Here is a 54,799-nt window from a genome sequence, read left to right as displayed (position 1 = left end):
TGAGCACCCAGGGCAGCCAGGAGGATCGGAAGAGGACGCGTTTTTCCATGGGGCTCTGAAACGAAAACGCCCGGCTGGCGTCAGCGCGGGCGTGCGAGTCTACTGCGACGTCAGCTTGCCGGCAGCTTGAATGCCCACCTGGCAGGGTGGGCAGGCGAGGGCCGCTGGCGCGCCGCGAACCGCGCGGTGGGCATCAGCCCCGGTTCGCCTTCTGGAAGCGCTCCAGTTGCTCGTTGCCGCGTTGCACCGCGGCGTCCAGGGCTTCCTTGGCGCTCTTCTTGCCCGACCAGATCTGCTCGGTTTCCTCGTCGATGATGGTGCGGATCTGCACGAAGTTGCCCAGGCGGATGCCGCGCGACTTGTCGGTCGTCTTGCGGATCATCTGCGTCACGGCCACGTCGGTGCCCGGCTTTTCCTTGTAGAAGCCCGACTTCTCGGTCAGCTCGTAGGCCGCCAGGGTGATCGGCAGATAGCCGGTGCGCTTGTGGCTGGCCGATTGCACGTCGGCGTTGGACAGGAACTTGAAGAAGTCCGCCACGCCCTTGTATTCAGTGGGCTTCTTGCCGGCCATGACCCACAGGCTGGCGCCGCCGATCACGGTGTTCTGCGGCGAACCTTCGACGTCGGGGTAGTAGGGCAGGGTGGACAGGCCGTAGGCGAACTTGGCGTCCTTGGCCACGCGGGCGTACAGGCCCGACGAGCCGGTCATCATGGCGCATTCACCCGCCGGGAAGGCGGCGTCCGGCACGTTGCCGCGGCCCTTGTAGACGAACAGGCCCTGCTTCGCCATGTTGGCCAGGTTCTCGAAGTGGCGCACGTGCAGCGGCGAATTGAAGGCCAGGCGCGCATCGGTGCCGCCGAAGCCGTTGTTGCGCGTCGCGAACAGCGTGTTGTGCCAGGTCGAGAAGCTCTCCAGTTGCGTCCAGCTGATCCAGCTGGTGGTGAAGGGGCACTTGTGGCCGCTGGCCTTGAGCTTGGCGGCGGCGGCGACGACCTCGGGCCAGGTCTTGGGCGCCTTCTCGGGGTCGAGGCCGGCCGCCTTGAAGGCGTCCTTGTTGTAGTAGAAGATCGTCGTCGAGCTGTTGAAGGGCAGGCTCAGCATCTGGCCGTTGGGGGCCGTGTAGTAGCCGGCCACGGCGGGGATGTAGGCCTTGGGGTCGAAGCTCACGCCGCTTTCCTTCATCACCTCGGCCACCGGCTTGATCGCGGCCTTGGAGGCCATCATCGTGGCGGTGCCCACTTCGAAGACCTGCAGGATGTGCGGCGCATTGCCCGAGCGGAAGGCGGCAATGGCGGCCGTCATCGACTCGTCATAGGTGCCCTTGAAGGTGGGCACGACCTTGTATTCCTTCTGACTTTCGTTGTACTGCTTGGCGAGGTCGTTAACCCACTCGCCCAGCGGGCCGCTCATGGCGTGCCACCACTGGATCTCGGTCTGTGCGTGCGCCGGGACGGCGGCCATGACGGCCACGGTGGCGGCTGCAGCAAGTTGCGTGAATCGCATGAAGACTCCTGGATGCGAATGACAAAAGTGAAGAGACTATGGCTGTTCTGTGACAGCGTGACGGCGGGTTGTCGCATGGCAGGCGGTCCATGCTCAAGCGGGGAAACCCTTTTTGCGGCCGGGGTGGGCCGGCCGCGCTGCGGCGGTGCAGCAGGCTTGAACCATACTCGACCGTTTTGACAAACGTGTTGATGCCGGGCATGACGAAGACCACCTCGCTGGACAAGGCCAAGATCAAGTTCCTGTTGCTGGAGGGCATCCATCCTTCCGCGGTCGAACTGCTGCAGGCCTCCGGCTACACCCAGGTGGAGACGCTGCCGGGCGCCCTGGAAGGCGAAGAGCTCAAGGCCAGGCTGGCGGACGTGCATTTCCTGGGCATCCGCTCGCGCACGCAGCTCACAGCCGAGGTGTTCGTGGCCGCGCCAAAGCTGGTGGCCGTGGGCGCCTTCTGCATCGGCACCAACCAGATCGACCTGGACGCGGCGCGCGAGCATGGCGTGGCCGTGTTCAACGCACCGTACTCCAACACCCGCTCGGTGGCCGAGCTGGTGCTGGCCGAGGCCATCCTGCTGCTGCGCGGCGTGCCCGAGAAGAACGCGGCGGCCCATCGCGGCGGCTGGCTCAAGACCGCCGAGAACGCCTTCGAGATCCGCGGCAAGACGCTGGGCATCGTGGGCTACGGCTCCATCGGCGCCCAGCTGTCGGTGCTGGCCGAGGCGCTGGGCATGCACGTGGTCTTCCACGACGTGGTGGCCAAGCTGCCGCTGGGCAATGCGCGCCAGGCCCGCAGCCTGAACGAGCTGCTGGGCCACGCCGACATCGTGAGCCTGCACGTGCCCGAGCTGCCTTCCACGCAATGGATGATGGGCGAGGCCGAGCTCGCGGCCATGAAGCCCGGCGCCATCCTCATCAATGCCTCGCGCGGCACGGTGGTGGTCATCGAGGCGCTGGCCGCCGCGCTGCGCGAGCGCCGGCTGCTGGGTGCCGCCATCGACGTCTTCCCCAAGGAACCCAAGAGCAACAAGGACGAGTTCCAGTCGCCGCTGCGCGGGCTGGACAACGTCATCCTCACGCCGCACATCGGCGGCTCGACCATGGAGGCCCAGGCCAACATCGGCGTCGAGGTGGCCGAGAAGCTGGTGCGCTACAGCGACAACGGCACCACCACGCGCTCGGTCAACTTTCCCGAAGTGGCGCTGCCGGCGCATCCGGGCAAGCACCGCCTTCTGCACATCCACCACAACGTGCCGGGCGTGCTGTCGGCGGTGAACCAGGTCTTTGCCGACCACCACATCAACATCGCCGCGCAGTACCTGCAGACCAACGACAAGGTCGGCTACGTGGTGACCGACGTGGATGCTGCCTCGTCCGACGTGGCGCACGAGGCGCTGGCCAAGGTGCCCGGGACGATCAAGAGCCGGGTGCTGTTCTAGTCACGGCTTCGCGGCCGGCCCTGGCGTAGGCCCCCGGGCCTCTCGGGACCCGCATGCCGCGCTGCCAAAGCCGCGGCTGATGCCCAGCCTGTCTGCCACGGGTGGCCGTACGATGGCGCCCCTTGTCATTGCCGGGAGCGTCCATGCCGCTTCGAGTCGTTCAGTTGGGATCGCCGCGTGCCGCCGACGAAGGCACGCGCATCGGAACCGTCCGCCGCCCGCCTCGCGGTGTACCCAAGGCAGCCTTTGCGTCCGGCAACTGGTACGACGTCTGGTTCCCGGTCCTGGCGCCCTCCGCCGACACCATGAAGCAGGGGCGCGAGGCCGAGACGCCGCAGCAATGGTCCGCCTTCGTCCGCAAGTTCAAGGCGGAGCTGAACACGCCGGAGGCCCAGCAGTCGCTCGACCTGCTGGCCGTCCTGTCGCGCGACGCCAACCTGTCCGTGGGCTGCTATTGCGAGCATGAGAGCCGCTGCCATCGCTCGGTGCTGCGCGAACTGCTCGCCACCCGCGGTGCGGTGTTCGCGGACGACGACAGGGCTTGAAAATCCGCTGCCCGCGACCGTCGTTTCCTTCTCCAGTCTCATGCCACGCATCGATCACGTCGCCCTTTGGGTAAACGACCTGGACGCCATGTGCGCCTTCTATTCGGAGGCCTTCGGCGGACAGCCTGGGCCGCTGTACCAGAACCTCACGAAGGGATTCGCGTCCCGCTTCGTGGTCTTCGAAGACGGCGCGCGCATCGAGTTCATGACCACGACGACCCTTGCGCCCATTGCGTGCGCACCTGGCAGCCAGCGCATGGGGCTTACCCATCTGGCCATGGCCGTGGGCAGCGAGGCCCGGGTCGACGCGCTGACCCGGGAGCTAGAGCGTCGTGGCTCGCCGTTGCTCGATGGCCCGCGGCGTACGGGAGACGGCTACTACGAAAGCGTCGTGCTCGATCCGGAAGGCAATCGGATCGAGATCACCGTCTAGCTGCACGGCCTGCGCTGCCAACCTTCAGTGGCCCCGCGAGGGCGCCGGGGTCGAGCGGCGACCGCAATGCCCCCTGGTTCAACCGCACGACGCGCCTGCCATGGCTTCCCTCTCCAATGAACGCCCCGACGGTGCGTGATGCGCCGCGTGGAGCACACGGAGTTGAGCGCGCGGTGCAAACCCGGTTATGGTGATCGCATGTTGCACGGGAGTTCTTGGTCCCCCACGGAAAAGAAGATCTCGCGGAGCGTCTTCGACGCGGCGCTGCAATCGGAACTCGCCGAGCTGATCGCGCAGGTCCGGGAAACGGCGGCGACCCTGTCCACGGCCGATGAGTTGTGGGACTTGCAGGAACTGCTCCATCGTCGGCGGCGGGAGATCAGCGACAAGTACGACTACCGCTATCCCTGGCTGGAGTTGTTGTTCGTATGGCTGCTCAGGGAGCGGCGCATCGCGCTTGCGCAGTTGCAGGGGCTGGAGCCGGAGCGCCTGGCGCGCATTGAGTCCGCGCTTGCGCAGGCCCTGTGCGACGAGGAGCGCGGCGCAGGCACCCGTCAGGATGACCCGGCTCCCCGCTAGCGCCGGGCTCGCCGACTAAAATCCGCCCCCCGGTTCAAGGGCGCGAGGCGCCCTGCCGTGGCGCCTTCCCCCGATGAATGCCCCGACCGCGCTCAATGCGCTGCTGTCGCAGGCCGCCGAGCCGGCGCGTCTGCGCGAGATTCCGTACAACTACACCAGCTTCTCCGATCGCGAGATCGTGATCCGGCTGCTCGGCAGCCGGGCCTGGGAGCTGCTGCAGAGCCTGCGTGACGAGCGCCGCACGGGCCGCTCCGCCCGCATGCTGTACGAGGTGCTGGGCGATATCTGGGTGGTGCAGCGCAACCCCTACCTGGTGGATGACCTGCTGGACAACCCGCGCCGCCGCGGCCAGCTGGTCGACGCCCTGCGCCACCGCCTGACCGAGGTGCAGCGCCGCCGCACGCCGCAGGACGACGCGCAGCGCGACACGCTGGTCGGCGAACTGCTGACGCTGGTGCGCCAGGCCATCGACGGCTTCTCCGCCCACTTCGACGAACTGGCCGCCCTGCGCCAGAAGGCCCAGCGCGTGCTGCGCCGCTGCACCGCGCGCGACAACATCAAGTTCGACGGCCTCTCGCGCGTGGCCCACGTGACCGACGCCACCGACTGGCGGGTCGAATACCCCTTCGTGGTGCTGGTGCCCGACACCGAGGCGGAGATGGCCGCGCTGGTGGCCGCCTGCATCGAACTGGGCCTGACCATCATCCCGCGCGGCGGCGGCACCGGCTACACCGGCGGCGCCATTCCGCTGACCTGGAAGAGCGTGGTGATCAACACCGAGAAGCTCGAAGCCATGACCGAGGTCGAGATGACGAGCCTGCCCGGCGTGGACGGCGCGGTGCCCACCATCTGGACCGAGGCCGGCGTCGTGACGCAGCGCGTGGCCGATGCGGCCGAACGCGCAGGCTTCGTCTTCGCGGTCGACCCGACCTCGGCCGAGGCGTCGTGCGTGGGCGGCAACGTGGCCATGAACGCCGGCGGCAAGAAGGCCGTGCTGTGGGGCACGGCGCTGGACAACCTGGCCTCCTGGCGCATGGTCACGCCGCAGGCCGAGTGGCTGGAAGTCACGCGCCTGGGCCACAACCTGGGCAAGATCCACGACGTCGACAGCGCCGTCTTCGAGCTGCAGTACTTCGCCGCCGACGGCAAGACCCCGTTGCGCAGCGAGCGGCTGGAGATTCCCGGCCGCACCTTCCGCAAGGAAGGCCTGGGCAAGGACGTCACCGACAAGTTCCTGGCCGGGCTGCCCGGCATCCAGAAGGAGGGCTGCGACGGCCTGATCACCAGCTGCCGCTGGGTGGTGCACCGCATGCCGGCGCACACCCGCACTGTCTGCCTGGAGTTCTTCGGCAATGCCAAGGACGCGGTGCCTTCGATCGTCGAGATCAAGGACTTCATGTTCGCGGAGCAGAAGCGCTCGGGCGTGCTGCTGGCGGGCCTGGAGCACCTGGACGACCGCTACCTGAAGGCTGTGGGCTACGCCACCAAGAGCAAGAAGCACGGCGGCGGCCTGCCCAAGATGGTACTGTTCGGCGACATCAGCGGCGACGATGCCGACGCCGTCGCCCGCGTCACCAGCGAGGTGGTGCGCATCGCCAATTCGCGCTCGGGCGAAGGCTTCATCGCCATCAGCCCCGAGGCGCGCAAGAAGTTCTGGCTGGACCGCAAGCGCACCGCGGCCATCAGCCGCCACACCAACGCCTTCAAGATCAACGAGGACGTGGTGATCCCCTTGCCGCGGATGGCTGAGTACACCGACGGCATCGAGCGCATCAACATCGAGCTGTCGCTGCGCAACAAGATCCGGCTCACGCACGAGCTGGAGGCCTTCCTCTCGCGCGGCAACCTGCCGCTGGGCAAGAGCGACGACGCGCACGAGATTCCCGCCGCCGAGCTGCTGGAAGGCCGCGTGCAGCAGGCCGTGGCGCTGGTGCGCGAGGTGCGCGGCCGCTGGCAGAGCTGGTTGGGCGACGTAGAAGCGCTGTTCCCGCAGCTGCAGGACCATTCGCTGCGCGCCAGCTGGAAGACCGAGATCCGCGCCCCGCTGGCCAAGATCTTCGGTGGCAGCGAATTCGCGCCGATCCTTTCCGAGTGCGAGGCCATCCACAAGCGCGTGCTCAAGGGCCGCGTATGGGTGGCGCTGCACATGCATGCCGGCGACGGCAACGTGCACACCAACATCCCCGTCAACAGCGACGACTACGAGATGCTGCAGACGGCGCACGAGGCCGTGGAGCGCATCATGAAGCTTGCGCGCAGCCTGGATGGCGTGATCTCGGGCGAGCACGGCATCGGCATCACCAAGCTGGAGTTCCTGTCGGACGAAGAGTTGGCGCCCTTCGCGCGGTACAAGCAGCAGGTCGACCCGGAAGGCCGCTTCAACAAGGGCAAGCTGCTGCGCGGCGATGCGGCGCCGGCCGATGCCCGCCATGCCGACCTCACCAACGCCTACACCCCCAGCTTCGGGTTGATGGGGCACGAGTCGATCATCATGCAGCAGTCCGACATCGGCGCCATCGCCGACTCGGTCAAGGACTGCCTGCGCTGCGGCAAGTGCAAGCCGGTGTGCGCCACCCACGTGCCGCGCGCCAACCTGCTCTACAGCCCGCGCAACAAGATCCTTGCCACCTCGCTGCTGGTGGAGGCCTTCCTGTACGAGGAGCAGACACGCCGTGGCGTGTCGATCCAGCATTGGCAGGAGTTCGAGGACGTGGCCGACCACTGCACCGTGTGCCACAAGTGCCTGACGCCCTGCCCGGTGAAGATCGACTTCGGCGACGTGTCGATGAACATGCGCAACCTGCTGCGCAAGATGGGCCAGAAGAGCTTCCGCCCCGGCAACGCGGCGGCCATGTTCTTCCTCAACGCGACCAATCCGTCGACCATCAAGGCCATGCGCGCCGGCATGGTGGAGGTGGGCTTCAAGGCCCAGCGCCTGGCCAACGACCTGCTGCGGCCCGCTGCGAAGAAGCAGACCGCGCACCCGCCGGCCAGCCTGGGCACGGCGCCGATCAAGGAACAGGTCATCCACTTCGTCAACAAGAAGATGCCCGGCGGCCTGCCCAAGAAGACGGCGCGCGCGCTGCTGGACATCGAGGACGCCGACTACGTCCCGATCATCCGCAACCCCAAGGCCACGACGCCCGAGACCGAGGCGGTCTTCTACTTCCCGGGCTGCGGCTCGGAGCGGCTGTTCTCGCAGGTGGGCCTGGCGACGCAGGCCATGCTGTGGCATGCGGGCGTGCAGACGGTGCTGCCGCCGGGCTACCTGTGCTGCGGCTATCCGCAGCGCGGCTCGGGCCAGTTCGACAAGGCCGAGCAGATGATCACCGACAACCGGGTGCTGTTCCACCGCGTGGCCAACACGCTCAACTACCTGGACATCAAGACCGTGGTGGTGAGCTGCGGCACCTGCTACGACCAGCTGCAGGGCTACCAGTTCGACAAGATCTTCCCCGGCTGCCGGATCATCGACATCCACGAATACCTGCTGGAGAAGGGCATCAAGCTCGAGGCCAACGCCGCCGCCTACCTCTACCACGACCCCTGCCACACGCCCATGAAGCTGCAGGACCCGATGAAGACGGTCAAGTCGCTGGTGGGCGAGCAGGTGCTCAAGAGCGACCGCTGCTGCGGCGAGTCGGGCACGCTGGGCGTGACGCGGCCCGACATCTCCACGCAGATCCGCTTCCGCAAGGAAGAGGAGCTGAAGAAGGGCGAGGCCGCGCTGCGCGCCACCCATGCACTGCCGGCGCAGGGCGACGTGAAGATCCTCACCAGCTGCCCCAGCTGCCTGCAGGGCCTGTCGCGCTACGGCAATGACCTGAACAACGGCCTGCTCGAAGCCGACTACATCGTGGTCGAGATGGCGCGCCGCATCCTGGGCGAGAACTGGATGCCCGAGTACGTGTCGGCCGCCAACGCGGGCGGGATCGAGCGGGTGCTGGTGTGAGCGTGGTCGCAGGCTGCCCGCTGTGCGACGAGCCGGGCGGCCGCGTGGTCGCCCAGGGCGCGCAGTGGCGCGTGATCCATGCACAGGAGGCGGGCTTTCCGGCGTTCTACCGTGTGGTGTGGACGGCGCACGTGGCCGAGTTCTCCGACCTGCCGGACGACGAGCGTGCCGAGTGCATGCGCGTGGTGGTGGCGGTGGAGCGTGCGCTGCGCGATGCGCTGGCGCCCGCCAAGATGAACGTGGCCACGCTCGGCAACATGGTCCCGCACCTGCACTGGCACGTGATCGCCCGCTTCGACTGGGACAGCCACTTCCCCTCGCCCGTCTGGGCGGAGGCGCGCCGGGCGCGCGACATGGTGCGCGAGCAGGGCGTACAGGCCCGTCTGCCCGCGGCGGGGTCGGCCATGGTGGCTGCGTTCGCCCTCCGTTGATCATGAGCAAGGAATTCCCCGCATGGCAGGTCTGACGCCCGGCGCACCGACGCCCGAATCCATCACCCTGCATGCGCAGTCGCGCGTGCTGGAAGTGGGCTTTTCCGATGGCGCGGTGTTCCGCATCCCCTACGAATTGCTGCGCATCAACTCGCCCTCGGCCGAGGTGAAGGGCCACGGGCCGGGCCAGGAGATCCTGCAGACCGGCAAACGCGAGGTCGAGATCGTCGACCTGCAACTGGTGGGCCACTATGCCGTGCAGCCGCTCTTCAGCGACGGGCACGAGAGCGGCATCTACTCGTGGGACCTGCTGTACGACCTGGGCGCGCGCCAGGCCGAGCACTGGGCCGAGTACGAGCGTCGCATCGTCGAGGCCGGTGCCGATCGCGATGCGCCCATGCCCAAGTCGGGCCCCTCCACCTGCAGTCCTTCCTGAGCGCGGGGCGCTTCGCGCTTTGCGCGAATGTCCGCCGCATGTCAAGGGTCGTCGGCCGGAAGGCCGGGCGATCCGCCTAACATCGGACCCATGAGTTCCACCCACTTCGGTTTCGAGACCGTCGACGAAAGCGACAAGGCGCGCCGCGTGCGCGGCGTGTTCGATTCCGTGGCCCCGCGCTACGACCTGATGAACGACCTCATGTCCATGGGCCTGCACCGGGCATGGAAGGCGTACACCGTGATGGTCGCGAATGTGCGCGAAGGCTCCAAGGTGCTGGACATCGCGGGTGGTACGGGCGACCTTGCGCTGGCCTTCGCGAAGAAGGTCGGCCGCAGCGGTCAGGTGGTGCATACCGACATCAACGAGGCCATGCTGCGCACCGGCCGTGAGCGCCTGCTGGATGCCGGCGTGGTGCTGCCCACCACGGTCTGCGATGCCGAGAAGCTGCCCTTTCCGGACAACCATTTCGACGTCGTCACCGTGGCCTTCGGCCTGCGCAACATGACGCACAAGGACGCGGCGCTCAAGGAGATGAACCGCGTCCTGCGTCCGCGCGGCAAGCTGCTGGTGCTGGAGTTCTCGCAGGTGGCCCAGCCGCTGCGCAAGGCCTACGACTGGTATTCCTTCAACGTGCTGCCGCGCCTGGGCAAGGCCGTGGCGGGCGACGACGCCAGCTACCGTTACCTGGCCGAGTCCATCCGGATGCATCCGGACCAGGAGTCGCTCAAGACCCTCATGAAAGAGGGCGGTTTCGGACATGTGGACTATCACAACATGACGGGGGGCGTGGTCGCCCTGCATGTTGGAATCAAGTGCTGAGGGGCTGACCGGCCCGGCCGCATTGCATGCGGCCGTCAGGTGCAAGGGGAGTGGCGTGCTCGCTATTCACACAACAAGAGAACTACGAGTCGATCTGAAACTGATGTTTCGTATCCGGAAGGAGACTGGACGATGAAGCGAAATCTGTGGGCCGTGCTGCTGGTGTGTGCGTCGATGGCCGTCGTGAGCCTGGACGCCGACGCCAAGCGGCTCGGTGGGGGCAAGTCGATGGGGCGGCAGTCCAACAACGTGACGCAGCGTGAGGCCGCGCCGACGGCCGCACCGGGCGCCCCGACCCAGAACGCGACCAACGCGGCGCCCGCCGCCAGGCCGGGGACGCCGGCCGGCGCGGCGCAGGCAGCGCCCAAGCGGCCCTGGGCCGGCATCCTGGGTGGCATTGCAGCCGGCCTGGGCCTGGCCTGGTTGGCCAATTCGCTGGGCCTGGGCGCCGCCTTCGGCAACTTCCTGCTGATCGCGCTGCTGGTCCTTGCTGCCGTGGTGATCTGGCGCGTGCTGAGCAACCGCTCGCGCGGCGCCGCTGGCCAACTGGCTATGCAGGGCGCTGGCGCAGCCGGTTCGCCGAGCATGCCGCGCAGCTACAGCCCGAACAACGTCGGCAATGACGCGTCGGCCCGTCCGTGGGAGCGTCAGCAGGCGGCTTTCGACGGCGCTGCCGCGGGTGGCAACGCAGGGTCGGCTTCGACCCTGGCCGGCGCGACCGGCGTGAGCATCGGCTCGGCCCTCCAAGGGGCCCAGGGGTGGGGCGTGCCGGATGGCTTCGACGCCGACGGGTTCCTGGCTGCGGCCAAGCGCAACTTCGTGACGCTGCAGCATGCCTGGGACCGTGCCGACATCCCCGCGCTGCGTTCCATGATGACCGACAGCATGGTCGAAGAGATCCGCACCCAGCTGGAGGAGCGCGAGCGCAGCTCCGGTGGCCGTCCCAACAAGACGGAAGTGGTGATGCTCGACGCCAAGCTGCTGGGCATCGAGGAGATGCCCGACGTCTACCTCGCCAGCGTGGAGTTCTCGGGCATGATCCGCGAGGACGACTCGGCCGGCCCCAGCCCCTTCCGCGAGGTCTGGAACATGAGCAAGCCCGCCCACGGCGGCGGCTGGCTTGTGGCCGGTGTGCAGGCGCTCCAATAAGGCGCATTGGCCCGTCGGACGGGCCCGGGTTTCTGCATCGGCAGGGGCCCGCCACCAGATAATGGGGACATGGTCACACCATCGTCCCCATTTGCTTTTGTGGAATCGCTGTTCGAGCGCATCGGCGAGCGCCTTCAGCCGCCGGCCTGGGCCATCCACGAAGTCCAGCACCGCGCCGTGCTCTTCCTGAACCATGTGCTGCAGCAGGAGCCTGAGGCGCAGGATCGCCTGGCGCGGCAGAAGGGGCGGGTCGTGCTCTTCCGCTGGCGCACGATGCACATGCGCCTGGTCGCCACGCCGGCCGGCCTGCTCGACGTGGCACCCGAGGCGGCCTTGCCCGACCTGACGCTGACCATCGCCGAAAACTCGCCGTTCGCCCTGGCCGGCGCCCAGCTGCGCGGCGACAAGCCCAAGGTCGAGATCGAGGGGGACGTGCAGCTGGCCGCCGAGGTCAACTGGCTGGTCGACCACGTGCGCTGGGACGTCGAGGACGACCTGGCGCGCCTGATCGGCGATGCGCCGGCCCACGCCGTCGGCAATGCGGCCCGCAAGGTGGCTGGCACGCTGCGCCAGTTCGTGGACCGCGCTGCACGGCCGCGGTCTTCCGGCGGCAGCGCCGAATGAGGCGCATCGCCCGCGGCTTCTTCATCGTCTGGGTCGCATTGCGCTACGGCCTGGACGAGCTCGTCCTCACCAGCTTCCAGAATCCGCTGATTCGCCGGCTGGCGCGCATCCTGACGCTGGGCCGGCGCCTGGAGGCGCCGCGCGGGCAACGCCTTCGCGAGGCACTCGAAAGCCTGGGCCCGATCTTCGTCAAGTTCGGCCAGGTGCTGTCCACGCGGCGCGACCTGCTGCCGCCCGACATCGCCGACGAACTGGCCTGGCTGCAGGACCGGGTGCCGCCCTTCGACTCGGCCATTGCCGTGGCGACCATCGAGCGTGCCTTTCGCCGGCCCATTGCCGAGATCTTCGAGCAGTTCGACACCACGCCGGTGGCGAGTGCCTCCATTGCGCAGGTGCACTTCGCCACCCTGCGCCTGCCCGACGGCAGCCTGCGCGAAGTCGCCGTCAAGGTCCTGCGCCCGGGCATGCGCAAGGTCATCGACAAGGACCTGGAGCTGATGGCCATGATGGCCGGCTGGGTCGAGGGCCTGTCGGCCGACGGCAAGCGGCTGAAGCCGCGGCAGGTGGTGGCCGAGTTCGACAAGTACCTGCACGACGAGCTGGACCTGGTGCGCGAGGCGGCCAATGCCGCCCAGCTGCGGCGCAACATGGCCAAGCTCGACATGCTGCTGATCCCCGAGATGTTCTGGGACTGGTGCCATCCCGAAGTGATGGTGATGGAGCGCATGAAGGGCGTGCCCATCGCCCAGCTCGACCGCATCCGTGCGGCCGGCGTGGACATCAAGAAGCTGGCCCGCGACGGCGTGACCATCTTCTTCACCCAGGTGTTCCGCGACGGCTTCTTCCACGGCGACATGCACCCGGGCAACATCCAGGTGAGTCTGGCGCCCGAGACCTTCGGCCGCTACATCGCGCTGGACTTCGGCATCGTGGGCACGCTCACCGAGTCCGACAAGGAATACCTGGCGCAGAACTTCGCGGCCTTCTTCCGCCGCGACTACAAGCGCGTTGCCGAGCTGCACCTGGAAAGCGGCTGGGTGCCGCCCGGCACGCGCATCGACGAACTGGAGGCCGCCATCCGCACGGTGTGCGAGCCCTACTTCGACCGGCCGCTGCGGCAGATCTCGCTGGGGATGGTGCTGATGCGCCTGTTCCAGACCTCGCGTCGCTTCCATGTGGAGATCCAGCCGCAGCTGGTGCTGCTGCAGAAGACGCTGCTCAACATCGAGGGCCTGGGTCGCCAGCTCGACCCCGAGCTGGACCTGTGGGCCACGGCCAAGCCCTTCCTGGAGAAGTGGATGGCCGATCAGATCGGCCCGCGCAAGCTGTGGGAGCAGCTGCGCGCCGAGGGCCCGCGCTACGCCAAGCTGCTGCCGCAGTTGCCGCGCCTGCTGCACGACTACCTGGCGCAGCGTCCCGGCGACGACCGCCGCGAGCTGCAGGAACTGCTGGCCGCGCACAAGCGCACCCACCGGCTGCTGCAGGCCGTGATCTGGGGTGGCACGGGTTTTGTATTGGGCGTGCTGGTCATGCAGGTGCTGCCACGGTTGCACTGGCTCTGAGCACTTTCCCGCCTTTTCCTTCCGGTTCCAACAACAAGCCTTTATCGAGGAGAACCCGTCGTGCTGCTGTCACTGGTCATCGTCTACCTGCTGGTCACCATCGGCATCGGCCTGTACGCGGCCCGGCGGGTGAAGAACACGACCGACTTCGCGATCGCCGGCCGGCATCTGCCGTTGTTCATGATCGTGACCACCACCTTCGCCACCTGGTTCGGGTCGGAAACGGTGCTGGGCATCCCGGCCAAGTTCATCGAGGGCGGCCTGGGCGGCGTGGTGGAAGACCCGTTCGGCGCCGGCACCTGCCTGATCCTGGTCGGCCTGTTCTTCGCCGGCAAGCTCTACCGCATGACGCTGCTGACCATCAGCGACTACTACCGCGAGCGCTATGGCCGGTTCATCGAGGTGGTGTGCTCGCTGATCATCATGCTGAGCTACCTGGGCTGGGTGTCGGCGCAGGTCACGGCGCTGGGGCTGGTGTTCAACCTGCTGTCGGGCGGCGCGGTGAGCGTGCCGGGGGGCATGGTGATCGGCGTGATCTCCATCCTGGCGTACACGCTCTTCGGCGGCATGTGGTCGGTGGCCGTCACCGACTTCGTGCAGATGATCATCCTGGTGGCGGGCCTGTCGATCATCGCGGTCTTTGCGGGCAACATGGCCGGCGGCGCCGACAAGGTGATCGACCTGGCGGCGAGCAAGGAGCTCTTCAAGTTCTGGCCCGAGCCCAGCTGGCACGACATCGTCTTCTTCTTCGCTGCGGCCATCACGATGATGCTGGGCTCCATTCCGCAGCAGGACGTGTTCCAGCGCGTGATGTCGGCCAACAACGTGAAGGCTGCCACGCGCGGCCCGGTGATCGGCGGCGTGGCCTACATCCTGTTCGCAGCCGTGCCCATGTTCCTGGTGGCGAGCGCGCTGATCATCATGCCCGAGCAGACCACGGCGTTGCTCAAGGAGGATCCGCAGAAGGTGCTGCCCACGCTGGTGATGGAGAAGATGCCTTTCATCATGCAGGTCTTCTTCTTCGGCGCGCTGCTGTCGGCCATCAAGTCCACCGCCTCGGCGACGCTGCTGGCACCCAGCGTGACCTTCACCGAGAACATCTGGCGCCAGTTCCGTCCCCAGGGCACGGACCGCGAAAACCTGCGCACCATGCGCATCACCGTGCTGGTGTTCAGTGGGGCGGTGCTGGCCTATGCCATCCGCATGCAGGGCACCTCGATCTACGAGCTGGTGTCCGGCGCCTACCAGGTGCCGCTGGTCGGCGCCTTCGTGCCGCTGGTCTTTGGCTTGTACTGGAACCGGGCCACCACGCAAGGTGCCGTGGCCGCCGTGCTGCTGGGCGTCGGCGTCTGGCTGGCCGGCCTGGCGCTGCCGTGGGGCGAGGTGTTCCCGGCGCAGCTGGCCGGCGTCCTCGCCTCCGCGGCGGGCATGGTGGTGGGCTCCCTGATGCCGCAGTGGGTGGCCAACCGGCGCATGCCGCACCGGATGCTGGCCGGGGAATAAGGCGCGACAAGGGCAGGCCGTCGAGGCGTCCGGCTGGGGAAAGCCCGGGGTCGGCGCCTATAATCGTCGGCTTTGCGCGGCGGCCGCCGGCCGCCCGTTTCACGTCTTTTCAGCAGCTTTTTCCATGCCCATCTACGCCTACAAATGCAGCGCCTGCGGCTTTGCCAAGGATGTGCTGCAGAAGATGTCGGATGCGCCGCTCACCGTCTGCCCTTCCTGCGGTGCGGCCTCGTTCAGCAAGCAATTGACCGCTGCCGGCTTCCAGCTCAAGGGCTCCGGCTGGTACGTCACCGATTTCCGTGAGGGCGGCTCCAACACCGCCAAGTCCGGCGGCAACGCCCCGGCGCCGGCCCCCGCCAGCGGTGATGCCGCGGCGCCCGCGCCTGCAGCGGCCTCGCCGGCGCCTGCTGCGCCCGCCCCGGCTCCGGCGCCTGCCGCCAAGGCCGACTGACCCTCGCCTCGCACACCGCACCATGCTCGCCCTGCGCAAGTGGCTCCTGTCCGGCCTCCTGGTCATCGTGCCTCTGGCCGTGACCCTGGGCGTGCTCAACTGGATCGTCGGCACCCTCGATCAGACCTTGTGGCTGCTGCCCGAGGATTGGCAGGAATGGCTGTCCGCCCACCGCATCCGCGGGCTGGGCGTGCTGCTCACGCTGGCCATCCTGCTGGCGGTCGGTGCCGTCGCCAGCAACTTCATCGGCAAGCGGCTGCTGGGTTGGGGCGATGCACTGGTGCGCCGCATCCCGGTGGTGCGCTCCATCTACTCCAGCGTCAAGCAGGTCTCGGACACGCTGTTCTCCGAGAGCGGCAACGCATTCCGCACCGCGGTGCTGGTGCAGTGGCCGCGCGAGGGCATGTGGACCATCGCCTTTGTCACTGGCGCGCCCGGTGGCGACGTGATCAACCACCTGCATGGCGACTACCTGGGCGTGTACGTGCCCACCACGCCCAACCCCACGGGCGGTTACTTCGTCATGCTCCGGCGCAGCGACTGCATCGAGCTGAAGATGAGCGTGGACGAGGCGCTGAAGTACATCGTCTCGATGGGCGTGGTGGTGCCGGGCGGCCCTGCCGCGCTGCCCACCAAGCAATCCTGACATCACAAACAAGAAGGCGCCCCGCGCGGGGCGCAGGAAGCAAAGCATGGCCATGCGTTCTCACTACTGCGGTCTCGTGACCGAGGCCCTGATGGGCGAAACCGTCACCCTGTGCGGCTGGGTCAATCGCCGCCGTGACCATGGCGGCGTGATCTTCGTCGACCTGCGCGATCGCGAAGGCTACGTCCAGGTGGTGTGCGACCCCGACCGCGCCACCACCTTCGCCGCCGCCGAAGGCCTGCGCAACGAGTTCTGTGTGCAGGTCAAGGGCATCGTCCGCGCGCGGCCCGAGGGCACCACCAACGACGGGCTCAAGAGCGGCAAGATCGAGGTGCTGGCGCACGAGCTGAAGGTGCTCAACCCCTCCGTCACGCCGCCCTTCCTGCTGGACGACGACAACCTGTCCGAGACCACGCGCCTCACGCACCGCGTGCTCGACCTGCGCCGCCCTGCGATGCAGAAGAACATGATGACGCGCTACAAGGTGACGATGGAGGCGCGCAAGTTCCTCGACGCCAACGGCTTCATCGACATCGAGACGCCCATGCTGGGCAAGTCCACGCCCGAGGGTGCGCGCGACTACCTGGTGCCCAGCCGCGTGCACGACGGTGCCTTCTACGCGCTGCCGCAGTCGCCCCAGCTCTACAAGCAGATGCTGATGGTGTCGGGCTACGACCGCTACTACCAGATCGTCAAGTGCTTCCGCGACGAGGATCTGCGCGCCGACCGCCAGCCCGAGTTCACGCAGATCGACATCGAGACCTCCTTCCTCACCGAGGACGAGATCCGCGACATGTTCGAGGGCATGATCCGCAACGTCTTCCGCAACGTGGCCGACATCGACCTGGGCGTGTTCCCGGTCATGAGCTACGGCGACGCCATGTTCAAGTACGGCTCCGACAAGCCCGACCTGCGCGTCAAGCTCGAGTTCACCGAGCTGACCGAGGTGATGAAGCGGGTGGAGTTCAAGGTCTTCTCCGGCGCGGCCAACATGGACGGTGGCCGCGTGGTGGCCCTGCGGGTGCCCGGTGGCGGCGCGGCCGAAGGCGGCCTGTCGCGTGGCGACATCGACGGCTACACCGAGTTCGTCAAGATCTACGGCGCCAAGGGCCTGGCCTACATCAAGGTCAACGACTGGTCGCTGGGCCGCGAGGGCCTGCAGAGCCCGATCGTGAAGAACCTGGACGACAACGCCCTGGGCGAGATCATCGCCCGCACCGGCGCGCGCAACGGCGACCTGATCTTCTTCGGCGCCGACAAGGCCAAGGTGGTCAACGACGCCATCGGCGCCCTGCGCGTGAAGATCGGCCAGAGCGCCTTCGGCCGCAAGAACGGCCTGTTCGAGGATCGCTGGGCACCGCTGTGGGTGGTGGACTTCCCGATGTTCGAGTTCGACGAGGACAACCAGCGCTGGAGCGCGGTGCACCATCCCTTCACCAGCCCCAAGGACGGCCACGAGGACCTGATGGACACGGCACCCGAGAAGTGCCTGGCCAAGGCCTACGACATGGTGCTCAACGGCATCGAGATGGGCGGCGGCTCGGTGCGTATCCACCGCGAAGAGGTGCAGAGCAAGGTGTTCCGCGCCCTCAAGATCTCGGCCGAGGACGCGCAGCTGAAGTTCGGCTACCTGCTGGACGCGCTTCAGTACGGCGCGCCCCCGCACGGCGGTATCGCCATCGGCCTGGACCGCCTGGTCATGCTGATGACCGGCGCCGATTCGATCCGTGACGTGATCGCCTTCCCGAAGACGCAGCGCGCGCAGGACCTGCTGACGCAGGCGCCGAGCGCCGTGGACGAGAAGCAGCTGCGCGAGCTGCATATCCGCCTGCGCAACGCGCAACCTGCCGCCTGACGCGCGGCCCCCGGCTGCCGTGCTCCTTTGCACAGGGGCGCGGCAGCCGGGCACAGCGGTCGGCACACCATGGTTCCAGACGCAACGCTGCCGGCCTACAAGATCCCGCAGTCGGTGCTGGTGGTCATCCACACGCCGGCGCTGGAGGTGCTGCTGATCCGCCGGGCCGGCATCGCGCCCGCCTTCTGGCAGTCGGTGACCGGCAGCAAGGACTGGCCCGAGGAAAGCTGGGCCGCCACCGCGGTGCGCGAGGTGGCCGAGGAGACCGGCATCCGCTGCGGCCCCGGCACGCCGCTGCCCCTGCAGGACTGGGGCCTCGAGAACGTCTACGACATCTATCCCCGCTGGCAGCACCGCTATGCGCCGGGCGTGACGCGCAACACCGAGCACCTCTTCGGCCTGTGCGTGCCCGAGGCCGTCACGCCGGTCCTGGCACCGCGCGAGCACGATGCCTGGCAGTGGCTGCCCTGGCGCGAGGCGGCCGACGCCTGCTTTTCCCCTTCCAACGCGGAAGCCATCCTGCTGCTGCCACAATTTCGCGCATGACTGCTGCGCATGCCACGAGCGATCCCGGGCGGGCCGAAAGCGAGTTCGGCGCCCTGTCGACGCTGAGGGTGGCCACCTACAACATCCACAAGGGCGTGCAGGGCGTGGGCCCGGCGCGGCGGCTGGAGATCCACAACCTGGGCCATGCGGTCGAGCAGCTCGATGCCGACCTGGTGTGCCTGCAGGAAGTGCGCAAGCTCAACCGCCAGGGCGAGCGCCGCTTCGCCCGCTGGCCGGAGCAGCCGCAGGCCGACTTCCTCTGCCCCGAGGGCTACCGGGCCGTCTACGAGACCAATGCCTACACCCGCCACGGCGAGCACGGCAATGCGCTGCTCACGCGCTGGCCGGTGGTGCGCCATGGCCATGAGGACATGTCCGACCACCGCTTCGAACAGCGCGGCCTGCTGCATGTGGAAGTGACCCTCGGCAGCCAGCCGGTGCATGCCATCGTCGTGCACCTGGGGCTGATCCGTGGCAGCCGGGTGCGGCAGGTGGCGCAGCTGCAGCGCTACATCGAACGCGAGGTGCCCCCCGGCGAGCCGCTCGTTGTGGCCGGCGACTTCAACGACTGGGGTGCGCGCATGCGGCCCGCCATGAACGATGTTGGCCTGGTCGATCTGGTGATGCCGCGCTGCGCGACCTATCCCTCGCGGTTGCCGCTGGCGCAGCTGGACTTCATCTACGGCCGGGGGCTGCGGCCCGTGTCGCTGTCGGTGCCGCGCGGGCGCATCTGGGCCCGCATGTCGGACCACCTGCCGCTGGTGGCCGAGTTCGCGTTGGACTGAATGTGCAGGCAGCCGTGGTGCGCTACGCGAGGCGCACCATGGTCGGATCACAGCGGCCCATGGCGGTACGTGGGATTGGGCGCCGCGCGCCCGTGGTGAAAAAACCCTGCTGTTACGATTCCGCCCCATGTTGATCCCCGCCCAGCCTGAGGACCGTTCCGCCGTTGCGGCGAGCGACGAGGGCACGCCCGTCTCCGTCAAGATCCGCGAGCGCCTGAAGGCCGCACGCCATCGCTTCCACGCCAACGACAACATCGCCGAGTTCATCGAGCCGGGCGAGCTGGAGGCGCTGCTCGACGAGGTCGAGGTCAAGATGCGCGATGTGCTGCACAGCCTGGTGATCGACATCGACAGCGACCACAACACGGGGAACACGGCCCGCCGCGTGGCCAAGATGTACCTCAACGAGGTGTTCCGCGGCCGCTACGTGCAGGGGCCCAGCCTCACCGAATTCCCCAATGCCGAGCGGCTGAACGAGTTGATGATCGTCGGCCCGATCACGGTGCGCAGTGCCTGCTCCCACCACTTCTGCCCCATCATGGGCAAGCTGTGGATCGGCGTGATGCCCAACGAGCACACGAACGTGATCGGTCTGTCCAAGTACGCGCGGCTGGCCGAATGGGTGATGGGCCGGCCGCAGATCCAGGAAGAGGCCGTGGTGCAGTTGGCTGACCTGATCCAGGAGAAGACCCAGCCCGACGGCCTCGCCCTGGTGATGGAGGCCGAGCATTTCTGCATGCAGTGGCGCGGCGTGAAGGAGACGGACAGCAAGATGATCAATTCCGTCATGCGCGGCGTCTTCCTCAAGGACCCGAACCTGCGCCGCGAATTCCTCGCGCTGCTTCCACGCAAGGGGTGATGCCATGCTCGTGCGCCTTCTCTACGCCAGCCGCGCCGTCGACGTGTCGCCGGGCGCGCTCGACAGCATCCTGTCCACCGGGCGGGCCCACAACATGGCGTCCGGTATCACGGGCATCCTCTGCTACGGGGGTGGCGTGTTCCTGCAGGCGCTCGAGGGCGGACGCACGGCGGTCAATGCCCTCTACGCCCACATCCTGCGGGACCCTCGCCACAAGGACGTGGTGCTGCTGCACTACGAAGAGATCCAGGAGCGCCGATTCGGTGGCTGGACCATGGGCCAGGTCAATCTCAACAAGCTCAACGCGAGTACGGTGCTCAAGTATTCCGAGCGACCCGAGCTTGATCCGTATGCCGTTTCGGGCAAGGTCTCTCTGGCGCTTCTCGAAGAGCTGATGGCCACGGCTGCCATCGTCGGCAGGCCCTGAAGGTCATCGCTGCCGCGGCGGCAGTCCAGCGGGCGATGCGCCTGGTCGGCTGCGACTTCTCGAGCACGCCCACGCGCCGCAAGCCCATCGTGCTGGCCTGGGGGCGGTGCGATGGCGACGAGGTGATCGTCGAGGCGCTGGAATGCTTTCCGACGCTGGACGCCTGGACCGACCGCCTCGCCGCCGAGCCGGCGTGGGTCGGCGGTTTCGACTTTCCCTTTGGCCTGCCGCGGGAGTTCGTGCTGGCCCAGGGCTGGCCGCTGGACTGGACGGCCTGCATGGCGGTCTACGGCGGATGGAGCCGTGCCGAGCTGCGTGAGCGATTCATCGCCTTCTGCGCCGCACGCCCGGTGGGCGGCAAGTTCGCCCACCGCGCCACCGACCGGCCGGCCGGTTCGAGCCCCTCGATGAAGTGGGTCAATCCCCCGGTCGCCTGGATGATGCATGCGGGCGTGCCGCGACTCCTGGCGGCTGGCGCGCGGCTGCCGGGGCAGGGCGGCACGCCGGGCTCGCCCAAGGTCGCGCTGGAGGCCTATCCCGGGCTGGTGGCGCGTGACCTGCTCGGCACGCAAAGCTACAAGAGCGACGAGCGCGCCAAGCAGACGCCTGATCGCCTGGAGGCCCGGCAGCGCCTGCTCATCCATCTGGCGGCCGGCAAAGGGCGGCTGGGCCTGCGCCTCGCCTTGTCGAGCGAGCTCCGCGAAGTGCTGGCCTGCGATGGCAGCGGGGACTCGCTGGACGCCGTGCTATGCCTCATGCTGGCAGCCTGGGGCGCGCAGCGCGCCCAAAGCAAAGGGCCGGGGTATGGACTCCCGGCCCGGATGGACCCGCTCGAAGGCTGGATCGTCGGCGCCTGACCGGCGCGCTGTGAGCGGACGAGGGCTTACTGGCCCATCCAGTCGCTCAACTCGTCAGCATGCTCTTCCTCGTCGGCGAGGATCTCCTCGAGCATGCGGCGGGTGGTCGGGTCCTTGTCGCCGATCAGGGCCACCATCTGGCGATAGCTCTCGACCGCGATGCGCTCGGCCTTGAGGTTGGCACGCACCATGGCCTGCAGATCCTTCGACTCGTCGTAGTCGGCATGGCTGCGCTTCGACAGGCTGTCGGGCTGGAAGTTGGGCTCGCCGCCCAGTTGCACGATGCGCTCGGCAATGCGGTCGGCATGAGCGGACTCTTCGTTCGCATGCACCAGGAATTCGTCGGCAATCGCCGGCGACTCGACGCCCTTGGCGGTGAAGTAGTGGCGCTTGTAGCGCAGCACACACACCAGTTCGGTGGCGAGCGCGTCATTGAGCAGCTTGACGATGTCGTCGCGCCAGGGGCCGTAGCTGGGCGTCACGGCGCCATCGTCCAGGCTCTTGGCGGCGGCATCGATGGCCTTCTGGTCGAGTTCGAGGCGCTGGCGGGCTGCAAGGGTGTCGTTCATGGCATTTCCTTTCGTGGGGGAGGTTCTGGTTCTGGGCGGGACATGGCCAAGGTGGTGATGAGGTCGGCCACATCGGAGGTGCGCAGCAGCAGTGCCAGCAGCGCGGTGCCGGACAAGAGCCGCCATGGGCGGGTCAGCGCGAGCACCGAACCCGCCGCAGCCGCTCCCGCCACCAGCTTGGCAGGATGCCGGCTGGCGTAGCCCTGCAACAGAGGGTGCGCAAGCTGCCCGGCGGCGTGCAGGGGATGCCGCTGCCACCAGCGCTGGGCCATTTTGCGGCCCATGTCCAGCCAGGGCAGCTTTCGCAGCACGGACGCGCCCCGCGCCGCCACACCTTGCCTTGAACCCGTCGCGTGGCCGCGCTGCGGCGGAGGAGGCGGGATGAGCGCATCCAGCAAAGCCAGCCGAGATTGGGCAAGGCGCTGCTCGGGTGTCAAAGGCAGCGCGGTGTCATCGATGCGTTCAGCGATCGGCATGGCTGCTTTCGGAGAGGGCGTGGAGTACCTGCATATCTTCGGCCGCCTGGTTCTTCAGTCCGGCAAAGAGGGGGAGCTGAGGTGGCCTCAACGCGAGTGCGATCCCCACGAGCATCAGGACCAGTGCCACGCCGGGCACGATCAGCAGCACCCACTCGAAGCGCCCGTGGAGCACGCCCAGCATCACAGCCACGCCACCCCACCCCAGCGTGAACAAGGCGCCGAGCAGGGCGATGGCGCCGCCGATGGCACGCGTCACCACCGAGCGGCCGGCCTCCGCCACCTCGACCTTGGCCAGGGCGACGTAATTCAAGAGATGGCGCCCGACCAGCGCAGGATGTCGCAGGGCTGCGGAAATGACAGGATGGAGCATGTGCGGTGGTCGGTACGCCTGGGCGTCGATCAGTAGTCGTCGCCGCTGCGGCGGCTGGCAAGCACGATGAGCGCGGTGATCGCGGCACCCGCCGCCGCAGCAATCAGCACGGAACGGACGGGCTGGTCGGCGATATAGCGGGTCGTCACCGTGGCGGCCTCGCCGAAACGTTCCTGGGCACGGCTGGTGGTCTTCGATGCCGCTTCCAGGCCGCGTTGGACGGCCTGCTGAACGCGCGAAGCGATCTGTTCCACCGTCGGCTCCACCTCGCCGCGCAGCTGCCGCACCTTTTGGCCAGTCGCATCGACGGCGTTCTTGGCGTAGGTGCGCGTGCTCTCGGCCGCATCCTGGGCGGCGCCGCGCAGTTCGTCAGCAAGTTGGGAGGGGGTCTTGGCGGTCGAGTTCATGGAGAAGTCCTTGTGGATGGGATGGGAAAGAAGTCAGCCCGCCGGCCGTGGCCGGCGTGCAAAGATGCTAGCGCCTCAACGCCGGCGCAACAGACCCGCGATGAAGCTGGCGATCGTCAGGATGGCGAAGATCACGAACAGGAGCTTCGCGATGCCCACGGCGCCGGCGGCGATGCCGCCGAAGCCGAACAGCGCGGCCACCAGTGCGATGACGAGGAAGACGACGGTGTAGTGCAGCATGGCAGGCTCCTTTCATGCCGGTGCCCACCGGTACCCTGGAGCGGGACCGCGGTTGAAGGCACCTTGTGTTTGCCGATGACGAGAGCTTAAGGAGCAGGCCCGCCCCGGACCTGTCAGCAGCAGGGTCCGGGGGGCGTAGGAAAGCGACGAATCGGGTGGCCCAAGAGGGCTGGATGCGCCTTTGCGGCGGTCGCTGCCCTACTGCTTGGGCATCACGGCATGCAGGCGCGTGCCATGCCCCGGACTGCTGTCCACCGACAGCTTGCCGCCTGCGGCCTGCACGCGATGTCGCATGCCGGCCAAGCCGTGGCTCGCACGTGCGGCCTGCTGCTGCAGGTCGAAGCCCCGGCCGTTGTCGCTGACTTCCACCTCGACATGGTTCTCATAGTCCTTGAGGACGATGGTGGCCTCCTGGGCCTGGGCGTACTTGCCGATGTTGGTGAGGCCTTCCTGCACCATGCGGTAGATGGTGAGCTGGCGCGACTCGTCCAGTTCGACCGGCTCCAGCGCCATGTCGACCTGGATGCCCGAGCGCTCGGCGAACTCGCGGCCGAGGATCTCGAGCGAGGCCACCAGGCCGAGGTTCGACAGCGACGAGGGCCGCAGGTCTTCGATGATGCGCCGCTTGAGGGCGATGCCCGAATTCAGCAGTTCGGTCAGGTGGGCCAGGCGCTGGGCGGCATCCGGCGAATCGCCCAGGCGCGACTTGAGCCGCGCCACATCGAGCTTGGCGGCCGTGAGCAGGGCGCCCAGTTCGTCGTGCAGTTCACGGGCCAGGTAGCCGCGCTCGGACTCCCGCACCTCCTGCAGGTGCGTCGCCAGTTCGGCCAGCGACGCCGTGCGGTCGCGCACTTCCAGCTCCAGCGAGTTGCGTTCGCGTTGCAGGGCCTGCTGCTGGCGGTCGTTGGCCTGCTGCAGTGCCGAGGTCTGGCGAAGATAGAGCACGAAGGCCAGCAGGGCCGCCAGGACGATCAGGCCGATGCCCACACGGGCCAGGCCCAGGGCCTGCGAGATCTGCAGTCGCCCTTCCTCGACCGACCGGGTGCTGAACGCCATGAGCGCATCGGCCTCCTGGCGGATGCCCTGCATTTCCTCCCGACCCACGTCCGTGCTGAGCACGAAGCGCGAGGCGTCCGCATTGCCGGTGCTGAGCATGCGCACGGTCAATTCCATCTCGGCCAGCTTGCGCGACAGGTGGTTGCCCAGTGCGGCGAGATGGCTGCGCTCCATGGGTTTGTCGGCATAGAGCATGCGCAGGCGGTCCATCTGCTTGGGCAGTTCGGCAACCGCGAGGTCATAGGGCTCCCGATAGCGGGGGTCGCCCGTGAGCATGAACCCGCGGGTGCCCGTCTCGGCGTCCAGCGTGTAGCGCAACAGCAGGTGGATGGACAGCCGCGCCTCCTGCGCGCGGCCGATTTCCTCCAGAGCACGGGTGGACCGGTGATAACCCGATTCATTGAAAGCCACGAGCGCGAACGCCGCCAGGATGGCGAGGCTCAGACTCAAGGCTTTCTTCTTGTAAGCCAACAGCGACAGCTTGTGTTTCAGCATGCGTGAGGGGGAATCGGGCCGTCTATTTATTGAATAATGTTTGTCAACGAAAGCTGTGTTGGCGGTGGCAATAAGCCGCTGCGACTCGACAAAGGCAACAAATGATCAAGATTGGCATTGTGGACGACCATGCGATCGTCCGGTCCGGACTGAAGCAGTTTTTCTCGGAGCACGTGGACCTGCGTGTGGTGGGGGAAGCCGCGACGGGCCGCGAGGCGATCGAGCTGGTGCGCACCACCGAGCTGGATGTGCTGGTGATGGACTTGTCGATGCCCGGTCAGAGCGGCATCGATGCCCTGGCCATGATTCGGGCCAAGGCACCCGACGTGGGCATCCTGATCCTCAGCGGCTATCCGGAGGAGCACTACGCGATGAACCTCATCCGTCAGGGCGCGAGCGGATACCTCAACAAGGACTGCGACCCGATGGAGATCGTCAACGCAATCCGCACCATCTCCCTGGGCCGTCGCTACATCACGCCCGCGGTGGCCGAACTGCTGGCCCGCCAGCTCGACCGCAAGGATGATGCCGCGCCGCATGAGCAGCTGTCGGAGCGCGAATTCCAGGTGTTCCTCAAGCTCGCCAAGGGCGAGACGGCGGGCGAGATCGCCAAGACGCTCTCGCTGTCGGTGAAGACGGTCAGCACCTACCGTACGCGCCTGATGGAGAAGATGAATCTTTCGTCCAACAGCGACCTCACCTATTACGCGCTCAAGAACAAGCTGATCGACTGATCGGCAAGGGCAACGCCCGCAAGGCGCAGCCCCTGTTGCAGACCGCGCCGGGCCTGGCCTCGCGCGGTCTTTTCTTTTTGCGCGGCTCAGTGCGCGGTCGATTGCTGGGATTGCCACAGGCAATAGTCGACCAGGGCATCGATCTCGTTGGATTTGTCGAAGACCGCATCCACGCCCAGCTGTGCACAGCGGCGGCGGATGTCTGGCGTGGCGTAGTTGCTCAGCACCACCACCTTCTGCTGCGGCTTGCGTTCACGGCAGGCGTTGAGCACACCCAGTCCGCTGCCTTCCTTGAGAAACAGGTCCACGATGGCGAGTTGCCAGTCGCCGCGATGGTCGCGCAGCCATTGGCGCGCGTCGGTCTCGGTCTCGGCATAGCCCACTGCGCTCACTGGCGTGAGTTCTTCGAGCGTTCCCACCAGGTTCTCGCGGATGGTGACGTTGTCTTCGACGATGTAGGTATGCAGTCTGCCGCTCATGATGGGTGAGGGGGCCGGCCAGGGCCGGTGCCGCGCTTGCGGCAACAGGCAGGGAGTGGCGACCCGATGCTGGTACTGGATAGATCGTAGAAGCGCGCCCTGCCGACCCTGCAATCCCGGATGGCCTGTTGCTGTAGGAGCGTGCCGACGATGCCGCCGTAGGTGTCTGCGCACAGGGGGTGCGGCGGCCGGCCGACCTGCGGCCACAGTGGTGGGAATTATGTTCACGTCATTCGTTCAATCCGGCCGTGGGCGTTGGGATGGTCCGCTGGGCCAGCCATCACCGCTTGCGCCTTGCAATCAACATGATGACGGCATCCGAGAGGTGGACCATGAAAGGCATTCTGGGTTTCCTGTTGGCAGGCGGTCTCGCCTTGCTCGCGGCATGGGTGGTCGTGCAGGGCGAACCGGGCTCGGCCGAACTGCACCTGGTGAACGCCGTCACCGCCGATGCCCCGGGCGGGGTGGGCAAGGGCTGGTTGTCGTTCTTCGTCGGCCCTTGAGGCGGACGGCCGCATTCCATGCATCCATCCACCGCCGCAGCCCCCGCTGCCGCTGTACCACCTCGCGGCGGGCGATGGCTGCGGCGCATCCTGATCGCGCTCGCAATCCTGATCGTCGCGGTAGTGTTGATCGTCCTGTTCTTCCCATGGGATGTCCTGCGCGGTCCCATCAATCGCTACGTGAGCGAGAAGACCGGGCGGCGTTTCGAGATCACGCGGCACCTCGATGTGAAGCCGGGCCTGCGCACGGCGCGCATCACGCTCGATGGCGTCGAGTTCGATAACCCCAGGTGGGCAAGGGACCCACTCCTGGTCGGCGCCGACAAGGCCGAGATCGACATCCGTATCTGGCCGCTGCTGCGCAAGCAGGTGGACATTCCCCGGCTGATGTTGAGCGCCCCCCGGATCGGCCTGCAGATGGAAGAGGATGGGCGCAAGACCTGGGCCCTCGAGAAAGGCGACGATGGCGAAGCGGGTCGCGGCAGCACGCCGCGCATCGGCGTGCTGCAGGTCGATGGCGGCCATCTCGATTTCCTGGCCAAGCACCTGGGCGTGGACATGCGGGTCGACTTCGCCTTCGATACCCAGAAGGGGGACATGCCCCTTTCCTACCAGATGAAGGGGCGTTACCAGTCCCAGCCGCTGAGTGCCCAGGGCCGTACGGGCAATGTGCTGCTGCTCACTCAGGCCGGGGTGCCGCCCTTTCCTTTCGAGATCCACGCCACGGCTGGCGGGACCCGCCTGGATGCTTCAGGCAGCATGGCCGCACTCACCGAACTGGATGGCGTGGATGCCAAGGTGCGGCTGAAGGGCCGCAACTTGGGCGATCTCTACCGTCTGATCGGCGTGGCGCTGCCGGACACCTCGCCCTACCAGGTCGAAGGCCGCCTGCTCAAGACCGGCAACACCTGGCAGGCGCAGAAGCTGTCGGGCAAGCTCGGGCTGTCGGACATCGGCGGCGAGATGCAGTTCGAGAAGGGCGCTTCCCGTCCGAAACTGAGCGGCAAGCTCTCGTCGAAGGTCATGGACATGGACGACCTCGGCCCGCTCATCGGTCTGCCGCCGACGGAACGCTCGGCCAAGGCCGTCGATGGCGTGGAGGCGCCCGTCACGCTGGAGAAGACCCGCCGCCGTGGCGCGGACGTCCGGGTGCTGCCGACCGCGCCCCTGGACTTCGAACGGCTTCGCGCCATGGACGCCGATGTGCGCTACACCGCGGAGCGCATCCGCAATGTGCGCGAGGTGCCGCTGCAACGTGGCAGTGTGCAGGTGGCGCTCAACGACGGCGTGCTGGCGCTCAAGCCGCTCGACCTGGGCGTGGCGGGCGGCAGCATCCAGGGTGCCGTGCGCATCGACGGTTCGCGCAACCCGGCCGACATCCGCATGGCGTTGGACGTGAAGGCGCTGCAGCTCAATCAGCTGATTCCCAAGGTCGAATCCACCAAGAGCAGCCTGGGTCGGCTGGATGGCCGCATCAACCTGGCGGGGCAGGGGACGTCCGTCGCCAACTGGCTCGGTGCGGCCTCCGGCGATGTGGCGGCCATGACGGGGCGCGGACAGTTCAGCAACCTCTTGCTGGAGATCGCCGGCCTGGACGGAGGCGAGGTGCTGGAATTTCTGCTGCGCGGCGACAAGAACGTGCGCATGCGCTGCGCGGCGCTGGCCTTCGACGTGAACAAGGGCGTCATGAACGGCCGCACGCTCATCTTCGACACCGACGACACGCTGTTCACGGCGACCGGACAGGCCAGCCTGAAGGACGAGACACTGGACTTCGTCATCCGGCCGCAGCCCAAGGACAAGAGCATCCTGAGCCTGCGCACACCCCTGACGGTGCGTGGACATTTCGGTGATCCCCGCCCGGGTGTGGAAGCCGCACCGCTGGTCGCGCGCGGCGTTGCGGCCCTGGCACTCGGCGCCATCAACCCGCTGCTGGCGCTGGCGGCCACGGTGGAGACGGGGCCGGGCGAGGACGCCGATTGCGCCGGTGCACTGGCGGAAGCACGCCGGCCCGAGTCGAGCGAGGCGGCCAAGGCGGCGGAACGGGCCAAGGCCGTGCGCCGCTGAGCGTTCACACCTTGCGGTGCATGCCCCCACAGACAGGGCATTCAGGATCGCGCCGCACCTGAAGCGTGTCGAAGCGGCTCGCCCGGCCGTCGAACATCAGCAGGCGGCCCGTCAGCGTGCCGCCGATGCCGGCGACGAGCTTGAGGGCCTCGTGCGCCTGCAAGGTGCCCAGAGTGCCCACGACAGGGGAGAACACGCCCATCACCGCGCAGCGTGTCTCCTCGAACTCGGCATCGGGCGGAAAGAGGCAGGCATAGCAGGGACTGTCCGGCTGGCGCGCGTCATACACCGACAGTTGGCCGTCGAAGCGGATGGCCGCGCCTGCCACCAGCGGCTTGCGATGGGCGACGCAGGCGGCATTGACGCGGTGACGGGTCTCGAAGTTGTCGCTGCAGTCCAGCACCACGTCGGCCTGCGGCACGAGTTCCTCCAGCAGCGGGCCATCCGCGCGGGCGCGGACCGTGCGGATGTCGATCCCGGGATTGAGCGCCCGCATGGCCTCGGCCGCCGACTCCACCTTTGGCATCCCCACCCGCGCGCTGCTGTGGGCAATCTGGCGCTGCAGGTTGGTCACATCGACGACGTCGTCATCCACCAGGGTGATCCGCCCCACGCCTGCGCCCGCCAGGTACAGCGCCACGGGCGAACCCAGCCCGCCGGCACCGATGACGAGGGCATGGGCGGCCGACACACGCTCCTGCCCGTCGATGCCGAACTCCTCCAGCAGGATATGGCGCGAATAGCGCAGAAGGTCTTGGTCGTCCATGGCTCGGCGGGGCGCAGGCGCTTCGGCGGTCCCGACAAAGACATCGGCCTCCACGCGGGAGGCCGATGCGTCGCGGAAGCCGGGGCGCTACGCCTCAGTTTTCCTTCTTCTCTTCCTTGTTCTCCACGATCACCTGCGTCTTGCTGGCGACCACGGGCTGGCCCTTGAGCTGGTTGATTGCCTGCATCAGCGGGAAGTCCTTGTCCGTGCCGAACTCGGGCGTGACCCGTGCCTGCGGCGACTTCTTGGTTTCCTCTTCGAGGCGCTTGCGGGCTTCGTCGCGCTGCTTCTCCAGCTCGGGGTCCTTCTTCTCGGGACCCTGGCCGCTGGACAGGTGCTTCTCGAGGTCGGCCTCGCGCATGCGCAGCACGGCGAAGGGGCTGCCTTCGGCCGTGTCGTCCACCAGCACGTTCGGCACGATGCCCCGGGCCTGGATCGAGGTGCCGCTGGGCGTGTAGTAGCGCGCGGTGGTGATCTTGAGGCCGGTGTCCGGACCCAGCGGACGCACCGTCTGCACGGAGCCCTTGCCGAAGGTCTGACTGCCCATCACCGTGGCGCGCTTGTGGTCCTGCAGGGCGCCGGCCACGATCTCGCTCGCGGAGGCCGAGCCTTCGTTGACCAGCACCACCAGCGGCACCGTCTTGAGGCCGGCCGGCAGGTTGCGCAGCGGGTCGCTGCCCGAGCGTCGCTGGTAGTCGGCGGGGATCGCCTTGTAGACCTGCTTGCTTTCGGCCAGTTGGCCGTCCGTGGTCACCACGGTCGAGCCCTGCGGCAGGAAGGCGGCGGACACGGCCACCGCCGCGTCGAGCAGGCCGCCCGGATCGTTGCGCAGGTCGAGCACCAGGCCCTTGAGGTTCGGGTCCTGCTTGTAGATCTCTTCGATCTTCTTGGCGAAGTCGTCGACCGTGCGTTCCTGGAACTGCGACAGGCGGATCCAGGCGTAGCCGGGCTCCATCACCTTGCCGCGCACCGACTGCGTGCGGATCTCCTCGCGCGTGATCGTCACCGGGAAGGTGCGGCTCTCGTCCTTGCGGAAGATGGTCAGCAGCACCTTGGTGCCCGCCTCGCCGCGCATGCGCTTGACGGCCTCGCTCAGCGTCAGGCCCTTGACGGCGGTGTCGTCGATCTTGGTGATCAGGTCGCCGGGCTTGAGGCCGGCGCGGAACGCCGGCGAGCCCTCGATGGGCGAGACGACCTTGACCAGGCCGTCTTCCTGCGAGATCTCGATGCCCACGCCCACGAAGCGGCCCGAGGTGCCCTCGCGGAATTCCTTGAAGGACTTCTTGTCGAAATACTGGGAGTGCGGGTCGAGCCCGGCCACCATGCCGGAGATGGCGTCGGAGATGAGCTTCTTCTCATCCACCGGCTCCACATAGTCGGTCTTGATCATGCCGAACACCGCGGCGAGCTGCTGCAGCTCTTCCAGCGGCAGTGGCGCCAGGGCCCCGCGCGCCATCGTCTGCAGCGAGACGGTGGTGAGCGCGCCGGCGACCGCGCCTGCGGCAATCCAGCCGGTGATCTTCAATTTCTGGCCCATGGGCAGCGTCCTTTCGGGAGACCCGATCCGTCGTTCACAAAATCGGCAATCAATATACGCGGACTTTGGAAGCGGAAATGGCCCCGCGGGTTCCGTCCGTATCCGTGAATCAGGCTTTGCCCTGGGAGGCGACCGCGGCGGCCGCCTTTTCGGCCGCTGCCGCGTCGCCCAGGTAGTAGTGGCGCAGCGGCTTGAGGTCGTCGTCCAGCTCGTACACCAGCGGAATGCCGTTGGGGATGTTCAGGCCCACGATGTCGCTGTCGGAGATGCCGTCCAGGTACTTCACCAGGGCGCGGATCGAATTGCCGTGGGCGGCCACGACCAGCCGGCGGCCGGCGCGGATGGCCGGGGCCATCGACTCGTTCCAGAAGGGCAGCACGCGCGCGACGGTGTCCTTCAGGCATTCGGTCAGCGGCACCTGCTCGGGGTCGAGCCGGGCGTAGCGCAGGTCGCCGCGCTCGCTGCGCGGGTCGGTCGGCTCCAGTGCCGGCGGCGGGGTGTCGTAGCTGCGGCGCCAGACCAGCACCTGCTCGTCGCCGTACTGCTTGGCCATGTCGGCCTTGTTCAGGCCCTGGAGCGCGCCGTAGTGGCGCTCGTTCAGGCGCCAGGAATGGACGACCGGCAGCCACGTACGGTCCAGCTCGTCCAGCACATGCCACAGGGTGCGGTTGGCCCGCTTGAGCACGCTGGTGTAGGCGACGTCGAAGTCGTGGCCCTGCTCCTTGAGCAGGCGGCCGGCCTGCTTGGCCTGCTCGATGCCGGTGTCGGTCAGGTCGACGTCGGTCCAGCCGGTGAAGCGGTTCTCGAGGTTCCAGGTCGATTCGCCATGGCGGATCAGCACCAGTTTATGCATGGGGTCCCTTACGTGTCGCCGGAGTAAAACCGCCATTCTAAAATTGCCGGTTTGCCATCTCGGAAGCTTCCCGTGAAATTCATCCTCGACAACTGGGCCCTGATCCTCCTCGCACTCGGCTCGGGCGGCATGCTGGCCTGGCCGGTGCTGCGCGGCGCGGGCCAGGGCTCGCTCAGCGCCCAGGGCGCGGTGCAGATCATCAACCGTCAGAAGGGCGTGCTGATCGACGTGCGCGAGCCCGAGGAGTTCGCCGCCGGCCACGCCGTCGGCGCGCGCAACGTACCGCTCGCCGAGCTGGAGCAGAAGCTGCCGGGCGTGGTCAAGAACAAGGCCCTGCCGGTGCTGCTGATGTGCGCGACCGGCGCCCGTGCCCAGCGCGCTGTCGCCGCCGCCAAGAAACTGGGCTACGAACAGGCCCAAGCCGTGGGTGGCGGGATGAAATCCTGGAACGAGGCTAACCTGCCCGTCGAGAAGGTGGCCGCCAAGGCCTGAACGCCTTCCGTCCCATCCCGCATTCACCCGCCCACGAGGAAATCCATGCAAGCCGTGAAGATGTACACCACCGCCGTCTGCCCCTACTGCATCCGTGCCAAGCAGGTGCTCAAGGCCAAGGGCGTGGACAGCATCCAGGAGATCCGGGTCGACGCCGACCCCGCGGCCCGCGACGAAATGATGCGCCTGACCCAGCGTCGCACCGTTCCGCAGATCTTCATCGGCGACACCCATGTCGGCGGTTGCGACGACCTGATCGCGCTCGACGGCCGGGGCGGTCTGGTGCCGCTGCTGCAAGGCGCCTGAGAGGGCTGGGGCCGGCCGGGCCTGTCGTCGGCACAGGCCATAATCGAACGCTTTCGCGCCCGCTGACCGCGGGCCTTTTTGTCCCGACACACCTCCAAGCACCATGGCCGACCAACAAGCCGCAGAACCCGTCTTCCAGATCCAGCGCGTCTACCTCAAGGACCTGTCGCTGGAGCAGCCCAATTCGCCGGCCATCCTGCTGGAGCAGACCCAGCCCACCGTCGACATCCAGCTGGGTGTGGAAGCCCAGAACGTTGCCGAAGGCATCTTCGAGGTGAGCGTTTCGGCCACCGTGCAGACCAAGATCGACGACCGCACCGTGTTCCTGGTCGAAGCCAAGCAGGCCGGCATCTTCGAGATCCGCAACCTGCCCGAAGACCAGATGGGCCCGATCCTGGGCATCGCCTGCCCGCAGATCGTCTATCCCTACCTGCGCGGCAACGTGGCCGACACCATCCAGCGCGGCGGCTTCCCGCCCGTGCACCTGGCCGAGATCAACTTCCAGGCCATGTACGAACAGCAGCAGGCCCAGGCCGCCGGTCAAGGCCTGCCGGCCAACGCCCAGTAATTGCCTGAGGCGTCCGCGGCCATGCGCATCTGCGTGCTCGGCGCCGGCGCCTGGGGCACGGCGCTGGCGATCAGCGCCGCGACCCACCCGGCCGGGCACCGTGTGGTGCTCTGGGGCCGGGACGCCGCTCAGGTTCAGGACATGGCGCGCAGCCGCGCCAATCCCCGCTACCTGGCGGGCGTGAGCTTCCCTCCCTCTCTTCTTCTCCAGTCCGGCGACGCCCGCGAGGCGTGGCGCGAAGCCGACCTCGTGGTGCTGGGCACGCCCATGGCTGCCCTGCGCGCGCAACTGGCGGCGTTGGCCGCGGCCGGCTGCACCGTGCCGGTCGCCTGGCTCTGCAAGGGTGTGGAGCCGGCCAGCGGACTCTTTCCCCACGAGGTGCAGGCCGAGGTGGGGCCGCGCTTGCGCGCAGGCCTGCTGAGTGGCCCCAGCTTCGCGCTGGAAGTTGCCCAGGCGCAGCCCACCGCCCTGGTGGCGGCGAGTGCCGATGCCGAAGTGCGCGAGCGCCTGGTCGCGGCCTTCCACGGGCCGGCGCTGCGGGTCTACGGCAACGATGACGTCACGGGCGTGGAGGTCGGCGGCGCGGTCAAGAACGTGCTGGCCATCGCCACCGGCCTGGCCGACGGACTGGCGCTGGGCCTCAATGCGCGCGCTGCACTCATCACCCGCGGGCTGGCCGAAATGACCCGGCTGGGCACCGCACTGGGCGGCCGGGCCGAGACCTTCATGGGCCTGTCGGGCCTGGGCGATCTGGTGCTGACGGCCACCGGCCACCTGTCGCGCAACCGACGCGTGGGCCTGCTGCTGGCCGAGGGTCGGACGCTGGACGAGGCGGTCCGCTCGCTCGGCCATGTGGCCGAGGGCGTCAACTGCGCCCGGGCCGTGGCGCAGCGGGCGCGGCAGCTGGGGGTGGAAATGCCCATCGCCGAATCGGTGGTAGGCCTGCTCGACGGGCGCCTGCAGCCGGCGCAGGCGGTGGCCGCGCTGATGGGGCGCGAGCCGACGCACGAGGCCTGAATCTCAGCTCGGCGCGTAGGCCAGCCGCACGTAGATGGGCGCGAAGGCCTCGGCCTGGGTGATCTCCACCAGCGTTTCCTTGCCCAACTCCAGCAGGGCGATGAAGGTGACGACCAGCACCGGCACGCCGCGCGTGGCGTCGAACAGCGACTCGAATTCGACGAAACGGCGCCCCTGCAACTGGCGCAGCACGATGCTCATGTGCTCGCGCACCGACAGTTCCTCGCGCGAGATCTTGTGGTGCTGCACCAGCTTGGCCCGCTTGAGGATGTCGGCCCAGGCCTGGCGAAGGTCGTCCAGGCTCACGTCCGGAAAGCGCGGCCTGAGCGACTGCTCGATGTAGACCTGCGCCTTCCAGAAATCCCTGCCATAGGTGGGCAGCGCATTGATGGCGGCGGCCTGCATCTTGGCCTGCTCGTATTCCAGCAGGCGGCGCACCAGCTCGGCGCGCGGGTCTTCGGCCTCTTCGCCGTCCGCCGTCTTCTTGGGCGGCAGCAGCATGCGTGACTTGATCTCGATGAGCATCGCCGCCATCAGCAGGTACTCGGCCGCCAGCTCCAGATTGCGGCTGCGGATCTCGTCCACGTAGGCGAGGTACTGGCGGGTGACGCCCGCCATGGGGATGTCGAGGATGTTGAAGTTCTGCTTGCGGATCAGGTAGAGCAGCAGATCCAGAGGCCCCTCGAAGGCCTCCAGGAAGACCTCCAGTGCATCGGGCGGGATGTAGAGGTCGTTCGGCAGTGCGAACAGCGGCTCGCCGTAGAGGCGGGCCAGCGCCACCTGGTCCACCACCTCGGGCATGGCGGCGACCGCGGGGCGGTCGTCGTCGTCCGCGGTGGCGGCAGGCAGCGCGGGGGTGGTGCTCAATGCGACTTCGTCTGGTAGACGTAGGGCTGCTGCGCCACGGCAGCGGCCTCGAACTCGGCCTGGGTCTGGCGGTCGATCTGCTTGTCCCACAGCAGGGCGCGGCCGGCGCGCTGTTCGGCTTCGAGCGTGGGCTTCTGCTCGCGCAGCTTCTCGATGAACTGGGTGGCGTCGGAGGTGTAGTGGGGGCGGCCGAAGATCGACATAGACTGGTGCAGCTTCTTGTGACGGGACGAGGGGCGCGATTTTAACGACGGGGCGATGGGGAATCGATGACCACTGGCAGGACCGCGGCGCGCATCGCCGCCGCATTCACCGCGCTGGCCGCCCTGGCGGGCTGCGACCCGCAGCGCATCGACCGGCTGGAAGAGGGCGTGGCCACCGAGGCCGACGTGCGCGCCCAGTTCGGCGAGCCCGAGAACATCTGGGAGTCGCCCTCTGGGCGGATGCTCGAATACAACCGCCAGCCCGCCGGTCGCAAGAACTACATGATCACCATCGGCCCCGACGGTCGCATGAGCGCCCTGCGCCAGGTGCTCACGCCCGAGAACTTCGCTCGCGTGAAGCCCGGCATGCCGATGGAAGAGTTGCGCAAGCTGCTGGGCAAGCCCGCCAAGGTGACACGCTATGCGCTCAAGCAGGAGACGGAATGGGACTGGCATTGGACCCAGCCGCCCAATACGCCGATGGTGTTCACCGCGGTGCTGAACGACCAGCAGTACGTGCTGCGCAGCGGCTCGTCGCAGGACCGCAGCGTCGAGGCGCCCTGACTCTCGCCGGGGCCGGGCTGGACGCCGGACGTCGGGCCTGGTTCGCCCCAGGCTCCTGGATGGCACGCCTCGGAAGGGCCCGCCCGTTCAGTCCTTTTCGCCGGGCAACACCGCGTCGGCCGCGGCACCCACGGCCTTGCCGGTGATGCGCGCCGTCCCGATGGCCGCATCGGCCGCCAGGCCGACCGCCCCGGCGCCCACGCTCACGGCGGTGGCGCCGACGGACACGGCCGCGCCGGCCACCGACACGACGGCGCAGCCTCCCAGGGCGCCCACGGCCAGCGACAGGACGACGGCCCGCGCGGCCCAGGCGGCTGGCGATGGGCGGTCGATGGCGAGTAGAGGCATCGGCGATCGAGCCCGGTGGCCGCTCAGCGCACCCGCATGCCCGGCTGGGCACCCGGCCACGGCTCCAGCACATGGATGCCGGGCTGCGCCTTCTCGTCCGCATGGCTGGCGGCCAGCACCATGCCTTCGCTGACGCCGAACTTCATCTTGCGCGGCGCCAGGTTGGCCACCATGACGGTGAGCTTGCCCACCAGTTGCGCCGGCTGGTAGGCCGAGGCGATGCCGCTGAAGACGTTGCGCGTCCTGCCTTCGCCCACGTCCAGCGTCAGGCGCAGCAGCTTGGTAGAGCCTTCCACCTTCTCGCAGGCCACGATCTTGGCGATGCGCAGGTCGATCTTGGCGAAGTCGTCGATGGTGATGGTGGGGGCCAGGGCCTCGCCGCCGGGCAGGTCCGGCGCTGCGTCGGCCGCGGGTGCCGCGGCAGGGGCGGGCGGCGTGAAGAGCTGCTCCAGCACCTTCGGGTCTACGCGCGTCATCAGGTGCTTGTAGTCGCCGATGGCATGGCCGGCGCCCAGCGCGCGGGCGGCGTCGGCCCACTGCAGCGGGCCGATGTTCAGGAAGGCCTCGACCTGCGCGGCCAGCGCCGGGAGCACTGGCTTGAGGTAGAGCGTGAGCAGGCGGAAGGCCTCGATGCAGGTGGTGCACACGTCGTGCAGCCGCGCCTCCTGGCCGGCCTGCTTGGCCAGTTCCCAGGGCTTGTTGGCGTCGACATAGGCATTCACCTGGTCGGCCAGCGCCATCACCTCGCGCAGGGCACGGGCGTAGTCGCGGCTGTCGTACAGCTGGCGCAGGTCCTCGGCGCCGGCGCGCAGCATCACCAGCAGTTCCTCGCCGTCGGCGGAGACGGTGCCGAGTTGGCCGCCGAAGCGCTTGGCGATGAAGCCGGCCGAGCGGCTGGCGATGTTGATGAACTTGCCCACCAGGTCGCTGTTGACACGGGCGACGAAGTCCTCGGGGTTGAAGTCGATGTCCTCGTTGCGGCCGTTGAGCTTGGCGGCGATGTAGTAGCGCAGCCATTCGGGGTTCAGGCCCAGGCCCAGGTACTGCAGCGGGTCGATGCCGGTGCCGCGGCTTTTGCTCATCTTCTCGTTGTTCACCGTCAGGTGGCCGTGCACGAAGATGCCGTCCGGCGCCTTGCGGCCGCTGAAGTGCAGCATGGCGGGCCAGAACAGGGTGTGGAAGGTGATGATGTCCTTGCCGATGAAGTGCACCTGTTCCAGGTCGGGCTGGGCCATGTAGGCCTCGTAGTCCTCGCCCTTCTTGCCCAGCCAGTTCTTGAGCGAGGCCAGGTAGCCCACTGGGGCATCGAGCCAGACGTAGAAGTACTTGCCCGGCGCGTCGGGGATCTCGATGCCGAAATAGGGCGCGTCGCGGCTGATGTCCCAGTCGCCCAGGCCGCCGGTGCCGTCTTCCTTCTTGACCAGCCATTCGCGGATCTTGTTCTGTACCTCGGGCTGCACATGGCCGGGGGCCGTGGTCCACTCCTTCAGGAAGGCCTCGCAGCGCGGGTCCGACAGCTTGAAGAAGAAGTGGTCGGAGCTGCGCAGCTCCGGCCTGGCGCCCGACAGCGCCGAGTAGGGGTTGATCAGCTCGGTGGGCGCATAGACGGCGCCGCACACCTCGCAGTTGTCGCCGTACTGGTCCTTGGCGTGGCAGTTCGGGCACTCGCCCTTGATGAAGCGGTCGGCCAGGAACATGCCCTTCTCGGGGTCGTAGAACTGCTCCACCGGGCGCGTCTCGATCAGGCCGGCGGCCTTCAGGTCGCGGTAGATCTGCTGCGCGAGTTCGTGGTTCTCGGGCGCGTCGGTGGAATGCCAGTTGTCGAAGGCGATGTGGAAGCCGTCGAGGTAGGGCTTGCGGCCGGCCGCGATCTCGGCCACGAAGGCCTGGGGCGTGATGCCCGCCTTGTCGGCGGCGATGGTGATGGCCGCGCCGTGGGCGTCGTCGGCGCAGACGAAGTTGACCTCGGCACCGTTCATCCGCTGGAAGCGCACCCAGATGTCGGCCTGGATGTATTCCATGATGTGGCCGATGTGGAACTTGCCGTTGGCGTAGGGAAGGGCGGTGGTGACGAAGAGCTTGCGCGCTGCGGGCATGGATGTCGGTCTCGCGGATGGGCCGGTCGTGTCGCGGCAGGGCGCCGCGCTCTGGCAGGGTCGGGCATTTTAGGTTTGGGCCCGCGTCGCAGCCGTATGCTTGCGGCTTTGCCCGCAGACCCCGAAGGAGGAAGCCCCGTGACCACCCCCCGCATTCCCGCCACCCTGATCTCCGGCGACGGCATCGGCCCCGAGATCATGGAAGCCACGCTGGCGGCGCTCGACGCCCTGGGCTCGCCCTTCGAGTGGGACCCGCAGATCGCCGGCCTGGGCGGCGTCAGGACCTCGGGCGACCCGCTGCCAGAGGCCACGCTGGAGAGCATCCGCCGCACGCGGCTGGCGCTCAAGGGCCCGCTGGAGACGCCGTCGGGCGGCGGCTACCGCAGTTCCAACGTGCGGCTGCGCGAGGCCTTCCAGCTCTTCGCCAACGTGCGGCCGGCGCGCACCATCATTCCGGGCGGTCGCTTCGACAACATCGACCTGCTGGTGGTGCGCGAGAACCTCGAGGGCCTGTACATCGGCCACGAGCACTACATCCGCATCGAGGACGACCCGCATGCCGTGGCCATGGCCACCGGCATCAACACCCGCCAGGGCTGCAAGCACATCCTGCGCTATGCCTTCGACGCCGCCGTGGCCCAGGGCCGCAAGAAGGTGACGGTGGTGCACAAGGCCAACATCATGAAGGCGCTCACGGGCATCTTCCTGGAGACGGCCGAGCAGCTCTACGCCGCCGAATATCAGGGCAAGTTCCAGTTCGAGACCATGATCGTGGACGCCTGCGCCATGAAGCTGGTGCTCAACCCCTGGCAGTTCGACATGATCGTCACCACCAACCTGTTCGGCGACATCCTGTCCGACCTGGTGGCCGGGCTGGTGGGCGGGTTGGGCATGGCGCCGGGTGCCAACATCGGCGCCGATGCGGCCATCTTCGAGGCGGTGCACGGCTCGGCACCGGACATCGCCGGCAAGGGCATCGCCAACCCCATCGCGCTGATGCTGGCCGCGGCGCAGATGCTGGACCACGTCAAGCGCGTCGACCTGGCCGACCGTCTGCGCACCGCCATCGACCAGACGCTCAACGTCGACAACGTGCGCACCGGCGACCTGGGCGGCGGCGCCAACACCATCGCCTTCACCAAGGCGCTGGTGGCCCGCATCAAGGGGGGTGCATGACGACCGAGCAGAACCTGCCCATTCTTTCGCCTTCCGAGGCCCGGGTGCTCGGCGTGCTGATCGAGAAGCAGCGCACCGTGCCCGACAGCTACCCGCTCACGCTCAACAGCCTGTTGGCCGGCTGCAACCAGAAGACCAGCCGGCACCCGGTGATGGAGCTGGCCGAGGCCGAGGTGCAGGAGGCGCTGGAGAGCCTGCGCCGTCGCAGCCTGGTGGACGAGAGCAGCGGTGGCCGGGCCATGCGCTACGGCCACAACACCGACCGCGTGCTGCGGCTGCCCTCGCAGTCGGTGATCCTGCTGGCCGTGCTCATGCTGCGCGGCCCGCAGACGGCGGGCGAACTGCGCATCGCCAGCGACCGCATGCACAACTTCGCCGACATCTCGTCGGTGGAAGGCTTCCTGGACGAGATGGCCGAGCGGCCGGCCGGCGCGCTGGTGGTCAAGCTGCCGCGCCTGCCGGGTGCGCGCGAGAGCCGCTGGGCGCACCTGCTGTCCGGGCCGGTGGCGGCGGAGCTGATGGCGGTGCCGGCGGCGGGTGCCGCTGCGACGGCGACCGGGGGCGACGCCGGCGAGACGGCCGCCCTGCGCCTGCGGGTGGACCGGCTCGAAGCCGAGGTCGCCACCCTCAAGGCCACGCTGGCCAAGGTCTGCGCGGACCTGGGCATCGACGTCGCCTGAAAGCCGCGCTGTCCGCCCACGTCCCGGATGAGCCCCTCTCCCCTCGCGGGAGAGGGAGAAAGACACGCGACGGCCGCGCGATCCCTTGGACCCGTCGTGCCGTACTCCCGCTGTCACCCAGCGGACGGCCCTCGCGAGGCCGGCTGCGCTACCTTCCGTGTCCCCCAAGAAACAGGGCCGCCCGCGCCCACCGAGACACCCATGACGCACCCCGCCGCCCTGGCCCAATGGCACCGCCTGGTGCAGACCCACGACAGCGCCGGCCTCTGGGCCCTGCTGGCCGAGGACGCCGTCTTCCACTCGCCCGTGGTGCACACGCCGCAGGTGGGTCGGCCCATCGTCAGCGCCTACCTCACGGCGGCCTTCCAGGTCTTCTTCAACGACAGCTTCCGCTACGTGCGCGAGACGATTGCGCAGGACCATGCCGTGCTCGAGTTCGCCGTCACGCTCGATGGCATCGAGGTCAACGGCGTGGACATCATCAGCTGGAACGCCGATGGCCGCATCACCCAGTTCAAGGTCATGCTGCGGCCGCTCAAGGCGGTGAACCTGATCCACCAGCGCATGGGCGAGATGCTGGCGGCCCGCAAGGGCGGCTGAGGACGGCGCGGGGCGGGGCGGGCCGCGGCAGTAGCATCGCGCGCACCGCCATGCCCGCACCGCCGCCATGAACCTCGAATCCGATCCGACCGCGAACACACCGGGCGGCTTCGACCTTCGCCGCTGGCGCGCGCTGGAAGGCGCCTCGCCCGCCCGTGAGCCCTGGCAGGCGCTGCCGGGCCACGAAGTGCGCCGCTCCAGCCAGGGCCTGCCCTGGCCGGGCCTGATGCTGTGGCACCAGGTCGGCCCCGAGGGCGACCTCTACGTGCCGCCCACGGCCGAGCACACCATCCTCGTGCGTCGCGCCATTCCCACCGACCTGCTGCAGCGCCATGGCGCAAGCGTGGGCCGCACCCGTTGGCTGCCGGGGCAGGCCGTGGTCGTGCCCGCGGGCCTGCCCAGCTTCTGGCGCAGCGCCCGGCCGCGGGACAACCTGCACATCGACGTGGCCCCCAGCTGGCTGCACCGCAGCGCGCAGGCCGAGGTCACGCTGCACAGCTGCTTCGGCCGCGACGATCCGGTGCTCGACGGCTTCGCCCGCATGCTGCTCGGTGCGCTGGACAGCCAGGCGGCGCTGCACAGCGGCTTCGGCGAGCATGTGGCGCAGGCCCTGGCGCTGCACCTGCTCAGCCACTATGCCGGCCCGCACCGGGCGTTGCGCGGTGGCGCCTGGCTGCTGCGACGGCAGATGCAACAGCTGGAGGAGGCAGTGCGCGAGGCGCTCGACGCCCACTGGACGGTCGAGCGCATGGCGCGGCTGGTGGGCCTGAGCAGCTTCCACTTCGCGCGCGCCTTCAAGGCCTCGTACGGCATGACGCCGCACGCCTGGCTGAACGCGCAGCGCATGGCGCACGCCGCCCAGCTGGTGCGCGAGACCTCGCTCGACATCGCCGAGATCGCGGCGCGCACCGGCCACCGCTCGGCGCCGCATTTCTCGCAGGCCTTCCGGCGGCACTGGGGCCAGTCGCCGACGGCGTGGCGACGCGGCGGCTGAGCGCCCGCCGATCCGTCTCAGGACTTTCCCGCAGTGGCGCAAGGCGCCGACAGCCGGCGCAACAAACCGACAGGCCTCCATCGCCGCCCACGGCACAGTGCGCACCGAGCCCGGCAGCACCGAGACCGGGCCTGAAGGAGACCTCGCCATGACCGACCGCCGCCAGTTCATCGCCCGCCTGCTGGGCACCCTGGGCGCCACCGCCGCCCTGCCACTGTGGCCGCGCCTGGCCTCGGCGCAGACGCCCGAGGTGGTGCGCATCGTCGTCGGCTTTCCGCCCGGCGGCAGCACCGATAACGTGGCCCGCCGCCTGGCCGAGAAGCTGCGCGGCGCCTATGCGCCCACGATGCTGGTGGACAACCGGCCGGGCGCCGGTACGCAGATCGCGGTCGGCGCCGTCAAGGAGGCCGCGCCCGACGGCGGCACGGTGCTGCTGTCGCCGCCCGCGCCCTTCAGCGTCTATCCCTTCACCTATCGCAAGCTGCCCTATGCCTCGCAGGACGTGGTGCCGGTGGCGATGGTGTGCACCTTCCCCTTCGCCTTCGCCGTCGGGCCCGCGGTGCCGGCCAGCGTCCGGACGCTGCCCGACTTCATCGCCTGGGCCAAGGCCCATCCGGCGCAGGCGGCCTTCGGCTCGCCCGCCGCGGGCTCCACGCCGCACCTGCTGGGCAGCCTGCTGGGCAAGATGGCCGGCGTGGAGCTGACCCATGTCCCCTACCGCGGCGACGGCCCCGGCCTGCAGGACCTGATGGGCGGCCAGGTGGCGGGCTACTCCACCGTGCTGGGCAGCTACCTGCCGCAACTGCGTTCGGGCCGGCTGCGCCTGCTGGCCGTCAGCGGCAGCGCGCGCAGTCCCTTCGCGCCGGAGCTGCCCACCTATGCGGAGCAGGGCTATGCGCTCGACAACACCGAATGGTTCGGGCTCTTCGTGCCGGCCCGCACGCCGCAGGCGGTCATCGACCGGCTGGCGACCGCCGCCCGCGCCGCCGTCGCGCAGCCGGACTACGCGCAGGGCCTGGCCGAATTCGGCATGAGCGCGCAGTTCCTCGGCCCACAGGAACTGACGGCGAAACTGAAGGCCGACACCGACTTCTGGCACGTGCAGGTGCCGCGCATCGGCTTCACGGCCGACTCCTGAAACCCTGCCGGCGAGCGATTCGCCGGCCTGTCCCCGGCGACCGCCCATGACCCCCTCCGAACACCCGCTCACCCCCCTCTGGACGCCCGATGACGCTCGCCGCGACCGCGCCCTGATCACGGCCTTCGCACAGTGGCTGCAGCGCGAGCGCAGCCTGTGCTTCGACGGCTACGAGGCGTTGTGGCAGTGGTCGGTGCAGGACACGGAGGGCTTCTGGCGCGCGGTGCTCGACTTCTTCGCGCTGCCCTTCGACCCGCCGCCCGCGCGCATGCTGGAGGACGCGCCCATGCCCGGCGCGCGCTGGTTTCCGGGCGCGCGGGTGAACTTCGTGCAGCAGGTGCTGCGCCACGAGGGGCTGCAGACGCAGGCCATCGTCTACGAGAGCGAGGCCGGTGGCAGCGGCGAGATCGGCTGGGCCGAGCTGCGGCGTCAGGTCGGCGCCGTGGCCGCCACGCTGCGCGACCTGGGTGTGGAACCCGGCGACCGCGTGGCGGGCTACCTGCCCAACATCCCGCAGACCGTCGTGGCCTTCCTGGCCGCCGCCAGCCTGGGCGCCATCTGGACGCTGTGCGCGCCCGACATGGGGCCGGTGAGCGTCGGCGACCGCTTCCGCCAGGTCGCGCCCAAGGTGCTGATCGCGGTCGACGGCTACCGCTTCGCCGGCAAGCCCTTCGACCGCCGCGCGCCGCTGGACGAGATCCTGGCCGGCCTGCCCAGCGTGCAGGCCGTGCTCTGGGTGCCGCACCTCGCGGCCGATGCCGCACCGCCGCCGCAGGTGCAGGCCCGGCGCTGGCTGCCGTGGGCCGACGCCCTGGCCATGCCGTCGGCCTTGGCGCCGCAGCCGATGGCGGCGGACCACCCGCTGTGGATCCTCTATTCCTCCGGCACCACCGGCCTGCCCAAGCCCATCGTGCACGGCCATGGCGGCGTGCTGGCCAACGGCATGGTCAACATGGTGCTGCACAACGACCTGCATCCCGGCGACCGGGTGCTGTGGGCCGTCAACACCTCGTGGATGGTGTGGAACGCGCACATCATGAGCCTGCTGGGCGGTGCCACCGTGGTGCTGTACGACGGCAGCGTGACGGGCGACGGGCCCGAGCACGACTGGGGCCACCTGTGGAAGCTCGCCGGCCGCACGCGCGCCACCTTCTTCGGTGCGGGGGCGGCCATCCACCAGGCCTGCATGAAGGCCGGCATCGTGCCGCGCGACATCGCCGACCTGGACGCGCTGCACACACTCGGCTCCACCGGCTCGCCGCTGTCGCCCGAGGCCTGCGCCTGGATGTACGCGTCGATCCGGCCCGACCTGTGGCTCAACGTGGTCTCCGGCGGCACCGACCTGGCCGGCGGCTTCCTGGTGGGCCTGCCCACGCTGCCGGTGTACCTGGGCGAGATGCAGTGCCGCACCCTGGGCGCCCGCGTCGAGGCCTGGAGCGACGACGGCCGCCCGGTGATGGACGAGGTCGGTGAACTGGTCTGCGTCAATCCGCTGCCCTCCATGCCGCTGTTCTTCTGGGGCGACGAAGACGGCAGCCGCTACCGCGAGAGCTATTTCGACACCTTCCAGGACGCGGCGGGCCGCCCCGTCTGGCGGCACGGCGACTGGCTGCGGCTGGTGCCCCGGCCGGGCGCCGTCGGCGGCGTCATCTACGGACGCTCCGACGCCACCATCAACCGCCAGGGCGTGCGCATGGGCACAGCCGAGTTCTACCGCGTGGTGGAGCAACTGGAGGAGGTGGCCGACAGCCTGGTGGTGGACCTCGAATACCTGGGCCGCCCGTCCTGGATGGCCCTGTTCGTGCAGCTGCGGCCCGGCATCGAACTCGACGAGCCGCTGCGCCAGCGCATCCGCCAGGCGCTACGCACCGGGCTCTCGGCCCGCCACGTGCCCGACGAGATCGTTCCGGTGGCGCTGGTGCCGCGCACCATCACCGGCAAGAAGCTGGAGCTGCCCGTCAAGAAGCTGCTGCTGGGCCAGCCGCTGGAGAAGGTGGTCAAGCGAGATGCGCTCGCGCAGCCCGCGGCCATCGACTGGTTCGTGGACTTTGCGCAGCAGTACTTGGCGCGCGCATCCTCATAGCTCTGTTGTCCGACAGCGGGCGCGCGCCCGGCTTCCTACGATGGCACGCAGGGGGAGAGCCCGGGGTGCCGTCGCCGCAACACATAAATACAGGACACGCGACCTGACCCGAACCCGCCGGCGCCATCCGCGGTGCCGGCCCGTTTCGAGCAAGGGGTCTGGCGATGTCCACGAACACGCCGCGCACGCGCGCGGCCACCACCGGCAGCCGGGAACAGGCGCGCAAGCTGGAGGAAGAAGGCCGCCTGAAGCCAGGCAGCCGGCGCCGCCGGCCCGCGCAGTCCCAGGATGCGGACCTGCCGCCGCCGCACGAGCCTGGCAGCCACGATGGCGAGAAGGTATGCGAGAAGGGCGACGCCAGCGGCGCACCTCATCCCGCCGCCAAGGGGCGCGACGCCCCGGTGGACGTGCGTTGAGCGCGCGGTGTCGAATCCGCCCGCATGCTCCGCTGGGCATGCCGTGCCTGCGTCACGGGTTCCGCCTGCCGAGCGTGCCGCGCCTGCCACGCGCGGCGCGCCTGCCTTCTGACGCGAGGGCCGTATGCCCTGGCTGAAGATCCTGCACATCGGTGCGGTGATCCTCTGGTGCGGCGCCTTGCTGTACCTGCCGTTGGCCACCGCCGCCGCCTCGGGCGCAGCCGACCGGCGACCCGCCGCGCTGGGCGATCCGCAGGACGAGATCCTGCGCGCCCTGTTCATCTGGGTGGCCACGCCGGCCGCGCTGCTGGCCATCGGCTCGGGCACGCTGATCTTCGTGGTTCAGGGCACGCTCGGGCTGTGGTTGCTGGCCAAGCTGGTGCTGGTCGGACTGCTGGCGCTGGGCCATGCCAGCTTCGGCCTGCTCATCCTGCGCGTGGAGCGCGGGCAGTCTGCGCAGCGCGCCGCGCTGCTCATCGGTGCGCTGCTGCTGCCGCTGCTGCTGGCCATCGCCTGGCTGGTGTTGCGCAAGCCCGGTCTGGACGGGACGCTGCCGTGAGGGCCGTGCCACGGGGCCTGGCGCCTGCGACCTCCCTGCCGGCGCACGCCGGGCGCCTCCGCGCCATCTCAGGTCATGTCGACCGCCACGCCCTTCTCGTACACCAGCCGCCCGCCGAGGTAGGCGGCCAGCGCGATGAAGCCCGCCGTGAACAGCGTGATGCCCGCGCCCCAGGGCCACAGCCACTGGGCCGGGTCCTCGGCACGCCAGCGCAACGCCCAGTTCAGCGTGGCCAGCGACAGCATCATGACGGCCACGATGGCATGGCCCCAGGCCGTGACCAGGCGGCGGATGCGCCTGACCGTCAGCAGGTCGATCAGCCCGGCCATGCTGGCAACCCAGCCGCCGGCCGCGCCCACGCCCGCCAGCCACAGGCCGGCGCGCGCCCAGAACGGGTCCTGCGTCCACCACCAGGCGCCGTCGGTGCCCACCAGACCGATCAGCGCCGCCACGGGAAAGTGGATCAGCATGGGATGCAGCGGATGGCCGGCAATGGCCGCGCGGCTGCGGATGGGTTCGGGCATCACTTGGCCCGGGCTCGGAGGTGCGGCGCTCATCCGGCCATTGTGGGGCTGGGCCTGCTGCCGCTCCTCGGCGGATGCCGGGGGCCGCTGTCGGTCCTCGACCCGGCCGGGCCCTCGGCCGGCGCCATCGCGCAGGTGTGGTGGTGGATGTTCGGCGTGGCGGCGGCGGTCTGGCTGCTGATGATGGTGCTGGGTGCGCTGGCCATGCGCGCCGGTCGTGACCGCCGCGGTGGCAAGGGCGAATCGGCGGGTGTCGAAGAAGGGGGCGAACACCGCTCCGGCCAGGAGGCGCGCCGGGCCGAGGACGGCGCCCGTCAGCGTCGCATCGCGCGCCGCTGTCTGGTGGGCGGTGGTCTGCTGCTGCCGGGTACCGCCATCACGGCGCTGCTGGTCTTCGGCTCGCCGGCCGGTTTCCACCAGCTGCCCTGGCCGGGCGCGGCGGCCGCACCGCTTCGGGTGGAAGTGACCGGCCACCAGTGGTGGTGGGAGGTGCACTACCCCGATACCGGCCGGCGCCTGCGCAACGAGCTGCGTCTGCCCGCCGGCCGCGCGGTGGACGTGCACACCCGCAGCGCCGACGTGATCCACGGTTTCTGGGTGCCACGACTGGGCGGCAAGCTCGACGCCGTGCCGGGCCGCACGCTGGTCGTGCGGCTGCAGGCGGACCGGCCTGGCACCTACCGCGGCGTCTGCGCGGAGTTCTGCGGCGCCGGCCATGCGCACATGCCGATGGTGGTGCAGGCCATGCCGGCCGAGGCCTTCGATGCATGGCTGAACGCGCCGCCCGCTGCCGCCCTGACGCCACGGCCACCCGCCGTGGCCGCCGCCGTCGCTCAAGAGGCCGCCCGATGACCGAGCGCGAGCAACCCACCAGCGAGGCCACCAACCAGCAGGCCGACGACGCCCTGCACCGCGCGCTGCACGAGACCTGGCGCAACCCGCCCGGCTGGCGCGTGTTGGCGGCGGTCAACCACAGCACCATCGCGCAGCGCTTCATGCTCACGGGCGGCGCCTTCTTCCTGATCGCGGGCGTGCTGGCCATGCTGATCCGCGCGCAGCTGGCCTTGCCGCAGCACGACTTCATGGGTGTGGAGGCCTACAACCAGGCCTTCACCATGCACGGCACGCTGATGATGTTCCTGTTCGCCGTGCCCATGCTGCAGGGCATCGCGGCCTACCTGCTGCCCAAGATGATCGGCGCGCGCGACCTCGTGTTCCCGCGCCTGTCTTCCTTCGGCTACTGGTGCTACCTGTTCGGCGGCGTGATCTTCACCAGCAGCCTCGCCTTCGAGCTGGCGCCCGATGCCGGCTGGTTCATGTACACGCCGCTGTCGAGCAACGTGTACTCGCCCGGCATCAACTCGGACTTCTGGCTCATCGGCATCACCTTCGTGGAGATCTCCACCATGACGGCGGCCATCGAGCTGGCGGTGTCGGTGCTGCGCACGCGCTCGGCCGGCATGGCGCTGCAGCGCATGCCCATCTTCGCCTGGGCCATGCTGGTCACCTCGCTCATGATCGTGATCGGCTTTCCGCCGCTGATCCTCGGCTCGGTGCTGCTGGAGCTGGAGCGGGCGGCAGGCTGGGCCTTCTTCGATCCGACGCGCGGCGGCGATCCGCTGCTGTGGGCGCACCTCTTCTGGCTCTTCGGCCATCCCGAGGTCTACATCATCTTCCTGCCCGCCACGGGGCTGATCTCGACCATCGTGCCGGTCTTTGCCGGCCGGCCGCTGGTGGGCTACCGCTGGGTGGTGGCCTCGCTCATCGGCATCGGCTTCCTCAGCTTCGGGCTGTGGGTGCACCACATGTTCACGCTGGGCATCCCGGCGCTGGCGCAGGCCTTCTTCTCGGCGGCCAGCATGCTGGTGGGCATTCCGACAGCGGTGCAGATCTTCGCCTGGCTGGCCACGCTGTGGACCGGCCGGCCGCGCTGGGAGGTGCCCATGCTGTGGATCGCCGCCTTCCTGGTGGTGTTCGTGGCCGGCGGGCTGACGGGCGTGATGCTGGCGCTGGTGCCCTTCAACTGGCAGGTGCACGACACGCATTTCGTGGTGGCGCACTTCCACTATGTGCTGGTGGGCGGCATGCTGTTCCCGCTGCTTGCTGGGCTCTACTACTGGCTGCCGCACATGAGCGGGCGCATGCCGTCGAAGCGGCTGTCGCGGGCCGGCTTCTGGCTCACCGTCATCGGCTTCAACGGCACCTTCCTGGTGATGCACTGGACGGGCCTGCTGGGCATGCCGCGGCGCGTCTACACCTACGAGCCGGGCCTGGGCTGGGAATGGCCCAACCTCATCTCCTCGGTGTTCGGCTTCGTCATGGCCTTCGGCGTCGTCACGGTGCTGCTGGACCTGGTGCTGCACTGGCGCCTGGGCCGGCGGGCCGAGGTCAACCCCTGGAAGGCCGACACGCTGGAATGGGCCACCGCCATGCCTGCGGAGGCCTACAACTTCGCCAGCCAGCCCGCGGTGCACACGCGCCATCCCCTGTGGGCGCGGCCCGGCCTGCCGGCCGAGATCGCCGCCGGCCGGCATGCCCTGGCCCGCGGCGTGGCGGCGCGCGAGACGCTGGGCAGCAGCCCCGTGGCCGCACGGCCCACCGAGCTGATCGTGCTGCCGGGCAACAGCTGGCTGCCTTTTCACGCGGCGCTGCTGATCGCGCTGCTGTGCGTGATGCTGCTGCTCAAGGCCTATGTGCCGGCGGCGATCTTCGGCGCGGGCGCGGCGCTGGTGCTGCTGCGCTGGTCATGGGTCAATGGCGACCATCCAGGCTACGGCGCGCCGCATGAGGAAGAAGACGCCGTCACCGAAGTCCACGGCGTGGTGCTGCGTCCGCACACCCATGGCTTCGACGGGCCGGGCCTGTGGGGCATGAAGTTCACGCTGCTGGCCGATGGGGCGTTCTTCAGTTCGCTGCTCTTCGGCTGGTTCTACCTGTGGACGGTGGCGCCGGGCTGGCAGGCCCCGGCGCGGCCGGTGCTGGGCCTGTGGCCGCTGCTGGCCGTGACCGTGCTGGCGGTGGCGGCGAGCGCATCGATGTGCAATGCGGTCGGTCGGCTGCGGCGGGGCGAGGGCGGCGGGCTTGCCTTGCGCCTTGCTGCGGCGGGATTGCTTGCGCTGGGCGCGGCGGCCGGCCTGGCGCTGCTGGGCGCCACGCTCGACCTGCGCCCGCGCCTGCAGGCGCACGACGCCATCGTCGCCATCATGCTGCTCTACCTGGGCTTCCACACGCTGCTCGCGGGGGTGCTGGCGCTGATGCAGGCGGCGCGGGTGCGGGCGGGCCATGTGGGTCTGCAGCGGCCCTACGAGCCTGGCGTGGTGGCAGCCTTCTGCCACTACACGGCAGGGGCGTGCGCGGTGGCCTGGCTGGCGTTCGCGCTGGTGCCGCGGGGGTGGGCATGAGGGGCGGGCGGGGCGATGCGCCGGCTCGGGACGGGCATGCTGCGAAGGCCCGACCCCCTGCGGACAGTCGCGCTGCACGAGCGCCGTCGCCCCCTTTCCCCCGGCCTCTCTCCCGCGAGGGGAGAGGGGAGCAGGGCGTCCGTTCGGGCGCGGCGTGGATGCCGCGCTGGCTGTCGCCCGACAGCCCCTGGCAACTGGCGCTGGGCTTCACGCTGTGGTCGCTCTGGTTCATGGGGGTGTACGGCGGCGTGTCGGTGGCTTGCTCGGCCCGCTGGGCGGCCGATGCGCGCGGACCCTGGAACGGCGTCAACGGTGCGCTGATCGCGGGCACGCTGGCCACCGTCGTCCTGTTGCTGCTGGCCGCGCGCCGCTGCCTGTGCCATGCCCGCACACTGCGGGGGCTGGACCCGGCCGGCCCGCACCGCCCGGCACGGCCGGCGGATGCGGTGGGGCAGGCCGAGGCCGATGAGCCGCCCGCTGGCGAGGTGCCCGGGAGCGCCTTCGCCCAGCGCCGGGAACGTCGGCGCTTCATCGCCTTCATGGCGGCGCTGCTGCATGCGCTGGCGGCCGCGTCCACCGTCTTCGTGGCCTTGCCGCTGCTGCGGCTGCCGCCGTGTCTCTGACCAACGCCGAGGAGTCCCCGCCATGTCGCTCGACCTGATCCGCCTGTGTACCCTCGGCGCCATGCCCGCGCTGCCGCAGGGTTGGTGGGTCGCCTGGAGCCTGTCTCCGGCCATGCTGCTGCCGCTGCTGGCATTGGCCTTCCATGCCCTTCGGCCGACGGCGAGGGCGGGCCTGCCGGAGGGCAGCGCCCGCCGATGGCGCCTGGCTGGGCTGGCCCTGCTGGCGCTGGCGCTGCTGTCGCCCCTGTGCCGGCTGGCGGCCACCCTGGCGGGGGCGCACATGGTGCAGCTGATGGTGCTGGTGGCGGGCTGTGCGCTGCTGGCCCTCGGCTGGACGCCACCGCGCCACGACGCGCGCATGGCGCTGCCGCTGGCGGCGGCCCTGCACGGCGGCCTGCTGTGGCTGTGGCACCTGCCGGCCGTCTATGCGGCCACGCTGACCAGCGGCGCGGTGCACTGGGCCGCCACGGCGGCGCTGGTGGCGGCCTCCTTCGTCTTCTTCCACCGGGCCGTCCATGCTCCGGCGGACCGCCGCGGCGCCGCGCTGCTGGCCGTGCTGGCCACGCTGGCCCACACCGGGCTGCTGGGCGCACTGCTCACCTTCGCCGGCCAGCCGCTCTATGCGCTGCAGGCGCCTGGCGCGCGCGCCTGGGGCCTCGATCCGCTCACCGACCAGCAGATCGCCGGCCTGGTGATGTGGGTGCCCGGTGGCCTGGGCTACATGGCCCTGGCACTGGGGCTGGCGCTGCACTGGGCGGCGCAGGGCGATCACGACCGGCGCCAGCGCCGCAGGGCCTCGCCTCGGCGGACTCCGTGGCCTCCGCCAGCTGACGCCGCTTGCCCCTTCCGCGACAGCGGCCGGCCCTGGGCCCGTAGACTCGCCGCCCAATTGAGGAGCCAAATCCAATGACCGTGACCCCCGAGGGCCTGCTCGACGCGCTCAAGAGCGTCCAGGACCCGAACACCGGCCAGTCCTTCGTGGCGGCCAAGGCCGTGCGCAATCTGCAGATCGACGGTGGCGACGTCGCCTTCGACCTCGTGCTGGGCTATCCGGCCCGCAGTCAGCATCCGGCGCTGCGCAAGGCGCTGGTGGCCGCGGCCCGTACCGTGCCCGGCGTCGAGAACGTGTCGGTCAACGTGCTGACCGAGATCACCGCCCATGCGGTGCAACGCGGCGTGCAGCTGCTGCCGGGCGTGAAGAACATCGTGGCCGTGGCCTCGGGCAAGGGCGGCGTGGGCAAGAGCACCACGGCCGCCAACCTGGCCCTGGCGCTGGCCGCCGAGGGCGCGCGGGTCGGCCTGCTCGACGCCGACATCTACGGCCCCAGCCAGCCCATGATGATGGGTGTGAGCGGCCGGCCCACCAGCCCCGACGACAAGACCATGGACCCGCTGGAAGGCCATGGCGTGCAGCTGATGTCCATCGGCTTCCTGGTCGACCCCGACCAGGCCATGATCTGGCGCGGCCCCATGGCCACCCAGGCGCTGGACCAGCTGCTGCGCCAGACCAACTGGAAGGACATCGACTACCTCGTGGTCGACATGCCGCCCGGCACCGGCGACATCCAGCTCAGCCTGAGCCAGCGCGTGCCCATCACCGGCGCGGTGATCGTCACCACGCCGCAGGACATCGCCCTGCTCGACGCCCGCAAGGGCATCACCATGTTCGAGAAGGTGGGCGTGCCCATCCTCGGCATCGTGGAGAACATGGCGGTGCACGTGTGCACGAACTGCGGCCATGTGGAGCACATCTTCGGCCACGAGGGCGGCAAGAAGATGGCGGCCGAGCGCAACATGGCCTACCTGGGCGCGCTGCCCCTGGCCATGACCATCCGCGAGCAGGCCGACGGCGGCAAGCCCACCGTGGTGGCCGATCCCGACGGCGAGATCGCCGGCCTGTACAAGGCCGTGGCCCGCCAGGTGGCCATGGGCATCGCGGGCAAGGCCAAGGACTTCTCGTCCAAGTTCCCGACCATCACGGTGAGCAAGAACACCTGATCGTCTGCGGGGCGACCGGCTTCGCGCCGCCCCTCGTCCTTGCAAATTGATCGGCGGCCGATCGATTTGCAAGGAAGCCCGACGATCATCGGCAGTGGCTGACTTGCCTTGCCGCCCTGCCGACGCATGAACCTCCTCGCCTCCCTGCGCTACCTGGCCGCCCTGGCCGAGCACCGGCATTTCGGCCGGGCAGCGGCGGCCTGCCACATCACGCAGCCGGCGCTGTCCAATGCCATGCGCGCGCTGGAGGCCGAGTTCGGCGTGGCCATCGTGCGCCGCGGCCGGGCCTATGCGGGACTGACGCCCGAGGGCGAACAGGTGCTGGCCAGCGCCCACCGCATGCTGCACGAGCACGAGCGGCTGCAGCAGCAGTTGCGCAGCGAGGCCGGCCAGCCGCGAGGGCGCCTGCGCATGGCGGCCGTGCCCACGGCCATCCCGCTGCTCAGCCGCTTTGCAGCGCGACTGCGCGTGCGGCATCCGGGCATCGTGCCGACGGTGCTGTCGATGAGCTCGCTGGAGCTGGAGACCGGGCTGGACCACCTGGCCATCGACCTGGCTCTGGGCTACACCGGCCGGCAGGGCCCGGCGGCCAAGGCGCTGCAGACATGGCCGCAGATCGAGGAGCACTACTTCCTGCTGCGCACATCCCCCGAAAGCCTGACGCCCGCGGTGCTGCAGATGGGCGAGCCCATCGGCTGGGCCGAGGCGGCGGCGCTGCCGCTGTGCCTGCTCACGCCCGAGATGCACAACCGCGCCATCATCGACGCCGCCTTCACCGAGGCCGGTGCGGCGGGCGTGGCGCCGGCGGTCGAGACCAATTCGGTGCTCACGCTGGTGCTGGCGGTGCAGACCGGCGATGTGTGCGCGGTGCTGCCGGGGGCGATGGTCGATACGGTGCGCGGTCAGCCGGGTCTTCTGGCCCAGCCCCTGGTGTTGCCGACGGTGCGCACGCCGCTGGGCTTCATGGCGCCGGCGGCGGTGCGGCCTTCGCGGGCGCTGGAGGCGGCGCTGGTGCTGCTGCAGTCGCCCGAGTGGCTGGGCGATTTGCGCGCGCATGGCGGGGCGCTGGCGGCGTGAGGTCCGTAGGTCGTCTCGAAGGGAGTCGCCGTGGTGCCGCCTGAAGCCGGATTGCTGGACGCGCTGCGGGCGCTGTGGGAGCTGCTGGTGATGGTGGGGCGCTTCTTTCTCTGGCTGTTCAACATCGGGCGCTGAGGGGGGTGGAACGTGGCGCTGCTTGGTCGCCTTGCGTGCGTTCTGTGGCCTTCGGTTTCTCCACGTGTCAATTGCGCTGGTTGCTGGTTGGCTGGTCAACGGGTGACGGATTGAAGGGTCGACGGATTGAAGGGACGGGCGAGAGGAAGGGACGCTAACCCGGCAGAGGGCGCCGGCATGCGCGCTCCCGGTGCACGCTCGCGCTGACCGGCTTGGTGCACGGGGCGGGTGCTCGCTCTCCACCGACGTGCTTGCCGCACTGCACGGCGCCGCGAATGGCACCTCCGCACGCACACCGGCACCCTCCGCCTGGACGGTGCGCCTGTACTGCCGGGGTCGGCCGCCGGCCCCGAAATCCGTTCGCCCTGAGCGTGTCGAAGGGTAGAGCGGCGCGCGGCGCAACGGCTCGGCCAACCTGTTCCGCCTCAGCGCGAGCTTCAGTGACGAGGCTTTGACAGGCTCAGCCCGAACGGTCTGGGGCTGACTGGTCCGCCTCGTCCCAGAACGTCAGGAACCCGGTACCAGGACCAGGACCAGGACCAGGACCCCGGAGACCCCTGAACTCAAGGATTCCACGGCCCTGACGGCCTCAAGACCCCACGACCTGAACAGGGGAGGGCTCGCGCGCAGCGTCGAGGCGGAGGATGACGGTGTGCGTGCGGAGGTGCCATTCGCGGCGCCGTGCAGTGCGGCAAGCACGTCGGTGGACAGCGAGCACCCGTCCAGTGCAGCAAGTCGGTCAGCGCGAGCGTGCACCGGGAGCGCGCATGCCGGCGTCCTCTGCCGGGTTAGCACCCTTGCCTCTCGTGCGTCCGGCCACGCCCACGCTGGCACCAGCCGCCAGCCGCCAGCCGCCAGCCCCCAGCCACCAGCCACCAGCCACCAGCCACCAGCACCGACGCCGACGCCGACGCCGACGCCGACGCCGACGCCGACGCCATTCACCTCACACCCCCGGCCCATTCATTCCTTGAATCACC

59 protein-coding genes (1 of these 59 cut by a window edge) are annotated in these 54,799 nt (G+C 69.0%); 42 read left to right on the top strand and 17 right to left on the bottom strand.

Annotated features, from left to right (window positions below; genetic code table 11):
• Together ugpA and ugpB are read right to left on the bottom strand one after the other, a co-directional pair.
• Positions 1–49, bottom strand: the 5' portion of a protein-coding gene (ugpA, locus tag KBC94_RS25210) for a sn-glycerol-3-phosphate ABC transporter permease UgpA (RefSeq protein ID WP_294376932.1). It extends 833 nt beyond the left edge of the window; the window shows 49 of its 882 coding nt (coding positions 1–49); it begins with the start codon at positions 47–49; the stop codon falls past the left edge of the window.
• Between the two features lie 144 nt (positions 50–193).
• Positions 194–1,504, bottom strand: coding sequence for a sn-glycerol-3-phosphate ABC transporter substrate-binding protein UgpB (gene ugpB, locus KBC94_RS25205; protein ID WP_294376929.1), 1,311 nt, complete (start codon positions 1,502–1,504; stop codon positions 194–196).
• Positions 1,505–1,704: 200 nt separating this feature from the next.
• On the opposite strand from ugpB, the gene serA reads away from it, so the two are divergent.
• The 20 genes from serA (at position 1,705) to KBC94_RS25105 (ending at position 21,399) form a co-directional block, all read left to right on the top strand.
• Positions 1,705–2,937, top strand: coding sequence for a phosphoglycerate dehydrogenase (gene serA / locus KBC94_RS25200; protein WP_294376926.1), 1,233 nt, complete (start codon positions 1,705–1,707; stop codon positions 2,935–2,937).
• A gap of 143 nt (positions 2,938–3,080) precedes the next feature.
• Positions 3,081–3,482, top strand: coding sequence for a DUF488 domain-containing protein (locus KBC94_RS25195; protein ID WP_294376923.1), 402 nt, complete (start codon positions 3,081–3,083; stop codon positions 3,480–3,482).
• Positions 3,483–3,522: 40 nt separating this feature from the next.
• Entirely contained in the window at positions 3,523–3,915 is a 393-nt protein-coding gene (locus KBC94_RS25190; protein ID WP_294376919.1) for a VOC family protein, read from the top strand.
• A gap of 138 nt (positions 3,916–4,053) precedes the next feature.
• Positions 4,054–4,494 (top strand): hypothetical protein, encoded by a 441-nt coding sequence (locus tag KBC94_RS25185; protein ID WP_294376916.1) that lies wholly within the window; start codon positions 4,054–4,056, stop codon positions 4,492–4,494.
• A gap of 73 nt (positions 4,495–4,567) precedes the next feature.
• Positions 4,568–8,446, top strand: coding sequence for an FAD/FMN-binding oxidoreductase (locus KBC94_RS25180; RefSeq protein ID WP_294376914.1), 3,879 nt, complete (start codon positions 4,568–4,570; stop codon positions 8,444–8,446).
• The gene (locus KBC94_RS25175; RefSeq protein WP_294376911.1) at positions 8,443–8,877 is read left to right on the top strand and encodes an HIT family protein; all 435 of its coding nucleotides are present in this window, start codon (positions 8,443–8,445) and stop codon (positions 8,875–8,877) included. Before KBC94_RS25180 ends, KBC94_RS25175 begins: the two co-directional genes overlap by 4 nt.
• A 22-nt stretch (positions 8,878–8,899) precedes the next feature.
• Positions 8,900–9,313, top strand: coding sequence for a DUF971 domain-containing protein (locus tag KBC94_RS25170; RefSeq protein WP_114802832.1), 414 nt, complete (start codon positions 8,900–8,902; stop codon positions 9,311–9,313).
• A 90-nt stretch (positions 9,314–9,403) separates the two neighbouring features.
• Positions 9,404–10,135 (top strand): bifunctional demethylmenaquinone methyltransferase/2-methoxy-6-polyprenyl-1,4-benzoquinol methylase UbiE, encoded by a 732-nt coding sequence (gene ubiE / locus KBC94_RS25165; RefSeq protein ID WP_017761574.1) that lies wholly within the window; start codon positions 9,404–9,406, stop codon positions 10,133–10,135.
• A 132-nt stretch (positions 10,136–10,267) separates the two neighbouring features.
• Positions 10,268–11,284 (top strand): TIM44-like domain-containing protein, encoded by a 1,017-nt coding sequence (locus tag KBC94_RS25160; protein ID WP_294376907.1) that lies wholly within the window; start codon positions 10,268–10,270, stop codon positions 11,282–11,284.
• A 69-nt stretch (positions 11,285–11,353) separates the two neighbouring features.
• Positions 11,354–11,908, top strand: coding sequence for an SCP2 sterol-binding domain-containing protein (locus tag KBC94_RS25155; RefSeq protein WP_294376902.1), 555 nt, complete (start codon positions 11,354–11,356; stop codon positions 11,906–11,908).
• Positions 11,905–13,470 (top strand): ubiquinone biosynthesis regulatory protein kinase UbiB, encoded by a 1,566-nt coding sequence (gene ubiB / locus KBC94_RS25150; protein ID WP_294376900.1) that lies wholly within the window; start codon positions 11,905–11,907, stop codon positions 13,468–13,470. Before KBC94_RS25155 ends, ubiB begins: the two co-directional genes overlap by 4 nt.
• Before the next feature lie 60 nt (positions 13,471–13,530).
• Positions 13,531–14,973, top strand: a complete 1,443-nt coding sequence (locus tag KBC94_RS25145; protein ID WP_294376896.1) for a sodium:solute symporter family protein — start codon at positions 13,531–13,533, stop codon at positions 14,971–14,973.
• A gap of 124 nt (positions 14,974–15,097) precedes the next feature.
• Positions 15,098–15,424 carry an FmdB family zinc ribbon protein gene (locus KBC94_RS25140; protein WP_294376895.1) on the top strand — a complete coding sequence of 109 codons (327 nt, stop codon included), beginning with the start codon at positions 15,098–15,100 and terminating at the stop codon, positions 15,422–15,424.
• 22 nt (positions 15,425–15,446) lie between these two features.
• The gene (locus KBC94_RS25135) at positions 15,447–16,070 is read left to right on the top strand and encodes a DUF502 domain-containing protein (RefSeq protein ID WP_294376893.1); all 624 of its coding nucleotides are present in this window, start codon (positions 15,447–15,449) and stop codon (positions 16,068–16,070) included.
• A 46-nt stretch (positions 16,071–16,116) separates the two neighbouring features.
• A complete protein-coding gene (gene aspS / locus KBC94_RS25130) occupies positions 16,117–17,925 on the top strand; it encodes an aspartate--tRNA ligase (protein ID WP_294376891.1) in 1,809 nt (602 codons plus the stop codon).
• Positions 17,926–17,994: 69 nt separating this feature from the next.
• Entirely contained in the window at positions 17,995–18,471 is a 477-nt protein-coding gene (nudB, locus tag KBC94_RS25125) for a dihydroneopterin triphosphate diphosphatase (protein WP_294376888.1), read from the top strand.
• On the top strand, positions 18,468–19,256 hold the full coding sequence (locus KBC94_RS25120) for an endonuclease/exonuclease/phosphatase family protein (protein ID WP_294376886.1): 789 nt from the start codon (positions 18,468–18,470) through the stop codon (positions 19,254–19,256). Before nudB ends, KBC94_RS25120 begins: the two co-directional genes overlap by 4 nt.
• Positions 19,257–19,383: 127 nt before the next feature.
• Positions 19,384–20,115 (top strand): GTP cyclohydrolase I, encoded by a 732-nt coding sequence (folE, locus tag KBC94_RS25115; RefSeq protein ID WP_294376882.1) that lies wholly within the window; start codon positions 19,384–19,386, stop codon positions 20,113–20,115.
• A 4-nt stretch (positions 20,116–20,119) separates the two neighbouring features.
• Positions 20,120–20,542, top strand: a complete 423-nt coding sequence (locus KBC94_RS25110) for a BLUF domain-containing protein (protein ID WP_294376880.1) — start codon at positions 20,120–20,122, stop codon at positions 20,540–20,542.
• A gap of 35 nt (positions 20,543–20,577) precedes the next feature.
• The gene (locus KBC94_RS25105; RefSeq protein ID WP_294376877.1) at positions 20,578–21,399 is read left to right on the top strand and encodes a DUF429 domain-containing protein; all 822 of its coding nucleotides are present in this window, start codon (positions 20,578–20,580) and stop codon (positions 21,397–21,399) included.
• 26 nt (positions 21,400–21,425) lie between these two features.
• Here the strand turns inward: KBC94_RS25105 and KBC94_RS25100 are convergent, their stop codons facing one another.
• From KBC94_RS25100 to KBC94_RS25075, 6 genes are all read right to left on the bottom strand, one after another.
• On the bottom strand, positions 21,426–21,968 hold the full coding sequence (locus tag KBC94_RS25100) for a ferritin-like domain-containing protein (protein WP_294376875.1): 543 nt from the start codon (positions 21,966–21,968) through the stop codon (positions 21,426–21,428).
• Entirely contained in the window at positions 21,965–22,444 is a 480-nt protein-coding gene (locus KBC94_RS25095) for a hypothetical protein (RefSeq protein WP_294376873.1), read from the bottom strand. Before KBC94_RS25095 ends, KBC94_RS25100 begins: the two co-directional genes overlap by 4 nt.
• Entirely contained in the window at positions 22,431–22,817 is a 387-nt protein-coding gene (locus KBC94_RS25090; RefSeq protein ID WP_294376870.1) for a hypothetical protein, read from the bottom strand. Before KBC94_RS25090 ends, KBC94_RS25095 begins: the two co-directional genes overlap by 14 nt.
• A gap of 29 nt (positions 22,818–22,846) precedes the next feature.
• Positions 22,847–23,224, bottom strand: coding sequence for a hypothetical protein (locus tag KBC94_RS25085; RefSeq protein ID WP_017761761.1), 378 nt, complete (start codon positions 23,222–23,224; stop codon positions 22,847–22,849).
• A gap of 75 nt (positions 23,225–23,299) precedes the next feature.
• Entirely contained in the window at positions 23,300–23,464 is a 165-nt protein-coding gene (locus tag KBC94_RS25080; RefSeq protein ID WP_017761762.1) for a DUF1328 domain-containing protein, read from the bottom strand.
• A 198-nt stretch (positions 23,465–23,662) separates the two neighbouring features.
• Entirely contained in the window at positions 23,663–25,015 is a 1,353-nt protein-coding gene (locus tag KBC94_RS25075; protein ID WP_017761763.1) for a CHASE3 domain-containing protein, read from the bottom strand.
• 101 nt (positions 25,016–25,116) lie between these two features.
• Between KBC94_RS25075 and KBC94_RS25070 the strand changes: the two genes are divergently transcribed.
• On the top strand, positions 25,117–25,749 hold the full coding sequence (locus KBC94_RS25070; protein WP_017761764.1) for a response regulator transcription factor: 633 nt from the start codon (positions 25,117–25,119) through the stop codon (positions 25,747–25,749).
• Between the two features lie 86 nt (positions 25,750–25,835).
• Here KBC94_RS25070 and KBC94_RS25065 read toward each other — a convergent pair whose 3' ends face one another.
• Positions 25,836–26,228, bottom strand: coding sequence for a response regulator (locus tag KBC94_RS25065; RefSeq protein WP_294376862.1), 393 nt, complete (start codon positions 26,226–26,228; stop codon positions 25,836–25,838).
• Between the two features lie 332 nt (positions 26,229–26,560).
• On the opposite strand from KBC94_RS25065, the gene KBC94_RS25060 reads away from it, so the two are divergent.
• On the top strand, positions 26,561–26,731 hold the full coding sequence (locus KBC94_RS25060; protein WP_155946965.1) for a hypothetical protein: 171 nt from the start codon (positions 26,561–26,563) through the stop codon (positions 26,729–26,731).
• A gap of 18 nt (positions 26,732–26,749) precedes the next feature.
• Entirely contained in the window at positions 26,750–28,798 is a 2,049-nt protein-coding gene (locus tag KBC94_RS25055; RefSeq protein ID WP_294376856.1) for an AsmA family protein, read from the top strand.
• A gap of 4 nt (positions 28,799–28,802) precedes the next feature.
• On the opposite strand, the gene moeB is transcribed toward KBC94_RS25055, so the two are convergent.
• The 3 genes from moeB to gpmA form a co-directional block, all read right to left on the bottom strand.
• Complete coding sequence (moeB, locus tag KBC94_RS25050) at positions 28,803–29,564, bottom strand: molybdopterin-synthase adenylyltransferase MoeB (RefSeq protein WP_294376853.1); 762 nt, start codon at positions 29,562–29,564, stop codon at positions 28,803–28,805.
• A gap of 94 nt (positions 29,565–29,658) precedes the next feature.
• Positions 29,659–31,101, bottom strand: a complete 1,443-nt coding sequence (locus tag KBC94_RS25045) for a S41 family peptidase (protein ID WP_234197668.1) — start codon at positions 31,099–31,101, stop codon at positions 29,659–29,661.
• Positions 31,102–31,210: 109 nt separating this feature from the next.
• Positions 31,211–31,954 (bottom strand): 2,3-diphosphoglycerate-dependent phosphoglycerate mutase, encoded by a 744-nt coding sequence (gene gpmA / locus KBC94_RS25040; RefSeq protein WP_294376851.1) that lies wholly within the window; start codon positions 31,952–31,954, stop codon positions 31,211–31,213.
• A 72-nt stretch (positions 31,955–32,026) separates the two neighbouring features.
• Here gpmA and KBC94_RS25035 point away from each other — a divergent pair, with 72 nt between their 5' ends.
• The 4 genes from KBC94_RS25035 (at position 32,027) to KBC94_RS25020 (ending at position 34,337) form a co-directional block, all read left to right on the top strand.
• On the top strand, positions 32,027–32,446 hold the full coding sequence (locus KBC94_RS25035) for a rhodanese-like domain-containing protein (protein WP_294376849.1): 420 nt from the start codon (positions 32,027–32,029) through the stop codon (positions 32,444–32,446).
• A gap of 45 nt (positions 32,447–32,491) precedes the next feature.
• The gene (gene grxC, locus KBC94_RS25030) at positions 32,492–32,752 is read left to right on the top strand and encodes a glutaredoxin 3 (protein WP_017761772.1); all 261 of its coding nucleotides are present in this window, start codon (positions 32,492–32,494) and stop codon (positions 32,750–32,752) included.
• A 103-nt stretch (positions 32,753–32,855) separates the two neighbouring features.
• Entirely contained in the window at positions 32,856–33,320 is a 465-nt protein-coding gene (gene secB / locus KBC94_RS25025) for a protein-export chaperone SecB (protein ID WP_017761773.1), read from the top strand.
• Between the two features lie 21 nt (positions 33,321–33,341).
• Positions 33,342–34,337, top strand: a complete 996-nt coding sequence (locus tag KBC94_RS25020; RefSeq protein WP_294377046.1) for an NAD(P)H-dependent glycerol-3-phosphate dehydrogenase — start codon at positions 33,342–33,344, stop codon at positions 34,335–34,337.
• Positions 34,338–34,340: 3 nt separating this feature from the next.
• Here KBC94_RS25020 and KBC94_RS25015 read toward each other — a convergent pair whose 3' ends face one another.
• Positions 34,341–35,138: a ScpA family protein gene (locus KBC94_RS25015; RefSeq protein WP_294377044.1), complete on the bottom strand. Its 798-nt coding sequence runs from the start codon at positions 35,136–35,138 to the stop codon at positions 34,341–34,343.
• Positions 35,139–35,200: 62 nt separating this feature from the next.
• A complete protein-coding gene (locus KBC94_RS25010) occupies positions 35,201–35,407 on the bottom strand; it encodes a DUF3460 family protein (RefSeq protein ID WP_017762266.1) in 207 nt (68 codons plus the stop codon).
• Between the two features lie 66 nt (positions 35,408–35,473).
• On the opposite strand from KBC94_RS25010, the gene KBC94_RS25005 reads away from it, so the two are divergent.
• Positions 35,474–35,971: an outer membrane protein assembly factor BamE gene (locus KBC94_RS25005; RefSeq protein WP_294376844.1), complete on the top strand. Its 498-nt coding sequence runs from the start codon at positions 35,474–35,476 to the stop codon at positions 35,969–35,971.
• A gap of 87 nt (positions 35,972–36,058) precedes the next feature.
• On the opposite strand, the gene KBC94_RS25000 is transcribed toward KBC94_RS25005, so the two are convergent.
• Together KBC94_RS25000 and metG are read right to left on the bottom strand one after the other, a co-directional pair.
• On the bottom strand, positions 36,059–36,319 hold the full coding sequence (locus tag KBC94_RS25000; RefSeq protein ID WP_294376842.1) for a hypothetical protein: 261 nt from the start codon (positions 36,317–36,319) through the stop codon (positions 36,059–36,061).
• A 23-nt stretch (positions 36,320–36,342) separates the two neighbouring features.
• Positions 36,343–38,415, bottom strand: a complete 2,073-nt coding sequence (gene metG, locus KBC94_RS24995) for a methionine--tRNA ligase (protein WP_294376839.1) — start codon at positions 38,413–38,415, stop codon at positions 36,343–36,345.
• A gap of 96 nt (positions 38,416–38,511) precedes the next feature.
• On the opposite strand from metG, the gene KBC94_RS24990 reads away from it, so the two are divergent.
• The 8 genes from KBC94_RS24990 to KBC94_RS24955 all read left to right on the top strand — a co-directional run bounded on the left by KBC94_RS24990 (position 38,512) and on the right by KBC94_RS24955 (position 46,061).
• Positions 38,512–39,591: an isocitrate/isopropylmalate family dehydrogenase gene (locus tag KBC94_RS24990; RefSeq protein ID WP_294376837.1), complete on the top strand. Its 1,080-nt coding sequence runs from the start codon at positions 38,512–38,514 to the stop codon at positions 39,589–39,591.
• The gene (locus KBC94_RS24985) at positions 39,588–40,271 is read left to right on the top strand and encodes a YceH family protein (RefSeq protein ID WP_294376835.1); all 684 of its coding nucleotides are present in this window, start codon (positions 39,588–39,590) and stop codon (positions 40,269–40,271) included. The genes KBC94_RS24990 and KBC94_RS24985 overlap by 4 nt, the downstream gene beginning before the upstream one ends.
• A 201-nt stretch (positions 40,272–40,472) precedes the next feature.
• Entirely contained in the window at positions 40,473–40,871 is a 399-nt protein-coding gene (locus KBC94_RS24980; protein WP_294376833.1) for a nuclear transport factor 2 family protein, read from the top strand.
• A 67-nt stretch (positions 40,872–40,938) separates the two neighbouring features.
• The gene (locus KBC94_RS24975; protein ID WP_294376831.1) at positions 40,939–41,865 is read left to right on the top strand and encodes an AraC family transcriptional regulator; all 927 of its coding nucleotides are present in this window, start codon (positions 40,939–40,941) and stop codon (positions 41,863–41,865) included.
• Between the two features lie 148 nt (positions 41,866–42,013).
• Complete coding sequence (locus KBC94_RS24970) at positions 42,014–43,003, top strand: Bug family tripartite tricarboxylate transporter substrate binding protein (protein ID WP_294376830.1); 990 nt, start codon at positions 42,014–42,016, stop codon at positions 43,001–43,003.
• Positions 43,004–43,049: 46 nt separating this feature from the next.
• Entirely contained in the window at positions 43,050–45,086 is a 2,037-nt protein-coding gene (locus KBC94_RS24965) for an acetoacetate--CoA ligase (RefSeq protein ID WP_294376829.1), read from the top strand.
• 164 nt (positions 45,087–45,250) lie between these two features.
• On the top strand, positions 45,251–45,502 hold the full coding sequence (locus KBC94_RS24960; RefSeq protein ID WP_294376828.1) for a hypothetical protein: 252 nt from the start codon (positions 45,251–45,253) through the stop codon (positions 45,500–45,502).
• 124 nt (positions 45,503–45,626) lie between these two features.
• Positions 45,627–46,061, top strand: a complete 435-nt coding sequence (locus KBC94_RS24955; RefSeq protein WP_294376827.1) for a CopD family protein — start codon at positions 45,627–45,629, stop codon at positions 46,059–46,061.
• 68 nt (positions 46,062–46,129) lie between these two features.
• Here KBC94_RS24955 and KBC94_RS24950 read toward each other — a convergent pair whose 3' ends face one another.
• The gene (locus KBC94_RS24950; protein ID WP_294376826.1) at positions 46,130–46,618 is read right to left on the bottom strand and encodes a DUF2231 domain-containing protein; all 489 of its coding nucleotides are present in this window, start codon (positions 46,616–46,618) and stop codon (positions 46,130–46,132) included.
• 9 nt (positions 46,619–46,627) lie between these two features.
• Between KBC94_RS24950 and coxB the strand changes: the two genes are divergently transcribed.
• From coxB to KBC94_RS24920, 6 genes are all read left to right on the top strand, one after another.
• On the top strand, positions 46,628–47,437 hold the full coding sequence (gene coxB, locus KBC94_RS24945) for a cytochrome c oxidase subunit II (protein WP_294376825.1): 810 nt from the start codon (positions 46,628–46,630) through the stop codon (positions 47,435–47,437).
• Positions 47,434–49,986 (top strand): cytochrome c oxidase subunit I, encoded by a 2,553-nt coding sequence (gene ctaD / locus KBC94_RS24940; protein WP_294376824.1) that lies wholly within the window; start codon positions 47,434–47,436, stop codon positions 49,984–49,986. Before coxB ends, ctaD begins: the two co-directional genes overlap by 4 nt.
• Positions 49,987–50,144: 158 nt before the next feature.
• Entirely contained in the window at positions 50,145–50,609 is a 465-nt protein-coding gene (locus KBC94_RS24935; protein WP_294376823.1) for a hypothetical protein, read from the top strand.
• 22 nt (positions 50,610–50,631) lie between these two features.
• Positions 50,632–51,519, top strand: a complete 888-nt coding sequence (locus tag KBC94_RS24930; protein ID WP_294376822.1) for a cytochrome c oxidase assembly protein — start codon at positions 50,632–50,634, stop codon at positions 51,517–51,519.
• Positions 51,516–52,607, top strand: a complete 1,092-nt coding sequence (apbC, locus tag KBC94_RS24925; RefSeq protein ID WP_076511462.1) for an iron-sulfur cluster carrier protein ApbC — start codon at positions 51,516–51,518, stop codon at positions 52,605–52,607. Before KBC94_RS24930 ends, apbC begins: the two co-directional genes overlap by 4 nt.
• Positions 52,608–52,733: 126 nt before the next feature.
• Positions 52,734–53,684, top strand: coding sequence for a LysR substrate-binding domain-containing protein (locus KBC94_RS24920; protein ID WP_294376797.1), 951 nt, complete (start codon positions 52,734–52,736; stop codon positions 53,682–53,684).
• The last annotated feature ends 1,115 nt before the right edge of the window (positions 53,685–54,799 follow it).

Source organism: Pseudacidovorax sp., assembly GCF_017991995.1.
In the GTDB taxonomy this organism is placed as follows: domain Bacteria; phylum Pseudomonadota; class Gammaproteobacteria; order Burkholderiales; family Burkholderiaceae_C; genus Xenophilus.
This window is presented reverse-complemented; position numbering and strand designations above follow the sequence as displayed.

Coding starts and splice junctions, on each gene's coding strand:
- KBC94_RS25185 (WP_294376916.1), top strand. CDS start 4,054: ATGCGCCGCGTGGAGCACACGGAGTTGAGCGCGCGGTGCAAACCCGGT.
- KBC94_RS25155 (WP_294376902.1), top strand. CDS start 11,354: ATGGTCACACCATCGTCCCCATTTGCTTTTGTGGAATCGCTGTTCGAG.
- KBC94_RS25065 (WP_294376862.1), bottom strand. CDS start 26,228: ATGAGCGGCAGACTGCATACCTACATCGTCGAAGACAACGTCACCATC.
- KBC94_RS24955 (WP_294376827.1), top strand. CDS start 45,627: ATGCCCTGGCTGAAGATCCTGCACATCGGTGCGGTGATCCTCTGGTGC.
- ubiB (WP_294376900.1), top strand. CDS start 11,905: ATGAGGCGCATCGCCCGCGGCTTCTTCATCGTCTGGGTCGCATTGCGC.
- KBC94_RS25075 (WP_017761763.1), bottom strand. CDS start 25,015: ATGCTGAAACACAAGCTGTCGCTGTTGGCTTACAAGAAGAAAGCCTTG.
- KBC94_RS25195 (WP_294376923.1), top strand. CDS start 3,081: ATGCCGCTTCGAGTCGTTCAGTTGGGATCGCCGCGTGCCGCCGACGAA.
- KBC94_RS24970 (WP_294376830.1), top strand. CDS start 42,014: ATGACCGACCGCCGCCAGTTCATCGCCCGCCTGCTGGGCACCCTGGGC.
- KBC94_RS25060 (WP_155946965.1), top strand. CDS start 26,561: ATGAAAGGCATTCTGGGTTTCCTGTTGGCAGGCGGTCTCGCCTTGCTC.
- KBC94_RS24990 (WP_294376837.1), top strand. CDS start 38,512: ATGCTTGCGGCTTTGCCCGCAGACCCCGAAGGAGGAAGCCCCGTGACC.
- KBC94_RS25110 (WP_294376880.1), top strand. CDS start 20,120: ATGCTCGTGCGCCTTCTCTACGCCAGCCGCGCCGTCGACGTGTCGCCG.
- KBC94_RS25005 (WP_294376844.1), top strand. CDS start 35,474: ATGACCACTGGCAGGACCGCGGCGCGCATCGCCGCCGCATTCACCGCG.
- apbC (WP_076511462.1), top strand. CDS start 51,516: ATGACCGTGACCCCCGAGGGCCTGCTCGACGCGCTCAAGAGCGTCCAG.
- KBC94_RS24960 (WP_294376828.1), top strand. CDS start 45,251: ATGTCCACGAACACGCCGCGCACGCGCGCGGCCACCACCGGCAGCCGG.
- gpmA (WP_294376851.1), bottom strand. CDS start 31,954: ATGCATAAACTGGTGCTGATCCGCCATGGCGAATCGACCTGGAACCTC.
- KBC94_RS25120 (WP_294376886.1), top strand. CDS start 18,468: ATGACTGCTGCGCATGCCACGAGCGATCCCGGGCGGGCCGAAAGCGAG.
- KBC94_RS25105 (WP_294376877.1), top strand. CDS start 20,578: ATGCGCCTGGTCGGCTGCGACTTCTCGAGCACGCCCACGCGCCGCAAG.
- KBC94_RS24920 (WP_294376797.1), top strand. CDS start 52,734: ATGAACCTCCTCGCCTCCCTGCGCTACCTGGCCGCCCTGGCCGAGCAC.
- serA (WP_294376926.1), top strand. CDS start 1,705: ATGACGAAGACCACCTCGCTGGACAAGGCCAAGATCAAGTTCCTGTTG.
- KBC94_RS25135 (WP_294376893.1), top strand. CDS start 15,447: ATGCTCGCCCTGCGCAAGTGGCTCCTGTCCGGCCTCCTGGTCATCGTG.
- KBC94_RS24950 (WP_294376826.1), bottom strand. CDS start 46,618: ATGAGCGCCGCACCTCCGAGCCCGGGCCAAGTGATGCCCGAACCCATC.
- KBC94_RS25015 (WP_294377044.1), bottom strand. CDS start 35,138: ATGCCCGAGGTGGTGGACCAGGTGGCGCTGGCCCGCCTCTACGGCGAG.
- grxC (WP_017761772.1), top strand. CDS start 32,492: ATGCAAGCCGTGAAGATGTACACCACCGCCGTCTGCCCCTACTGCATC.
- KBC94_RS25000 (WP_294376842.1), bottom strand. CDS start 36,319: ATGCCTCTACTCGCCATCGACCGCCCATCGCCAGCCGCCTGGGCCGCG.
- KBC94_RS24975 (WP_294376831.1), top strand. CDS start 40,939: ATGAACCTCGAATCCGATCCGACCGCGAACACACCGGGCGGCTTCGAC.
- KBC94_RS25055 (WP_294376856.1), top strand. CDS start 26,750: ATGCATCCATCCACCGCCGCAGCCCCCGCTGCCGCTGTACCACCTCGC.
- nudB (WP_294376888.1), top strand. CDS start 17,995: ATGGTTCCAGACGCAACGCTGCCGGCCTACAAGATCCCGCAGTCGGTG.
- secB (WP_017761773.1), top strand. CDS start 32,856: ATGGCCGACCAACAAGCCGCAGAACCCGTCTTCCAGATCCAGCGCGTC.
- KBC94_RS25070 (WP_017761764.1), top strand. CDS start 25,117: ATGATCAAGATTGGCATTGTGGACGACCATGCGATCGTCCGGTCCGGA.
- moeB (WP_294376853.1), bottom strand. CDS start 29,564: ATGGACGACCAAGACCTTCTGCGCTATTCGCGCCATATCCTGCTGGAG.
- aspS (WP_294376891.1), top strand. CDS start 16,117: ATGGCCATGCGTTCTCACTACTGCGGTCTCGTGACCGAGGCCCTGATG.
- KBC94_RS25140 (WP_294376895.1), top strand. CDS start 15,098: ATGCCCATCTACGCCTACAAATGCAGCGCCTGCGGCTTTGCCAAGGAT.
- KBC94_RS25160 (WP_294376907.1), top strand. CDS start 10,268: ATGAAGCGAAATCTGTGGGCCGTGCTGCTGGTGTGTGCGTCGATGGCC.
- KBC94_RS25100 (WP_294376875.1), bottom strand. CDS start 21,968: ATGAACGACACCCTTGCAGCCCGCCAGCGCCTCGAACTCGACCAGAAG.
- KBC94_RS25020 (WP_294377046.1), top strand. CDS start 33,342: ATGCGCATCTGCGTGCTCGGCGCCGGCGCCTGGGGCACGGCGCTGGCG.
- KBC94_RS25080 (WP_017761762.1), bottom strand. CDS start 23,464: ATGCTGCACTACACCGTCGTCTTCCTCGTCATCGCACTGGTGGCCGCG.
- KBC94_RS24965 (WP_294376829.1), top strand. CDS start 43,050: ATGACCCCCTCCGAACACCCGCTCACCCCCCTCTGGACGCCCGATGAC.
- KBC94_RS24980 (WP_294376833.1), top strand. CDS start 40,473: ATGACGCACCCCGCCGCCCTGGCCCAATGGCACCGCCTGGTGCAGACC.
- KBC94_RS25010 (WP_017762266.1), bottom strand. CDS start 35,407: ATGTCGATCTTCGGCCGCCCCCACTACACCTCCGACGCCACCCAGTTC.
- KBC94_RS25085 (WP_017761761.1), bottom strand. CDS start 23,224: ATGAACTCGACCGCCAAGACCCCCTCCCAACTTGCTGACGAACTGCGC.
- KBC94_RS25045 (WP_234197668.1), bottom strand. CDS start 31,101: ATGGGCCAGAAATTGAAGATCACCGGCTGGATTGCCGCAGGCGCGGTC.
- KBC94_RS24985 (WP_294376835.1), top strand. CDS start 39,588: ATGACGACCGAGCAGAACCTGCCCATTCTTTCGCCTTCCGAGGCCCGG.
- ugpB (WP_294376929.1), bottom strand. CDS start 1,504: ATGCGATTCACGCAACTTGCTGCAGCCGCCACCGTGGCCGTCATGGCC.
- metG (WP_294376839.1), bottom strand. CDS start 38,415: ATGCCCGCAGCGCGCAAGCTCTTCGTCACCACCGCCCTTCCCTACGCC.
- ctaD (WP_294376824.1), top strand. CDS start 47,434: ATGACCGAGCGCGAGCAACCCACCAGCGAGGCCACCAACCAGCAGGCC.
- KBC94_RS25095 (WP_294376873.1), bottom strand. CDS start 22,444: ATGCCGATCGCTGAACGCATCGATGACACCGCGCTGCCTTTGACACCC.
- folE (WP_294376882.1), top strand. CDS start 19,384: ATGTTGATCCCCGCCCAGCCTGAGGACCGTTCCGCCGTTGCGGCGAGC.
- KBC94_RS25190 (WP_294376919.1), top strand. CDS start 3,523: ATGCCACGCATCGATCACGTCGCCCTTTGGGTAAACGACCTGGACGCC.
- KBC94_RS24935 (WP_294376823.1), top strand. CDS start 50,145: ATGCCGCGCTGGCTGTCGCCCGACAGCCCCTGGCAACTGGCGCTGGGC.
- KBC94_RS25180 (WP_294376914.1), top strand. CDS start 4,568: ATGAATGCCCCGACCGCGCTCAATGCGCTGCTGTCGCAGGCCGCCGAG.
- ubiE (WP_017761574.1), top strand. CDS start 9,404: ATGAGTTCCACCCACTTCGGTTTCGAGACCGTCGACGAAAGCGACAAG.
- KBC94_RS24930 (WP_294376822.1), top strand. CDS start 50,632: ATGTCGCTCGACCTGATCCGCCTGTGTACCCTCGGCGCCATGCCCGCG.
- KBC94_RS25090 (WP_294376870.1), bottom strand. CDS start 22,817: ATGCTCCATCCTGTCATTTCCGCAGCCCTGCGACATCCTGCGCTGGTC.
- KBC94_RS25170 (WP_114802832.1), top strand. CDS start 8,900: ATGGCAGGTCTGACGCCCGGCGCACCGACGCCCGAATCCATCACCCTG.